The following is a 56,384-nucleotide window of genomic DNA, read 5'->3' as shown; positions in this document are numbered from 1 at the left end:
GAATTGTCGCCACCCACCCCGAACTGTGAGCGCTTGCCCGGTTTAATTGATGCAAATCAAGCTTATAGCCTAAATTGCATGCGTTGAGTGCAACTCTGTGCCCTGTTTGGCTTCTTATTGAAACAATAGTATGATCCAGACGCAACTTTGTTCAAAATTGACCACACAGCGAGGATAGTAAAATGCCAATGATGCAGGAATTTAAAGAGTTCGCGATGAAGGGCAACGTGGTCGACCTGGCCGTCGGTGTGATCATCGGTGGCGCGTTCGGCAAGATCGTCGACTCCCTCGTGCAAGACATCATCATGCCGCCCATCGGCAAGCTGTTCGGCGGCCTCGATTTCGCCAACTACTATTTGCCCTTGAATGGCCAGAACCCGGCCCTGAGCCTGGCGGAGGCGAAAAAGCTGGGCGCTGTCCTCGCGTACGGTAACTTCGCCACCATCCTGCTAAACTTCCTGATACTGGCGTTCGTGATCTTCCAGATGGTGCGCCTGATGAACAAGGCCCGCCACCTGACCGAAGCTGCCAAGCCGGCCGAGCCGGAAGCGGCGCCGGCCACGCCGGAAGACGTGGTGCTGCTGCGCGAAATCCGCGACGCCCTGAAGACCCGCTAGACCCCGGCCATGCCCGCGCCTTGAAGCGCGGCATGTCCACCTGATAGAAACGCTATGCGACGACTGTGGTTATTGTTTGCGCAAACGGTGACCATCGTGTTGGCACTGTATTTCGTCTATACGGCCCTGGGCAACGGGGCCGTCGGTGGACGTATCCCCATGTCCGCCGGCCCGGCGCCGGCGCTGGCCTTGCCTGCGTCGTCGGCCCACACCTCGGGGAGTTACCGCGCGGCGGCGGCGCGCGCCATGCCGGCCGTGGTCAACATTCTCACCAGCAAGGCACCCCGGCGCGGCAAGCATTTGCTGCGCGACCCCTTCTTCAAGAAATTCTTCGGCGACCGCGACGGCGAGCCGGACGATGAGGAATCGAGCCTCGGTTCCGGCGTCATCGTCAGTCCGGAAGGCTATATCCTGACCAACAACCATGTGGTGGAGGCGGCCGACGAGATCGAAGTGGTGCTGGCCGACGGCCGCAAGGCCGCCGCCAAGGTGGTGGGCACGGATCCGGAAACGGACCTGGCCGTCATCAAGATCGGCCTCGACAAGCTGCCCGTGATCGTGCTGGGCCAGCCGGAGCAAGCCCAGGTGGGTGACGTGGTGCTGGCCATCGGCAACCCGTTCGGCGTGGGGCAGACTGTCACCATGGGCATTATTTCCGCGCTGGGCCGCAACAACCTGCACATCAACCATTTCGAAAACTTCATCCAGACCGACGCCGCCATCAACTTCGGCAACTCGGGTGGCGCCCTGATCGACACCAACGGCAACCTGCTGGGCATCAACTCGGCCATTTATTCGCAGACGGGCGGTTCGGTCGGCATCGGCTTCGCCATTCCCGTCTCCACGGCCCGTTCGGTGATGGACGCCATCATCAAGTCCGGCCACGTGGTGCGCGGCTGGATCGGGGTGGAAACCCAGGAAATCACGCCGGAACTGGCGGAAAGCTTCGGCCTGAGCCGGCAGAGCGGCGCCATCATCGCCGGCGTGGTGCGCAACGGCCCGGCCGACAAGGGCGGCATGAAACCGGGTGACATCCTGCTGTCGGTGGAAGGGCGGCCGGTGGCCGACACCAACGAAGTACTGAACCTGATCGCCCAGCTCACGCCGGGCGGCAACGCCAAAATGACGGTGCTGCGCAAGAGCCGCGAAACCACGCTCGACATCGTGGTGGGCAAGCGGCCGGCCGGCGTCAAATAAAGCCGCGCCCCGGCGCGGTCCCTACAATTCATCGGAACCTGCATGCATCTGCGCGACCTGACCCAATACCTTAAAGAACTGGAAGACAACAACAACCGTCCCTGGTTCATCATGAACAAGCCGCGCTATGACATCCTGCGCGAGGAATTCCTGCAAGTGGTCACCGAGCTGATCGCCGCGCTCGGCAAGTTCGATCCGGCCGTCAAGTTCTGCAATCCCAAGAAAGCCATGTTCCGCATCAACCGCGACGTGCGCTTCGCCAACGACAAGAGCCCGTATAAGACCCGCTTCTCGGCCGCTATCGCGCCCAACGACATGCGCCGCCCCAGCAAGGCGGGCGGCCCCACGTATTACATGCAGATGGATGGCAACGGCAAGCTGCTGTTCGGCGCCGGCGAGTACATGCCGCCGCCGGGCCGGCTGCGCGCCTTGCGCCAGCTCATGGTCGATGACGCGGCCGGCTTCACCAAGGTGCTCAAGAACAAGCGCCTGCGCGCCACCTTTGGCGACATCCAGAACGAAGGCAAGCTGATGCGTCCGCCCAAGGGCTTCGACCCCGAGGCCGAGCACATCGAGTACATCAAGCTGAAAAGTTTCTTCGTGTGGACGGAAATTGATTTGCCGATCAACCGGCCGGAGCAGGTGGTGCCCACCATCGCCGCCGGCATGCAGGATGCGTTCGCGCTGGTGAGCTGGATGCGGCAAGCCAAGGAAGAGGACGTGGCCGAATAAGGCCGCTACGAAAAGCGAAAAAGCGCGAAAAAGCGGGGTCAGTTCCGGCATCGTGCCATTAATTTGGCATGTTGCCGGAACTGACCCCGCCTCTCGGAACTGACCCCGCCTCTTGCTTCTAAGGCAAGTTCACTTTAATTGCCGTTGGCGGGCGCGATCTTCTCATCGCGCGGGTCGCGCGCCAGCAGCCGCGCCACCATGGCCTTGGGCGGCACGCCGTCAAACAGCACGCCGGCCACGGCATTGGTGATCGGCATGTCTACCCCCAGCGTGCCGGCCAGTTCGCGCACGGCCTTGGCGCATGGCACGCCCTCGGCCACATGACCGAGTTCATGCACGATCACGTCCAGCGGCTTGTCCTGCGCCAGCCCCAGGCCCACGCGCCGGTTGCGCGACAGGTCGCCGGTGCAGGTCAGGATCAAATCGCCCATGCCCGTCAGGCCCATGAAGGTTTCCACCTGGCCACCCAGACGGGTGCCGAGCCGCGTGATTTCCGCCAGACCGCGCGTGATCAGGGCCGCGCGCGCGTTCAAGCCCAGGCCCAGGCCGTCGGCCACGCCGGTGGCGATGGCCAGGATATTCTTGACGGCGCCGCCCACCTCCACCCCCACCAGGTCGGTGCTGACATACACGCGGATATTGCCGCCATGCACGGCCGATACCACCGCCTCGCGCAGTGGCGCCGAGTCGGAGGCGATGGTCAGCGCGCACGGCAGGCCGCGCGCCACTTCCTGCGCGAACGAAGGGCCGGACAGGGCGCCGGCCGGCACCGTAGCGCCCAGCACCTGGCGCACGATCTGGTGCGGCAGCAGGCCGGTGCCGTATTCAAAGCCCTTGCACAGCCATACCAGGTTGGCGATGGGGCGGGTTTTCAGTTGTTCCAGCAGCGGGCGCAAGCCGGCCACGGGGCAGGCCGCGATCAGCAGGCCGTCCGGGCTGGCCGCATGGGCCAGGGCCGCGTCGAAATCGGGTTCGACAGTCAGGCCGGCCGGAAACGGGAAGCCGGGCAGGTAAGTGGTGTTCTCGCCGGCGGCGGCCATGGCTTGCATGGCGGCCGTGTCGCGCCCCCACAGGCGCACGGCATGGCGCTGGGCCAGGGCGATGGCGACGGCCGTGCCCCAGGCGCCGGCGCCCAGCACGGTGATGTGGCGCACGATCGCGGTTTTATTGCTTGATTGGTCTTGCATGGCGCCTCGCGCAGCGTTGAAAGGGCGGCACGATGCCGCCCGGGCCTCACAGGCCCCAGATGTCGGTATTCTTGATAAAGCCGGTCAGGCCGTCGCGGTGACGCACCTTGGCCCAGCCGCTGGCGGCCGGTTCGACCAGTTCCAGCAGCACGCCCTTGTCGGCGGTGAACACGGGGGTGCCATTGTCGTCGGCCGTGGCGCGGATCTTGACGTTGGCGCTGCGTACGATCACGTTGCGCTTGGCGCTCAGGCCTTTCGCTTCCGTCCACGCCAGTTCGCCGCTCAGGTCGCGCACCTTGACCCAGTCGCCATAGGTCAGTACCACTTCCAGCGGCGTGCCGCGTGGCACGATGAACAGCTTGCCGCCCTTGGTGGAGGGGGCATCGTACAGGATGGCCGGGGCCGCGCCCACCGTCTTGAAGTCGAACGCCTGGCTACTGGCCGCGGCCAGCATCAGCAGGGCGCCTGCGATCCAACGGGGTAAAGTCATTGCTTGCCTTAAAGGTAACAGACCGGCGGGCGCGTGGGACGCGGGCCGCCGGTCTAGTGTCGTGCTAGCTGTGCTGCTTAGTGCGCTGGGGTAGCGTCGCCGTTGGCCTTGGCGGCCGCTTCGGCCATCGCTGCCATGCGCTGCTGGTAGAACACTTCGAAGTTGATCTCAGCCAGGTGCACGGGCGGGAAGCCGGCACGGGTGATCATGTCGGCGATGTTGGCGCGCAGGTAAGGGTAGACGATGTTCGGGCAGCCGATACCCAGCAGTGGGTCCAGTTGTTCGGCCGGAATGTTGCGTGCCTCGAAGATGCCGCCTTGCTTGCCTTCGACCAGGAATGCCACTTTATCCTTGATCTTGGCGGTCACGGTGATGGTCACGGTCGACTCGAAGATGCCGTCGGCCAGGGGCTCGGCGCCCACGTCCAGTGCCACTTCGATGGCTGGCGCTTCCTGCTCCAGGAAGATGGCTGGGGAATTCGGTTGTTCCAGCGACATGTCTTTCAGGTAGACGCGTTGGATTTGGAATACGGGTTGCAGGTTTTCTTCAGACATGGAACGCTTTCGTTATAGTGGAATCGGGCGGCCGGGCCGCCCCGTATCAGTTAGTTTGCGAGGTCTTCTGGAAGGCTCAAATCAAACGCGAGGGCAATTGTATCAAAACCAATTCGAATTCCGACGATTTCCGCCCGCGCGTTGTATTTGGGGTGCTTTAACCTTTTAACAAGGGGTCCAGGCCGCCGGCCTGGTCGAGCGCGTACAGGTCGTCGAAGCCACCGACGTGGGTCTCGCCGACGTAAATCTGGGGCACGGTGCGGCGGCCGGTGCGTTCCATCATCAGCACCCGTTGTTCAGGGTCCAGGTCGACACGGATCTTGTTGATGGCGGTCACGCCTTTCGCTTCCAGCAGGCGCTCGGCGCGCACGCAGTAAGGGCAAACGGCGGTGCTATACAGGGTGACAGGGGCAGTCATGCGGCATCCTTCCTTTATTTCGACAACGGCAGGCCGGCGGTTTTCCACGCAGCAACACCACCATCCAGATTGACGACGTCGGCGAAACCGGCTTTTTGCAGCAGGCCGGCGGCCGAGGCGGCGCGCGCGCCGCTCTGGCACACCACGATCACGCTCTTGCTCTTGGCGCCATCGAGTTCGCCGACCCGCTTGGCCAGCTCGGCCAGCGGAATGTTCTTGGCGTTAGGCAAGTGTCCGGTGGCGAACTCGGTGGCGTCGCGTACATCCACAATGGTGGCTTTACCGCGATTAATCAACCGGGTCACTTCCAGCGCCGAGGCGCGTTTGCCCCGTTGCGTCAGGACCGGCCACAGCAGGGCGCCGCCCGAAACAAGCACGATGGCGATGATGAAAATGTTATCAATGAAGAATTTCACGGTGGTCCAATGGTTGAAGTTGATGCGCGCATTATAAAATAGAAGGCTGGAAGAGTTCTGTTAGCCACGTTTTTCTGTCCGTTCACTCCTTTTTGAGATAGTCCTATGTACAAAATCGTATTCATGCGCCATGGCGAGTCCACCTGGAACCTGTCGAACCGCTTCACCGGCTGGACCGATGTCGACCTGACGGAAAAAGGCGTCGCCGAAGCGACGGCCGCCGGCGCCGTCCTGAAGGAAGCCGGTTTCACCTTCGACCTGGCCTACACCTCGGTGCTCAAGCGCGCCATCCGCACCCTGTGGCTGACGCTGGACGCGATGGATATGATGTACTTGCCAATCAAGCATGACTGGCGCCTCAACGAGCGTCACTACGGCGCCTTGCAGGGCCTGGACAAGGCGGAAACGGCCGCCAAGTACGGCGACGACCAGGTGCTGGTGTGGCGCCGCAGCTACGACACCCCGCCGCCACCGCTGGCCGAGAACGATGACCGCACCTCGTTCAACGACCCGCGCTACGCCGGCCTGCCCAAGTCGTCCATCCCGCTGACCGAATGCCTGAAGGACACCGTGGCCCGCGTGATGCCGGCCTGGGACGAGGAAATCGCTCCCGCCATCCGCGCCGGCAAGCAAATCCTGATCTCGGCCCACGGCAACAGCCTGCGCGCCCTGATCAAGATGCTCGACGGCATCAGCGATGAGGACATCGTCGGCCTTAACATCCCCAACGGCCAGCCCCTGGTGTACGAGCTGGACGCCGACCTCAAGCCGATCCGCCACTACTATCTGGGCGACGCGGCCGCCATCGCGGCGGCGCAAGCGGCCGTGGCCAACCAAGGGAAGGCCAAGTAATTTGCCGCTGCCTCATTTCCCCCGCGGCCGTGGCCGCGGCGTAGCTGTCCTGTTGTGCGCTTTGCTGACCATGGCCCTGGCCGGCGGCACGGCGCACGCCCGGACCACGGAACGCGCCAGACAGAAAGCGGCGGCCGAGGCCGAGCGCGCCGGTTTGCAGCAAAAGCTCACCGCCCTCAAGCGCGACATCAGCAAGACGGAATCGGCCAAGGATGACGCGGCCGACACCCTGGCCGAGTCCGAGCAAGCTATTTCCGACGCCAACCGCTCGCTGCGCGACCTGACGGCCGAGCAGGCCGCCACCAACGACAGGCTGGCCCGCCTGTCGGTCGAACACGACCGGCTGGTGGTGACGGTCGAGCAGCAGAAACAGCAGCTGTCCCGGCTGCTGCGCCAGCAGTACGTGGCGGGCAATGAGGATCGCATCAAGTTATTGTTGTCAGGTGATAACCCCAACCGCATCAACCGCGACCTGCAGATGCTGGCTTATGTATCGCAGGCACAAGCCCGTCTGCTGGACGCGTTGCGGGCCAATTTGAAGGCGGTGGAAGCCAACCAGGCCGAGGCGCAGAACGCCAAGGACGAGCTGGCCGAGATCGCGGAAGAAGAATTACAGCAAAAAGCCTTGCTGGAACAGGAAAAAGGCCGCCGCGCGGCCTTGCTGGCCACGCTGTCCAAGCGGCTGGTGGCCCAGCGCAAGGAAGTGGGCAATGTGGAACGGGACGAGCAACGCATGGCCGGCCTGGTCGACAAACTGTCGCGCCTGATCAAGGAACAGGCCGAGGCCGCCGCTGCCGAGCAGCGCCGCCAGCAGGAACTGGCCGCCGCCCGCGCCGCCAAGGCCAAGGCCGACGCGGAAGCGAAAGCCCAGGCGCTGGCCAAGGCGCGCGCGGCCGAGGCCGAGGCCCGTGCCGAACGCGAACGCCTGGCCAAGGCTGGCAAGAGCGGCGCCGGCAAGGTGCAGCCAGCGCCAGTCAAGCCGCCCGTCAAGCTGGAACCGATCGATGCGGACGAACCCAAGGTGGCCCAGCAGCCCAAGCCGGAGCCGAAGCCCGAACCAGCCGCCAAGCCGGCTGACATCGCACTGGCCCCGGCCGCCCCGGCCGGCGCGTTCGAAGCCATGAAAGGCCAGTTGCGCCCCCCCGTGGCCGGCAAGCTGGCCGCCAAGTTCGGCGCCAAGCGCGGCGACGGCCCCAGCTGGAAGGGCGTGTTCATCCGTGCCACGGAAGGGGCGGACATCCACGCCATCGCCGGCGGCCGGGTGGTGTTCGCGGAATGGCTGCGCGGCTTCGGCAACCTCATCATCGTCGACCATGGCGGCCAGTACATGAGCATCTATGGCAATAACCAGTCGCTGCTGAAACGGGCCGGCGACGCCGTCAAGGCCGGCGACGCCATCGCCAGCGCCGGAAACAGCGGCGGTAACGAGGAATCAGGTTTATACTTCGAGCTTCGCCACCAGGGCCGTCCGTTTGATCCGGCTGGCTGGGTCAGGTTCTAGCATTTTCAGCCGTTTTAGTCAGCCGTTAAAGGCCGCAGAGGTTTCATGGGCAACAAAGTCAAGAGTTTCGGCCTGATCGGCCTGGGCATGGTGGCCGGCATCGCCGCTTCCCTGCAGTTTTCCGCTATCGCCCAAAAGGCCGGCGTGTCGCCCCTGCCGCTGGAAGAACTGCGCCAGTTGTCGGACGTGTTCAGCCTGATCAAGTCCGACTACGTGGAAAACGTGGATGACAAGAAGCTGCTGACGGAAGCCATTTCCGGCATGGTGTCTTCGCTTGACCCCCATTCCGTCTACCTGGACAAGAAGGCCTTCAAGGAAATGCGCGAGACGGTGGCCGGCAAGTTCGTCGGCATCGGCATCGAAGTGGGCATGGAGGATGGCTACATCAAGGTGGTGTCGCCGATCGAGGATACGCCCGCGTTCAAGGCCGGCATCAAGGCCGGCGATTTGATCACCCGCATCGACGGCAACCCGATCAAGGGCCTCACGCTGGAGGAAGCCGTCAAGAGGATGCGCGGCGAGCCCCATTCCAAGGTGCTGCTCAACATCACCCGCAAGGAGCTGGACAAGCCGCTCACGCTGACCATCGTGCGTGAGGAGATCCGGGTCCAGAGCGTCAAGGCCAAGTTGATCGAACCCGGTTACGCCTGGGTGCGCATCTCGCAGTTCCAGGAACCGACCGTGGAAGACATGGCCCGCAAGATCGGCGCCCTGTACGCCCAGGACCCGCACATCAAGGGCATGGTGCTGGACCTGCGCAACGATCCGGGCGGCGTGGTGCCGGGCGCGATCGGCGTCTCGGCCGCCTTCCTGCCCAAGGATGCGGTGATCGTCTCCACCAACGGCCAACTGCTTGAATCGAAACAGACTTTCTACGGCCGCCGCGAGTTCTACGCCGGCCGCAATGGCGGCGACCCGCTGGCCAAGCTGCCCGCCGCGCTCAAGGACGTGCCGCTGGTGGTGCTGGTCAATGGCGGCTCCGCTTCGGCCTCGGAAATCGTGGCCGGCGCGCTGCAGGACTACAAGCGCGCCATCATCATGGGGACGCAAACCTTCGGCAAGGGCTCGGTGCAGACGCTGCGCCAGCTGACGGCCGACACCGCCGTCAAGCTGACCACGGCACGCTACTACACGCCGCATAACCGTTCGATCCAGGCCAAGGGCATCGTGCCCGACCTGCTGGTGGACGAAACGGCCGACGGCGATGGCTTGAACGGCTTGCGCGTGCGCGAGGCCGACCTGCAGAAGCACCTGGGCGGCGATGACGGCCAGGATGGCACGCCCGGCGTGGTGGCCCGCGCCGACAAGCGCGACGAGCTGGAAGAGGAACAGCGCCTGCTGGCCGCGGCCCGCAAGCAGAAGCCGTTCGAATATGGCTCCAAGGACGACTTCCAGCTGGCGCAGGCGCTGAATCACTTCAAGGGCCTGCCCGTCAAGCTGGCCAAGGCGGACGGCGCGGCCGTGGCCGACGCGAAAGCGGAAGCCAAGCCTGAAACCACATCCGACGCCAAGCCGGACGCCGTCCCGGCCGCCAAGACGGACGCCAAGGCCGCCCCCAAACCCGACACCAAGCACGCTCCGATCAAAAAATAAGCGGCCGGCGCGCCAGTGCCGGTCCAGTCAACCGACCGATGAACGACTCGCAACTGCTGCGCTATTCGCGCCACATCCTCCTCGACGAAATCGGCATTGAAGGCCAGACCGCCCTGTTGCAGGCGCATGCGCTGGTGATCGGCGCCGGCGGCCTCGGTTCGCCGGCCGCCATGTATTTGGCCTCGGCCGGCGTGGGCCAGCTGACTCTGGTCGACAACGACACGGTGGACCTGACCAACCTGCAGCGCCAGATCGCCCACACGACGGCGCGCGTGGGCCAGCCCAAGGCCGCCTCGGCGCGCCTGACGCTGGAACAGATCAATCCCGAAATCGCCATCGACGCCCTGGTCGAGCGGGTCGACGACGCTCGCCTGGCCGAACTGGTGGCGGCGGCCGACGTGGTGCTCGATTGCACCGACAACTTCGCCACCCGTCACGCCGTCAACCGCGCCTGCGTGGCCCACAACAAGCCGCTGGTGTCGGGCGCCGTGATCCGCTTCGATGGCCAGGTCAGCGTGTTCGACCCGCGCGGCGGCGACCAGCCCTGCTACTCCTGCCTGTTCCCGCAAGACCAGAAATTCGAGGACGTGGCCTGTTCCACCATGGGCGTATTCGCGCCGCTGGTGGGCGTGGTGGGCGCCATGCAGGCGGCCGAAGCGCTCAAGCTGATCATGGGCATCGGCCAGTCGCTGGCCGGCCGTTTGCTGCTGCTCGACGGCCTGCACATGGAGTGGACCAGCATCGCCGTGGCCCGCAACGGTGACTGTCCCGTGTGCGCCGGCCACCACCGGCCGGCCCCATAGCGCGGCAAAAAAATTCGATGCAAGACGACGTTGCATCCCTTCCCCAAAAAACGGAGCCCCCAGATGCTGAACCGCCTTTCCCTGTTGGTCCTGGCCCTGGCCGCCGCGTTCGGCGCGTCCGCCCATGCCGCCAGCACCACCCAATACCTGATCGTGGCCGATAGCGGCAAGCAGATCGGCCAGCAAGTGGTGCGGCACGAGGACGATGGCCTGGCCACGGTGCGCTTCAGCTATAAGAACAACGGCCGAGGTCCGGAACTGGACGAGCAATTCCGCCTGGGCGCGGACGGCACCATGACGGAATACACGGTCAAGGGCAGCTCCACCTTCGGCAACGCCGTCAATGAACACTACGTACGCAAGGGCGACCAGGCCGAATGGAAGTCCACCTCCGAGCAGGGAGGCAAGACCGTCAGCGGCCCGGCCGCCTACCTGCCGCTGAACAGCTCCTTTGAAGTGGTGTCGGCCAATATCGCCGCACTGGCCGCCACGGCCGACGGCAAGCTGCCGCTGCTGCCATCCGGTACCCTGAGCCAGCGCGTGCTCGACACGGTGACAGTGACGGGCGACGACCCGGCCCACCCGCAAACCCAGACCGTGCAGTTGCTGGCGCAAACGGGCATCGGCCTGTCGCCGTCGTTCTACTGGGCCACCACGGGCGCCAAGCCGCGTTTGTTCGGCGTCGTCATTCCCGGTTTCGCCACCATGCTGGAGCAGGGCTGGCAGCACAACGGCGAAGCGCTGGCGGCGCGCCAGAAGGCGGCCGAAAGCAAGATGCTCACCGACGCGGCGGCCCAGTTGCAGCACCCGCTCAATGGCCTGACCGTGGTGCGCAACGCGCGCGTGTTCGACAGCGAAAAAGCCACCGTGGGCGCGCCGTCCGACGTGTACGTGCTGCGCGGCCGCATCACGGCCGTGCTGCCGGCGGGCGCGCCCGTGCGCGGCGCCGTCAACCAGATCGACGCGGCCGGCCGCGTCATGCTGCCCGGCTTGTTCGACATGCACGGCCACGTGGACCGCTGGTCCGGCGCGCTGAACCTGGCGGCCGGCGTGACCAGCGTGCGCGACATGGGCAACGACAACGCCCAGTTGCAGCAGATGCTGGACGAAACCAACGCCGGCAAGCTGCTGGCGCCGCAAGTGGTGCCGGCCGGCTTCCTGGAAGGCGAAAGCCCGTATTCGGCCAACGGCGGCTTCGTCATCAAGGATCTGGCGCAGGCGAAGAACGCGATCGACTGGTATGCCGAACATGGCTACCCGCAGCTCAAGATCTACAACTCCTTCCCGAAAGCGATTTTGAAGGAGACGGTGGCCTATGCCCACAGCCGCGGCATGCGCGTGTCGGGCCACATTCCAGCCGGGCTGCGCGCCCAGCAGGCGCTGGATGCGGGCTATGACGAAATCCAGCACATCAACCAGGTGCTGCTGAACTTCCTCGTCACGCCGACGACGGAAACGCGCACTCTGGAGCGCTTTACGCTGCCGGCGGAAAAAGTGGCGGGCCTGGACTTCAATTCCAAACCGGTCAGGGATTACGTGGCCGAACTGGCCAAAAAACAGATCTCCATCGATCCAACCCTGTCAGCCTTCGCCTTCTTCAAGCAGCGCGACGGCGACATGAGCGAACCGTTCGGCCCCATCGCGGACCACATGCCGCCGGACGTCAGGCGCGGTTTCTCGGTCGGTACCATGAAGATCGCGGACGACGCCACCTACCAGCGCTACGCGAAGTCGTACGCCAAGATGGTGCAGTTCGTCGGCATCCTGTACCGCGCCGGCGTGCCCATCGTGGCCGGCACGGACGACCTGGCCGGCTTCACGCTGCAGTCCGAACTGCAATTGCTGGTCAAGGCCGGCCTCACGCCGGCCCAGGCGCTGCAAGTGGCCACCCGCAACGGCGCCCGCTACACCCGCACCAGCCATGAGCGGGGCAGCATCGCGCCGGGCAAGCTGGCCGACCTGGTGCTGGTGGACGGCGACCCGACCAAGGATATCGCCGACGTGCGCAAGGTGGCCGCCGTCATCACGCGTGGCTACCTGCTCTACCCGCGCGAGATCGACGCGGCGCTGGGGATCGCGCCGTTCGTGCAGGATGCGCCGGCCGTGCAGGCGCTGGCGCCCGTGTCCACCAACCACGCCTCGGCCGGCGGCAACGATGGCGCCCGCGCCCGCATCGAAGGGCTGGCCCGCCAGCGCGACTGAGGCGGCGCCGTGGCGGCGGGCCGCCGCCATGTGGAGGCCATCCTCTAATGCGGCTTTAAGGGTGGCTGGTGCATAATCGCCAGCACGGCTTTGCTGGCCGCGCCGGTTCGGCCTTATACTCAGCACTCTTTTCAAATATTTAACCTACATTTGCCGGTCCAATGAAAAAACAGTCCATCCCCCGCCGCGTCGCACGCGGCTTTACGCTGATCGAAATCATGGTGGTGGTGGTCATCATGGGTGTGCTGGCCGCGCTGGTCGTGCCCAAGCTGCTCAGCCGCACGGGCGAATCGAAAATCGCCGCGGCCAAGGTCGATATCGCCACCGTGATGCAGGCGCTCAAGCTGTACAAGCTCGATAACCAGCGCTACCCGACCACGGAGCAGGGCCTGCAGGCGCTGCTGAGCAAGCCCACCACGGGGCCGGCCGCCAACGGCTGGAAGGCCGGCGGCTACCTGGAGAAGATGCCGAAAGACCCGTGGGGCAATCCCTACCAGTACCTGTCGCCCGGCATCAAGGGTGAGGTGGACGTGTTCTCGCTGGGCGCCGACGGCCAGCCGGGCGGCACCGGCGACGATGCCGACATCGGTTCCTGGGACAATTAAGGCGGGAGCCATCTGTCATGCGCGCCGCGCCGCGCGGGTTCACCCTGATCGAACTGCTGGTGGTGATGGTCATCCTGGGCGTCACGCTGGGGCTGGTGTCGCTCAACGTGCTGCCCAGCCGCCAGCAGGGCATGCAGCAGGAAGCCCAGCGTATCGCCTTGCTGCTGCAACTGGCGCGGGACGAGGCCATCGTGCGTAACCGCCTGATCGCGTTCGAGGCGGAGTCGGACCGCTACCGTTTCCTGGTCCGCAACGAGCAGCAATGGCAGACCGTCACCGGTGACGACCTGCTGCGCGAGCGCGAATTCAAGCATGCCCCCATCACGCTGCTGCTGGACCCACCGTCCACCATGCCTGGCGCCAGTCTGCGCATCACCTTCGGTCGCGAGCCGGTCGATAAACCGTTCGTCCTGACGCTGGCCAGCGACAGCGGCACCGTCGCCATCCGCGCCGACGGCATCGGCCACTTCACGGTCGACTGAACCATGGGCCGGCTTATTCCATCCTCCCTCCCGCGCCAGTGCCAGCGCGGCTTCACGCTGCTGGAAGTGCTGGTGGCGCTGGTCATCGTCGGCACGGCGCTGGGCGCCTCGCTGCGCGCCGTGGGCAGCCTGACCCAGAACAGCAACGGCCTGCGCAGCGCCATGATGGCCACCTGGTCGGCCGAGAACCGGCTGGTGCAGATCCGCCTGGCCCGCACCTTCCCGGCCGTGGGCAAGCAGAGCTTCGACTGTCCGCAGGGCGACTTGCAGCTGGTGTGCCAGGAAGAGGTGATCGCCAGCCCCAATCCGCGCCTGCGCCGGGTCGAGGTGAGCGTGGTGGACCAGAACAATCCCGAGCGCCGCATCATCAAGCTGGTACAACTGGTGCTGAACCAATGATGGCGCCGCGCTATTGGCCGCGTGGGCGCGGCTTCACCCTGATCGAGCTGCTGGTGGCCATTTCCATCCTGGCCATCGTGGCCGTGCTGGGCTGGCGCGGGCTGGACGGCATCATCCGTTCGCGCCAGGCGTTGACGGCGCAGATGGAGCAGACCCGCGGCATGCAACTGGCGTTCGCGCAGATGCAGAGCGATTGCGAAAACCTGGCGCCCACCACGCTGCTGCATGGCCGCACCAACCTGCTGGCCGAAACGGACCGTTTGACGCTGGTACGTACCGTGCTGACGGAGAACGAGCCATCGCGCCTGCAAGTGGTGTCCTACCGCGTGCGCGACGGTGTGCTGCTGCGGCGCGAATCGTCCGCCACCCGCGACCTGGCGCAGCTCGACATGCTGTGGCAGGGCGCGCGCAGCGACACCGATCCGGCACCGGCCGTCACCTTGCAAACGGGCTTGAATGGCATGACCATGCGGCTGTGGCAGAACGGTAGCTGGCGCGCGGCCACCAGCGTCACGCTGCCAACCACGAGTCAGCAGCAAGTGGCGATCGGCCAGGGTGGTGCGGCCGGACAGGGCGGTGCCAGCGGGCCGGCGGGGGGCGGCGGGGCAGGGGGATCGAATCCGACCACCATCACGCAGGTGACGGCGCCGCTGTCCAACAACGTGCCGACGGGGCTGGAAGTGTCGTTGCAGTTGCCCGGCGTGCCGACGGCGCTGGTCAAGATTTTCCTGCTGGGGGCCGTGTAATGGCGCGCCACCGACAAAATTTGCGGCGTCAGCGCGGCGTGGCCGTGGTCACGGCGTTGCTGCTGACCACGCTGGCCGTGACCATCGTGGCCAGCCTGTTCTGGCAGCAGCAGGTACAGGTGCGGTCGATGGAGAATCAACGTCTGCAATTGCAAACGCGCTGGATCCTGCGTGGTGCGCTGGACTGGGCGCGCCTGATCCTGCGCCAGGACGGCATAGACCGCGGCAAGGTCACGACGCTGGACGGCGTGTGGGCCACGCCGCTGGCGGAAACCCGGCTGGACCAGTACGTGGAGCGGGAACGGGTGGAAGGCGAAAACTTCAACGCGACCTTGTCGGGCCAGATGACGGACGCCCAGTCGCGTTACAATCTGGCCAATCTTGCCGTGAACCGGGCGCCGGTGGTGGACCAGGTGGCCGTGTTCCAGCGCTTGCTGACCGTGTTGCAGCTCGACGGCTCGCTGGCGCAGGCCGTGGCCGACGAGGTGGCGCGCGCGCAGCAACCGGCGCCGCAGGGCCAGGCGGCGCAGAACGCGCTGCCGGTGCGGGCCGGCACCGAGCCGATGGAATTGATGCGGGCCGAGGATTTGCTGGCCGTGGCAGGCTTCACGCCGCAGGCGATCGAGCGCTTGCGTGATCTGGTGATCGTGCTGCCCGCGCAGACGAACATCAACGTCAACACGGCGCCGGTGGAATTGCTGGCGGCGCTGCCGGAGAATTACACGATGGCCGAGGCGACCGCCCTGGCCTATCAGCGCAAGCAGGCATACTTCAACAACGTGCAGGACTACAAAGGCAAGTTGTACGGCAAGCAGGTGAGCGCCAAGGTGGGGATCGATATCAGGAGCGACTATTTCCTGGTGTTGAGCAAGGTGCGGCTGGACCGCGCCAACCTGGATGCGCAGGCGCTGATACAGCGCGAGAACGGTGCGAATTACAAGACAGACCTGGTCTGGATACGGCAAAACTGAGATGGCGAACCACGAAAGCGAGCTCCTTTGACTACCCTATTTATCCGCTATCCGGCCAAGGCCAGCATCGACAGCGGCGCGGCCCAGGCTTGCCCGTTCGCGCTGGTGGGCGACGGCGGCAATGTGCTGCAGCAGGGTGCGTCCCCGCTGGGCAGCCTGGCCGACATGGTGGCCTCCGCGCGCCGCGTGACGCTGCTGCTGGCCGCGCCGGACGTGACGCTGCTGCGCGTGAGCGTGCCGCCGTTGTCGCCCGCACGCCTGAAGGCGGCCCTGCCGGCGCTGGTGGAAGAACACGTCCTGGGCGACCCGGCCGACTGCGTGCTGGCCGTGGGCCCGGCGCTCGATGGCGGCGCCGAACGCACCGTGGCCGTGGCGCAGCGCGCCTGGCTGGAAGTGCTGGTCAAGGCGCTGCAGGCGCAGGGCGCGCACAGCATCGCGCTGCTGCCGGCCCAACTGTGCCTGCCGCTGCAGCCGGGCGCCGTGTCGGCCGCGCTGAGCAGCAACGACGGCGGCTGCGAGCTGACGCTGCGCCAGTCGCAGACGGACGGCCTGGGCCTGGCCCTGCCGGCCCAGCCGGAAGCGGTGCTGCAAACGCTGCGCGCGCTGGCCGGCGATTCGCCCGTCACGCTGTACCTGTCCGCCGCCGAATTGCGCCGTTATGAGGCATTGGCTTTCGCGCAGCCGGCCGGGCAGCCCGCCATCACCCTGCAGGAAGACCAATGGGCACACTGGATCGCGGCCTCGCGCACGGCCGCGCCGGACCTGGCCGCCGCCGTGGGCGCCAGCGGCACGGCGGCGCGCCAGTGGCAGCGCTGGCGCTGGCCGTTGCGGCTGGCCGTGCTGGCGCTGGCCGTCAACGTGGCGGGCATGAATATCGAATGGCTGCGCATGAAGCGCGAGGCGGGCCAGGTGCAGCAGTCCATGCTGCAGATCTTCAAGGCCGCCTATCCCAGGGAAACCGTGATCCTCGATCCGGCCGCCCAGATGCGAAAGAACATCGCGGCCGCCCGCGCCGACAGCGGCGCGCTGGCGGGCGACGAATTCGGCGCCCTGAGCGCGGCTTTCGGCGAAGCCCTCAACGGCCTGCCGAACCGGAACATCATCGCCTCGCTGGAATACCGCGAGCGCGCGCTGCAAGTGAAAATCAAACCCAACACGGTCGATGCCGCCGCCATGGGCCAAATCCGCGCGGCGCTGGCCGCGCGCAAGCTGGACTTGTCGGAAGCGGCGCCCGGCGTGTGGAAGATCCGCGTCGGCACCGGGAGCAAAGCATGAGCACATTGAAAGCGACGCTGGCCCAGTACCGCGCCGGCGCGGAGCAGTTCTGGCAGGCCCGCACGGAACAGGAGCGCAAGTTCCTGTCCGTGGGCGGTGCCGTGGTGGGCGTGGCGCTGGCCTATGCCGTGCTGGTGGCGCCGGCCATGGAAGGGCGTGCCAAGCTGCGCAAGGAATTGCCCCAGTTGCGCCAGCAGGAGGCGGAATTGCAGGCGCTGGCGTTGCAGGCGGCCGCACTCAAAGGCCAGGCCGTGGCGGCGCCGCCGGCCATGACGCGTGACAGCCTCACGGCCAGTCTGGCGGCCCGCAGCCTGACGGCGCAATCGGTCGCCATCACGGGCGAATACGCGCGGCTGCAACTGAATAATGTGTCCTTCCCCGGCCTGATGGATTGGCTGGCCACCCAGCGCCGCGACGGCCGTATCACGGTCGAGGAGGCCGTGTTCAATGCTCAGAATACGCCGGGCCAGGTGGATGCCTCGCTGACGCTGCACCAGGCGGGCGCGCAATGACCTTGCTCCATTCCTCGTCAAGCGTGGCGGTTCATCCATGAAGCGCGCGTCGCTATGGCTGCTGACGATCGTGCTCAGCGCCATCGTCACGCTGCTGGTGTGCTTCCCGGCCAGCTGGCTGGGCGCGCTGGTGGAACGCCAGACGGGCGGACGTTTGACGCTGGGAGACGCGCAAGGTACGCTGTGGCGCGGCTCGGCCTTTATCGGCGGCGCGGCCGGCGGCAACAGCCCCGTCACGCCGCTGCTGCCGGGGCGTTTCGCATGGCAGGTGTCGCCGCTGGCGTTAGTGGGCGCGGTGGAACTGCGGCTGGAGAACAGCGAGGCGCTGGCCCAGCCCGTGACGTTCCGCGGCGGCTGGCGCCAGTGGCAGCTCAGCCCCTCGGCCCTGCTGCTGCCGGCCGAGGGCTTGTCCGGCCTGGGCGCGCCGCTCAACACGATCGCGCCGGCCGGCACCATGCGGTTGTCGTGGACGGCGCTGGAGCTGGCCGTGGCCGGCGGCGCCGTCAGCGTGAATGGCCGCACCACGCTGGAAATGACGGACATGGCGTCCAAGCTGTCGGCGATCCGGCCGCTGGGCAGTTATGCGCTGGCGCTGGACTGGCATGGCCAGCAGGCGCAGCTGACCTTAAGTTCGGTCAAAGGGCCGTTGCTGCTCAGTGGCAGCGGCAGCCTCGATCAGGGCCGCCTGCAGTTTTCCGGGCAGGCGCAGGCGGCCGATGGATATGAAGATACGCTGGCCAATCTCTTGAATTTATTGGGCCAGCGCCGTGCAAACAGCGACAAGAACATCATCGCCTTAGAGTTCAGACAATGAAAAAACAGACCGTGAGCAAACCGACCTTTCCCGCGCTGCGCCGCCTGAGCGCGGGCGCGCTGCTGTGTTGCGCCGTGGCATCCGCGATGCCGCCGGCCGCCTGGGCCGCCAGCGATGATGCCGCGCTCAATTTTGTCGGCGCCGACATCGAATCGGTGATCAAGGCCGTGGGCCACTACACCAACATCACGTTCGTGATCGATCCGCGCGTGAAGGGCACCTTGACGCTGGTGTCTGAAAAGTCGATCAGCAAGTCGCAGGCGTTCTCGCTGCTGACGTCGGCCCTGCGCCTGCAAGGCTACGCCGTGGTCAGCGGCGACGGCTACGCCAAGGTGGTGCCGGAAGCGGAAGCGAAGCTGCAATCGGGGCCGACCCTGATCGGCACGGCGCCCAGCGCCATCAAGGGCGACCAGATCGTCAGCCAGGTCTTTCATCTGAATTATGAGTCGGCGGCCAACGTGGTGACGGTGCTGCGGCCCCTGATCTCGCCCAACAACACCATCAACGCCAACCCCGGTAACAACTCGGTCGTCATCACGGATTACGCGGACAACCTCAAGCGCCTGACCAAGATCATCGCCGCGCTGGACGCGCCGGCCGCCACCGACCTGGACGTGATCCCGGTGCGCTACGCCATCGCCAGCGACCTGGCCACCATGGTCAACAAACTGATGGAGACGGGCGCCGGCGCCGCGGACGCGGGCCGCGTCAGCGTGCTGGCCGATCCGCGCACCAACGCGCTGATCCTGCGCGCGCCGTCGGCCGCACGCGCCAACCTGGCCAAGTCGCTGATCGCCAAACTGGATCAGCCGACGGCGGAACTGGGCAACGTGCACGTGGTCTACCTGAAGAACGCGGAAGCGACCAAGCTGGCGCAGACGCTGCGCGCCGTCGTCTCGAACGACGCCTCGGCCGGCGCCACCAGCCCCACCGGCGGCGCAGCCCAGGGCGGCGCGGCCGGTCAAACTGGCCAGGCGGGCCAGACCGGCATGGCCGGCGCCAACCAGGGCACGGGCGGCGCCAGCGGCCCGTCCAACCCGCTGCTGAGCAACAGCGCCTCGCCGCAGCAGGCCGGTTCCGGTTCGGCCGGTTACATCCAGGCCGACGCCTCCACCAACACCCTGATCATCACGGCGCCCGAATCCGTGTACCGCAACCTGCGCGCCGTGATCGACCAGCTTGACGTGCGCCGGGCCCAGGTCTACATCGAATCGCTGATCGTGGAAGTCACGTCCGACAAGGCGTCCGAGTTCGGCGTGCAGTGGATGGGCGCCACCGGCAACGAGAACAGCACCTACCGCATCGGCGGCCTGCAGTCTTACAACACGGGCGGCGCCAACAACAACCTGGCGGCGCTGGCCCTGGCGCAGCGTGCCGGTACGACCAGCTCCACCAGCAGCACCTCGACATCGACGCTGCCCGGCGCCGGCCTGTCGATCGGCGTGTTCAAGCAGGTGGCCGGCCAGCTGGGCCTGGGCGCGCTGGCGCACTCGCTGGAATCGGACGGCAACGCCAACATCCTGTCCACGCCCAACATGATCACGCTCGACAATGAGCTGGCCACCATCCAGGTGGGCCAGAACGTGCCTATCCTGACCGGCCAGTTCACCACCAGCTCGGGCACCAACTCCAACCCGTTCCAGACCATCGACCGCAAGGAAGTGGGCCTGACGCTGAAGGTGCGGCCGCAGATTTCCGAAGGCGGCACGATCAAGATGGCGATCTACCACGAGACCTCCAACGTGGACAAGTCGACCCTGACGGCGATATCGGGCATCACCATCAACAAACGCGTGATCGAGAACAACGTGATCGCCGACGATGGCCAGATCATCGTGCTCGGTGGCCTGATCGAGGACACCACCGGCGACGGCACCGACAAGGTGCGCGGCCTGGGCGACATTCCCGTGCTGGGCAACCTGTTCAAGTACCAGACCCGCAGCCGCAAGAAGACCAACCTGATGATCTTCCTGCGCCCCGTGGTCATCCGCAGCAAGGAGCAAAGCGTCAGCCTGGCCACGGACCGCTACGACTACATGCGCAACGAGCAACTGAACATCAAGCCGGCCGACAGCATCCTCGTCAACGACTTCGGCCAGCCCGTGGTGCCGGCCCTGGTCAATGGCCGGCCGATGGGCAGCGTGACCGTGGCCCAGCCGGTGCCGCCGGCGCCCCAGCCCAAGCCGGACCAGGCGCCCGGCGCGGCCACGCCGGTGAAGAACTAAGGCGGCGCCATGAGCAATCTGCTGCCTTACGCCTTCGCGCGCGACTTCGTGCTGCTGGCCCAGCCCAGCGACGAAGCGGAGAACACGGTCGAAGTGCTGACCTGCGGCGCCACGGCGCCGGCCGCCATCGCGGAAGTGTCGCGCCGCTTCGGCCGCATCACGCTCAAGAGCATGACGCGCGCCGACCTGGAGACGGCCATCGCCGCCGCCTATGCCAGCGCCGGCGCCAACGCCTCGCTGGTGGCCGATGAATTCGACGCGGAACTGGACCTGACCAAGCTGCTGCAGGATGTGCCGGCCATCGAGGACTTGCTGGAGTCGTCCGACGACGCGCCCGTGATCCGCATGATCAACGCGCTGCTGACCCAGGCCCTGCGCGACGGCGCTTCCGACATCCACATCGAACCGTTCGAGCAAACTTCCGTGGTGCGGTTCCGGGTGGACGGCAGCCTGCGCGACATCGTCCGGCCGCGCAAAGCCATCCACGGCTCGCTGATCTCGCGCATCAAGATCATGGCGCAGCTCGACATCGCGGAAAAGCGGCTGCCGCAGGATGGCCGCATCACGCTGCGCATCGGCGGCAAGCCGGTCGACGTGCGCGTCTCGACCCTGCCCACCGGCCACGGCGAACGGGCCGTGCTGCGCCTGCTGGACAAGGAAGCGGGCCGGCTCGACCTGCAGCACCTGGGCATGAGCGACGCCATGCTGGGCCAGTTCAATGCGCTGATCAACCAGCCGCACGGCATCGTGCTGGTGACGGGGCCCACCGGCTCCGGCAAGACCACCACGCTGTACGCCGCGCTGTCGCTGTTGAACGCTTCCAGCACCAACATCATGACGGTGGAAGACCCGATCGAATACGACCTGGCCGGCGTGGGCCAGACCCAGGTCAACGCCCGCATCGACATGACCTTCGCCAAGGCCCTGCGCGCCATCCTGCGCCAGGACCCGGACGTGATCATGATCGGTGAGATCCGCGACCTGGAGACGGCGCAGATCGCCGTCCAGGCTTCGCTCACGGGCCACCTGGTGCTGGCCACGCTGCACACCAACGACGCCGCCGCCGCCGTCACCCGGCTGCTGGACATGGGGATCGAACCGTTCCTGCTGTCGTCGTCGCTGCTGGGCGTATTGGCCCAGCGTCTGGTGCGCAAGCTGTGCTCCAGCTGCAAGACCCACGAAGGCGGCCAGTGGCACGCCGTCGGCTGCACCCATTGCGGGCACACGGGCTACCAGGGCCGGGTCGGCGTGTACGAACTGCTGCAAACGACGGAGCATATCCGGGCCCAGATCCACAACCGCGCCGCCGAGGCGGAAGTGAAGGCGGCCGCCGTGGCCAGCGGCATGCACACCATGCGCGAAGACGGCGAACGCTGGCTGCGCGAAGGCGTGACCACCCAGGCCGAACTGCTGCGCGTGACCAAGGACTAGGCCCGAGACCATGCCAGCATTTCGTTATGAAGCCGTCGACGCCGGCGGCGCCACCCGGAAGGGCGTGCTTAACGCCGACAGCGCCCGTTCCGCGCGCGCCGACCTGCGCACCCAGGGCCTGCTGCCGCTCAAGGTGGACGCCATCGGCGCCCAGGTCGACGCGGCCGGGGTGGCCAAGAACCGTGGCTTCGGTGAGCGGCTGTCGACCACCGAGCTGGCCCTGTTCACGCGCCAGCTGGCCAGCCTGCTGGAAGCGGGCCTGCCGCTGGAGCAGGCATTCACGGCCTTGCTGGAACAGGCCGAACGGCCCTATGTACGCGACCTGATCGCCTCGATCCGTTCGGAAGTGATGGGCGGCGCCGCGCTGTCGGACGTGCTGTCGCGCCATCCGCGCGACTTCGCTGAAATCTACCGCGCGCTGGTGGCGTCCGGCGAACAGATCGGCCACCTGGCGCGCGTGTTGTCGCGCCTGGCCGACTACATCGAACGGCGCAACGCGCTGGTGCAGAAGGTCAAGCTGGCCTTCACCTATCCGGCCATCGTGACGGTGGTGGCGTTCTCCATCGTGATCTTCCTGCTCACCTACGTGGTGCCGCAGATCGTGTCCGTGTTCGCCAACACCAAGCAGAAGCTGCCGTTCCTGACCATCGTGATGCTGGCCGTGTCGGACTTCGTGCGCCATTACGGCGTGCTGGTGGCGGTGCTGCTGGTGGGCGCCTGGTTCGCGTGGCGCCGCGCGCTGGAGAACCCGGTGCTTAAGCGGCGCTGGCACACCTGGCTGCTGACGGCGCCCCTGTACGGCAAGTTCGAGCGCAGCCTGAACACGGCGCGTTTCGCCAGTACGCTGGCCATCACCACCGGCTCCGGCGTGCCCATTTTGCGGGCGCTGCAGACCAGCCGCGATACATTGTCCAACGTGGCCATGCGCGAGCTGGTGGACGAGGCCAGCGACAACGTGCGCGAAGGCGTGAGCCTGGCGCGGGCGCTGTCGGCCCAGCAGCATTTCCCGCCCATGCTGATCCACATGATCCGTGCCGGCGAACTGACGGGCGAGCTGCCGGCCATGCTGGACCGCGCCGCCAGCGCGCAGGAACAGGACCTGGAGCGCCGCACGCTGACCATCGCCGGCCTGCTGGAGCCGGCCCTGATCCTGGCCATGGGCGTGGTGGTGCTGCTGATCGTGCTGGCGGTGCTGATGCCCATTATCGAAATCAATCAGCTGGTGCGCTGAACAAGGAACCCATGAAGCGTCTGCCTTTCATCCTCACCGTGGCCGCCGTGGCGGCCTTGTCCGCCTCGTTGGCTTACTGGGGCCTGCAGCTGTTCAAGCCGCAGCAGCGCCCGATCGCGGCCGCGCCCATGGCGCCCGCGCCGGAACCGAGCCTGGACGCGGCCAAGGGCTTGTTCGGCGGCCAGATCGCCGTGGCCGTGGCCAGCAACTACCAGCTCAAGGGCGTGGTGGCGGCCGGCGATGGCCGCGACAGCGCCGCCATCCTGGCCGTGGATAACAAACCGGCCGTGGCGCTGGCCGTGGGGCGCGAGGTGGTGCCCGGCGTGACCGTCAAGGAAGTCCATCCGAAATATGTGCTGTTGTCCGAAGGCGGCGTGGCCAAGCGCATCGACCTGGCCAGCGACGCGGGGCCGCTGAACAATCCCAATGTGGCCCCGCCGTCCATCGCGCCGCCGCCTGCGCCGCAACCGGCGATGCAGCCGCAGCCGGTCGTGATGCCGCAGCCGCAGTTGCAGCAGTCGCCACCGCAGCAACCGCCGGCGGCGATGCGCCAGGGTGTGGCGCCGACGGCGCCCGGTCCCGGTTTCGACCGTCAGCATTGATGCGGCTGGTGTAGCACCATGTGGTTTCCCCGTGTCCTGAGCGTTGCGCTGTGCTGCTGGCTGGTGACGGCGCAAGCGCAATCACCCGCAGTCGTACCTGCACCCCCACCCGCAAGCACCGCCAGCGCGGATCCATTGCACCACCGGCCCCGCATCGCGCTGGTGCTGTCGGGCGGCGGCGCGCGCGGCTTCGCCCACATTGGCGTGCTGCGCGTGCTGCAGGAATTGCGGGTGCCGGTCGATATCGTGGTCGGCACCAGCATGGGTAGCGTGGTGGGTGGTGCATACGCGGCCGGCAGTTCCGTGGCCCAGCTTGAACAACTGGTGCGCCGCACGGACTGGAACAGCGTGGTGGCGGACCGCCCGCCGCGCGACGAACTCAATTTCCGCCGCCGCCAGGAAGATCTGCTGCTGCCGTCGCGGATCGAATTCGGCGCCACCATGGAGGGTATCTCGCTGCCGCCTGCCGCCGCCGGCAACGAGGCGCTGGAACTGGCGCTGACCCGTGTGCTGCCGCAGGGCACGCGCGACCGGCCCGTCAACCAGTTGCCGCTGCCATTCCGTTCCGTCGCCTCCGACCTGGTCACGGGCGAATTGGTGGAGCTGGACGATACGCCGCTGTTCCTGGCCATGCGCGCCTCGCTGGCCGTGCCGGGCGTGTTCGCGCCGGTGCGGGTCAAGGAGCGGCTGGTGGTCGATGGTGGCCTGGTGCGCAACCTGCCGGTGGATGTGGCGCGTGCCATGGGCGCCGACGTGATCATCGCCGTCAACGTGGGCACACCGCTGGCGCCGGAAAAGGATTTGAGCAGCGCGATCCGGGTGGCCCAGCAGATGCTGCAGATCCTGACGGAACAGAACGTGCAACGCTCGCTCAAGGAACTGGGGCCGCGCGACATCCTGCTGGCGCCCAACCTGAACGGCATCAGCTTCCTCGACTTCGCGCGCCACGACCGTGCCATCCAGGCCGGCGAGAAGGCGGCGCGGGCGCTGGCGGCCCAGCTGGTGCAACTGGCCATGCCGGAGGCGGAATACACGGCGTTCGAGCAGCATCGCCTGGCCGGCCCGGTGGTGGCCGATCAGCCGCTGCCGATCAGCAAACTGGCGGTGGAGCCGAGTGGCCACATCAATCCCAAGGCGCTGGAAGTGCAGTCCGGCCTGGCGCTGGGCCAGGTCGTCACGGCCGAACAGGCGCAGCAGGCGGGCGCCCAGTTGTTCGGGCGCGGCGACCTGGCGCGGGTGGAGACGGAAGTGCGCGACGTGAACGGCGGGCGCGAAGTGCTGATCAAGCCCACCGAGGCCGACTGGGCCCGCAGCCGTTTGCGGGTGGGCCTGGAACTGGCCAGCGACTTCAGCGACAACAACACCTTCGCGCTCAAGATGATGCACGTGCGCTCCTCGCTCAACGACTGGGGCGCGGAGTTGCGCAGCTCGGCGCGCATCGGCACCGAGCGCGCGTTCGAAGTGGAATTCTGGCAGCCGCTGGGCCCCGGCTCGCAGTGGTACGTGGCGCCGTCCGCCCGCTATGGCGCGGCCGCCTCCGACACCTTCAGCCTGACGGGCCAGCGCCAGAACCGCATCGGCTACAACTACGCCGGCACCAGCGTGGTGCTGGGACGCCAGCTGGGCGACTGGGGCGATGTGCACCTGGGCGTGGCGCGCCAGAGCGCCAACGTGCGCGTGACGATCCCCGAGGATGTCACGATGCCGCCGGCCCGCGTGCACCAGACCGTGCAGACGCTCGCCTACAGCGTGGACACGCTCGATTCCGTGGCCTTCCCCACGCGCGGCGGGTTGTTCAACATTAACCTCGAACGTTCCGTGGTCAGCGCGGCCACGCGCTTGTCGCTGATGCAGCAAAGCGTGGAGGGGCTGCGGGCCTTCCACTCCGGTAACTGGGCCGGCCACCTGTATGCGGAATGGGCGCGCAGCCAGCAAGGCCTGGCGCCGCTCAACCTGGGCGGCTTCCTGCGGCTGTCGGGCACGGCGCCCGAATCTGTGGCCGGCAACCGGGTCGTGCTGGGCCGCGTGGTGATGGCGCGCACGGTCGGGGCCATGCCGGCCGCGCTAGGCGGCGATGTGCGGCTCGGCTTTTCGCTGGAGGCGGGGGCCGGCTACGGCGACGGCAGTCCCTTGCATTGGTCCAGCGTGAAACAGGCCGGCAGCATCTTCACGGCCGTCGATACCCGCTTCGGCCCGTTGTACTTCGGCGCTGGCAGCACCAAGGGCAACAGCGGCACGCTCTACCTGTTCCTCGGCCCCGTCTGGTAAGAGGTCAATGCGCAAAGCCCATGGCGTGGGGCGGTGCCTCGCCGCGCAGGCGCACAGTTTGCGGCGCCACGCCTGGTCATGGTCATGTTGAAACGCCTTCCAAGGCCGGCACGCTGACCGCTCAGGCGGCCTGCTGCGGCTGGCGCCGCAGCGCCGTGAAGGCCGCGAATTCCCACGATCGAAATCCCACCAGCAGGGTGTAGCCATCGCGCTCGGCAGCGGGCAGGCGGCGGTCGCCCTGGTGCAGCCGCGCCAGTTCGCCAGCCAGCGACTGGATCTTGGCGGCCAGCTCCAGTGCGCTGGCCGGCGACAGCCGGGCGGGCAGGCATAGCAGCGCCTCGCCGGGGCCGTTGAACGGGCCGCTGAAATAGTCGTTCACCACGTGGCTGCGGAAAAATTGCTGGACCGGGCCATCGGCCAGCCAGTGGAAGGCGTTCGACACGCGCAGCCGGTAGCGGTTCAGCGGCTTGAGTTCGATCAGGCCCAGCCGGTCCAGTTCGGCCAGCAGGACGATGCATTCCGGCTCGCTCAACTGGTAGGTTTCCAGCACTTGCTCCAGGCTCCAGTGGCCCAGGCAGCAGATCGCCATCAGCAGCAACCGTGGGTGGGCCACCAGCGCCTTTTCCTGCAGCAGGGTCAGGGTGTCCGCGTGCGGTGTGGCGTCGGCCGCGCCGCGCAGCACGTCCTCCAGCGCGATGCCGGCCGCCTTGCAGATCTGCGCCAGGCGCGACAGCGCCATGTCCTGCTGGCCGAACATGCGCTTGACGCTCGACTCGCTCATGCCGATCCGGCCCGCCAGTTCCTTGTAGGTGACGCCGGCCGCGCGCAACTGGGCGCGCAGCACTTGCAGCAGCAATTCCGGTGAACTCATGTCAGCCCTTGTGCTTGTCATAAAGGCAAAAAGGTAGCACGGTTCGCTACCGCGTGTACAGGATTTTGCGCCTTGGTACTTTCCCCTAGGACTATTGGTGGAACAGGATCACACTGCGCAGCGATGTCACGCAACGCCGCGACGTCATCCTGCCACAAAAAACGATGAGGGAAATGATGATGAAACAGACCGTACGCGCCATGCTGCTGGCCGGCGCCTTCCTGGGCGCCAGCGGCGCCGCCGCCGCCGCCGACCTGTCGCCAGGCTATATGGGCGTGGACGTGGGCTACCGCAACCACTACAACTTCGACTGCCTGAGCGGCAGCCCGTGCGAGCGCAACGCTGGCGCCAGCACCCGCGTCTACGGCGGCTATACGCTGGGCGAGACCGAGGTGTTCGGGCACCAGCATACGCGCGCCATCGAAGTGGCCGCGTTCACGGGCGGCAGCGTCAAGGGCGCGTTCAACAATGGCGCCGGTGTGCTGACGCCAGGCCAGGGCAAGCTGTCGGGCGTGAGCGCGACCCTGGCCACGGCCACCAAGCTCAGCGAGAACTGGGCCTGGACCACCCGTTTGGGTCTGGTGGCCGAGCATGGCAAAGTCAGTTACGCGGCCGGCGGCAGCGACAGCACCAACACGCTGGCCGTGACGGCGGGCACCGGCTTTTCCTACGCCATCGACCGCAACTGGGCCTTGAACGCTGACTGGAATTACCTGCCGGCCCGCATGGGCAAGGCCTCCAAGTCCAACCTGAATGTGTTTTCGGTGGGCGCCGCCTACCACTTCTGATCACCCGAGAGCGGGCGCCACCCCCGGCGCCCGCTGACGGTTCACTCTTCGTCGTGCTTTTTCAGCAGGGTCTTGGCCAACGCCCGCTTGGCTTGCTGGCGCTGGCCGGACGGCGTCTTGACGTGCGGCCCGGCCGCGCGCCGGGTGGCCGCCACCGCCACCGGATTGCGTGGCTTGGGCGACGGTCCCACGCGGAACATCATCTTTTGCCGGGTCGCCAGCGCCTTGTTGGCCATCGCTCGCTTCCTTACAGCACGTAGCGCGACAAGTCTTCGTTGACGGCCAGCGCGTCGAGCCGGGTGTTGACGTAGGCCGCGTCGATGGTGATCGTCTTGTCCGACGTTTCCGTGGCCGTGAACGAGATTTCCTCCAGCAGCTTTTCCATCACCGTGTACAGCCGGCGCGCGCCGATGTTCTCGGTGCGCTCGTTGACGGAAAACGCGATCTCGGCCAGGCGGTTGATGCCGTCCGGCGCGAATTCGAGCTTGACGTCCTCGGTGGCCAGCAGCGCTTCGTATTGCTTGGTCAGGCAGGCGTCGGTGCTGGTGAGGATGCGCTCGAAATCGGCGATAGCCAACGATTCCAGTTCCACCCGGATCGGGAAGCGGCCCTGCAGTTCCGGGATCAGGTCGGACGGCTTGGCCAGGTGGAAGGCGCCGGACGCGATGAACAGGATGTGGTCGGTGCGGATCATGCCGTACTTGGTGTTGACGGTGGTGCCTTCCACCAGCGGCAGCAGGTCGCGCTGCACGCCGGCGCGCGACACGTCGGCCCCGCCCACTTCCGAGCGCGACGCGATCTTGTCGATCTCATCGAGGAACACGATGCCGTTCTGCTCCACGTTCTGGATCGCCTTCTGCTTCATCTCGTCTTCATTGATGAGCTTGGCCGCCTCCTCGTCCACCAGGAATTTCATGGCCTCCTTGATCTTGAGCTTGCGCGCCTTCTTGCGCCCGCCGCCGATGCCGGAAAACATGCTTTTGATCTGCTCCGTCATTTCCTCCATGCCGGGCGGAGCCATGATTTCCATCTGCGGGCTGGCCTCGGCCAGTTCCAGTTCGATTTCCTTGTCGTCCAGTTCACCCTGGCGCAGCCGCTTGCGGAAAGTCTGGCGGGTGGCATCGCCCGTCTGCGGCTCGCCGCCGCCGGCGTTGAAGCCGAAGTCGCGCGCCGGCGGCACCAGGATATCGATCACCCGGTCCTCGGCCGCGTCCTCGGCGCGGGCCCGCACCTTGGCCATCTCGGCCGAGCGGGTCTGCTTGACGCCGATGTCGATCAGGTCGCGGATGATGGTGTCCACGTCGCGCCCCACATAGCCCACTTCCGTGAACTTGGTGGCTTCGATCTTGATAAACGGCGCGTCGGCCAGCTTGGCCAGGCGGCGCGCGATCTCCGTTTTGCCGACCCCGGTCGGGCCTATCATCAGGATGTTCTTGGGCGTGATCTCGTGGCGCAGCGGTTCGGCCACCTGCTGGCGGCGCCAGCGGTTGCGCAGCGCGATGGCGACGGCCCGTTTGGCCTTGGCCTGGCCGACCACGTGTTTATCGAGTTCGCCGACGATTTCCTGTGGTGTCATGTTCATGGATTAGTCCAGGGTTTCGATGATGTGGGACAGATTGGTGTAGATGCACAGCTGGCCGGCGATGGTCAGTGACTTTTTGACGATATCGGCCGGCGACAGTTCCGTATTTTCCTGCAGCGCCAGCGCGGCCGACTGGGCGTAGGTGCCGCCCGAGCCGATGGCGCCGATGCCGTTTTCCGGCTCCAGCACGTCGCCGTTGCCCGTGATGACCAGCGTCGATTCACTGTCGGCCACCAGCAGCATGGCTTCCAGCCGGCGCAGCACGCGGTCGGTGCGCCAATCCTTGGCCAGTTCGACCGAGGCGCGCAGCAGATTGCCCTGGTGTTTCTCCAGCTTGCCTTCGAAGCGGTCCAGCAACGTGAAAGCGTCGGCCGTACCGCCGGCGAAGCCGACCAGCACCTTGCCCTGGTACAGCTTGCGCACTTTGCGGGCCGTGCCTTTCATGACGATATTGCCGAGTGTGACCTGGCCGTCGCCGCCCAGCGCGACTTGCTTGCCGCGGCGCACGCACAGGATGGTGGTGCCGTGAAATTGTTCCATGTTGACCTCGGTGGGTGGATGTGTATCAAGTCCGGCACATGGGGTTGGTCACCGCGATTGCAAGGCGGTCAGTACTTATGCGGGTAGATCTTGGCCAGTTCGCCGTAGCCCAGCAGGCGCAGCAGGGCCGCCACCAGGTGGTTGACGTCGCGGAATTCCACTTTCTTGCCCTCTTGTACCAGCGTTTGCAGCTTGGATTGGAAGGTGTTGGCGGCGCCGAATTCGACCCGCGCCAGGCGCGAGCAGTCGAACACCAGGGTCTGGTACTGTTCAGCATAGGTGCCCAGCGCGCCAAGTAAAGCGTCCAGCGGGCCTTCCACCACGGTGGGCAACAGGTAACGGTCGGGCGCGCCGGCCAGCGCCTGGCGGGCCGCCGTGGCCACCGCGCGCGGCGCCACGAACGACGGTGGCGACACTTCGAAGGTGACGCAGTAATCCATGCCCGTTTCCTCGAAGTCCTTTTCGCGGTTGAGCAATTGCAACAGTTCCAGCAGCAGCAACCAGGGCGCGGGGCCGCCGTCGCGGTTGCCCACGGCCACGGTGGCCTGGATCAGGGCCGCCAGGTGGTCGGCCGCCACCACGATCAGTTCGCGCTCGCCGCCGTGCAATTGTTGCAGCACGGGCAGCAGCAGCGCGCAGCCGTCCGGCGTCACACCCTGCACCCGGCTGAAATCGAGCCGCAGCACGGGGTGGCTGGCCATCTGCTGGCGCAAGCGTTCCAGCTGGGCGCCGATGGCGCCGTCCAGCTGGCCCGAGAACAGTTCCGTGGGCGTGACGCCGGACCAGGCGCGGCCGCTGGCGGCGGCCACCGGCGGCGGCGCGTTCCAGGGCGGCGGCGAGGTTTCGAAGGTGCTGGCGTAGTCGATCGACAGGCTGTCGAACTTGTCCTGCTGGTGAGTAAGCTGGTACAGGTCGAACAGCATCCACCACAGCGTGCGGTCGGGGGCGCCGGCCGGCGGCAGGTTGTCGACCAGCATCTGCTCGGCCATGTCGGCCTGGCCGTTGGCGTACACGATGGCGATTTCCTCCACCACGGGCGCGGTCTGGGCCGCCACGGCTTGGGCCGGCAATTCATCCTCGCCCAGCAGTTCCGTGGTGTCCTCGTCCAGCAGGGGCAGGGTGGGGTTGTCGCCGGCCACCACGGGGCGCGGCGGGCGCGCGGGGCGGCTGCCCCAGGCTGGTTCCGTGTCCTGGAAGATGTCGAGCGCCATGGCGGCCTCGATGGCGTCGATCTTCATGGCCGTGGCGCGCGCCAGGTCGCGCTGCAAGGCCTGGGCCTGCTGGCGTTGCAGTTCGCTGTTCGGGGCCAGGCGGGCGCCATCGTCGGCGTCGGCCGTGGCGGCCGGCGCGCGCTGCGCATCCTGTTTCTTGAAGAGCGAAAAAATACCCACGTCGTGCCCCGTTGTGATTCACGCTGGCCGGCACTCGGACAGCGCGTGCCGCAGGATATCTAGTGTAGCTTATGGGAAAGGTCTTGCCATGTGCGCACGCAAGCGGATACCACAATTTTCACCAATTTCCACCATGCGCGGGCAAAGATGTGAAAAAGCGGGTGAAAAAAAAGCACGCGAGGGCGTCGCGTGCTTTCGTGGGGGGGCGGACGGCTTAGTCGCCGTACAGCTTTTGCTTCAGTTCGCGCCGCTGCTGGGCTTCCAGCGACAGCGTGGCCGTGGGACGGGCGATCAGGCGCGGAATGCCGATCGGCTCGCCCGTTTCCTCGCACCAGCCATAGTCGCCGGCGTCGATGGCGACGATCGATTGCTGCACTTTCTTCAACAGTTTGCGCTCGCGGTCGCGGGTACGCAGCTCCAGTGCGTGCTCTTCCTCGATGGTGGCGCGGTCGGCGGGATCGGGCACCAGCACGGTTTCGCGCAAGTGTTCCGTGGTCTCGTCGGCGTTCTTCAACAATTCTTTTTCAAGCGCCTGCAGCTTGGCCTTGAAAAATGCCATTTGCGCCGGGTTCATATAATCCTTGTCATCCATCTTCAGAATTTCTTCTTCGGTCAGGATGCGTTCAGTGCTCGCGGCGGGGGTCGATTTATTAGTTTTGGTCATCACTTCGCTTACCTTCGATACGACAGAGTTTTCAAATGGATGGGCTGTTGGGGTGCCAAGCCACACAGCCGCACCGGTATCCGCATCGGCACTGCTTGCCGGATGTTACAACACTTAATCTTTAGTAATGTTCTTATGCATCATACGCGTTCGAGCGCGTCATACCCGATTCTGGGGGAGCCTGTCGCTTAAAACGCAGATAGTTTATACCAAACATTGTTCCAAACCGCGAATAAAGATGTCTTTCGGTAGATTTTTGCCAATAAACACCATTTTGCTGCCACGGTTTTCCGTTTCCCCCCATTTCGCGCCCAAGTCGCTGCCCATTAATTGGTGCACGCCCTGGAATACCACCTTGCGCTCAGCCCCTTGCATCCACAATACGCCTTTATAGCGCAGCATGCGAGGGCCGTACACTTGGACCAGTCCGTTCAGGAACTCGTCGAGCTTGGCGCTGTCGAATGGACGTTCGCTCTTGTAGACGAAGGCGGCGATGTCGTCCGTGTGGTGGCTATGGTGGTGGTCGTGGCCGCAGTCGGGACCGTGGACATGGCTGGGGTGGTCGCAATGCTCGCCATGGTCGTGCTCATGGTCGTGTCCATGCTCGTCCTCGGCGGCCAGGAAGTCCGGGTCCAGTTCCAGCTTGTCGTTCAGGTTGAAGCCTTTCAAGTCCAGCACTTCGGCCAGCGGCAAACGGCCGAAGTCGGACCGCACGATGGGCGCGCGCGGGTTGATGTGCTTGATGCGGGCCGTCAGCGCGTCCAGCTCGGCCGCCGTCACCAGGTCGGTCTTGGACAGCAGCAGCTTGTCGGCGAAGCCGATCTGGCGCTGGGCTTCCTCGTGTTCATCCAGTTGGTGCATGGCGTGGCGCGCGTCCACCACCGTGATCACGGCGTCGAGCATGTAGTGAGCGCCCACTTCCTCGTCGATGAAGAAGGTCTGGGCCACCGGGCCGGGATTGGCCAGGCCCGTCGTCTCGATCACCACGCGGTCGAACTGGATCTGGCCGGCGTCGCGCTTTTGCGCCAGCGCCGTCAGCGCCACGATCAGGTCGCCCCGCACCGTGCAGCAGATGCAGCCATTGTTCATTTCCACGATCTGTTCCTGGCTGTCCTGGACCAGGATTTCATTGTCGATATTTTCCTGGCCGAATTCGTTTTCGATCACGGCGATGCGCATGCCGTGCTGCTCCTGCAGGATGCGGTTGAGCAGCGTGGTTTTGCCGGCTCCGAGGAAGCCCGTCAGGATGGTGGTGGGAATGAGTGCCATGGTTGCTCGTCGTCGTGAGTGGAGGATCGCTGGGGGCGGTCCGGTGCGGTGCGGATCAGCCGCCGATTATGCCGGAATTTCGCAAACGGTTGCAAACCGTGCGTTTGCTGCGCATCAAGCCATGATGCGCGCTATTTGATTTTAGCGCGCGGATGGGCCTGGTCGTAAACGGCCGCCAGGTGCTGGAAGTCGAGTGCCGTGTAGACCTGGGTGGAACTGATGCTGGCGTGGCCCAGCATGTCCTGCACGGCCCGCAGGTCGCCCGACGATTGCAGCACGTGCGAGGCGAACGAGTGGCGCAGCATGTGGGGGTGGACGTGGACCGGCATGCCGCTGGCCAGCGCATGGGCGCGCAGCCGCTGCTGCACCACGCGCGGGCTGACCCGGCGGCCCTGGGTGTTGAGGAACAGGGCCGCGCTGCCGTCGGCCGGGGCCGGGCGCACGGCGATCCAGGCCGCCAGCGCCGCCAGCGCCGCGCTGCCCACGGGCACGGTGCGCATCTTGTTGCCCTTGCCGGTGACCACGGCTTCGCCTTGCGCCAGGTTCAGCCAGCCCAGCGAGGCGGGCAGGGTGGCGTCGGCCTTGCGGTAATGTAAGTCCATGCCGGCCAGTTCCGACACCCGCAAGCCGCTAGAATATAAGAGTTCGAACATTGCCCGGTCGCACAGCGCGGCCGGTTCCGGCGCCGCGCCCGGCTGGGGCCGGCCGGCGCCGCTCACCAGTTGCACGGCGTCGTCCACGGACAGCGCGCGCGGCAGGCCGCGCGGGCGCTTGGGCGCGCGCACCCCGGTGACGGGGTTGGCCGGCAGCACGCCTTGTTCCACCAGCCAGTCGAAAAAGCCGCGCCAGCACGAGAGCTTGCGGGCGATGGAACGCGGTTCCAGTTCTTGGGCATGCAGGGTGGCGGCTAGCCGGCGCAGGTCGGTCTGGCCCAGTTGCTGCCAGTCGCGGCCGGCCGTGAGGGTGGCCAGTTGGCGCAGGTCACGGGCATAGGCGGCCGTGGTATGGGACGACAGCTGGCGCAGTGTGCGCAACTGGGCCAGCCAGGCATCGGCCCAGTCGTCCTTGGCGCGCCCCACGTCGTCCAGGTTGGAGGTCATATCGAAAAGCCCATGGCGTGGTGGTGGTGCCTGGCATGGTCAGGTTGCAACGACTGCCTAGGCCAGCAGCGGCAGCAGCGCCGTACTGCTGGTTTCGCCGATGTGGGCCAGGAAGTCGGTCGCCATCATGGCCGTGAAGCGGGCCGGGTCGGCCGAACCGAGGATCAGCAGGCCGAACGCGGCGCCCTTGCTGCCGGGCTGGCGCAGCGCGATCATGACGGTCGACCGCACGCTGGCCGCGTCGTCCAGCCAGCGCACGGCTTCGAAATCCTTGTTGCTGCCGCAATACGGCGCCAGCAGGCTGTTGGCGAACAGGCGCGCATCCTCCGACACGCCGCGCGTGTACCAGGCGGCCTCATGTTCAGGCGCCGTGTTCCACAGGCGCAAGGTCACTTGCGGCACGTCGAACGCCGTGCGCAAGCCGTCCGACACGGCGCCGGCCAGCGCGTCGGCGCCGCGCGCCGTCACCAGGGCCTGGGTCCAGCGGTGGAATTTATTGGCGATGGCTTCGTTCTCGGCGGCCAGGCGCATCAGCTCGGCCATGCGCAATTCCAGCGCCTTGTACTTGTCGCGCATCACTTCCATCTGGCGCTCCTGCAGCGAGACGGCGCGCCCGGTCAGCGGGCTGGACAGTTTGATCTCGCCCAGCAGGTTGGCGTGTTCTTCGAAGAAGTGCGGGTGATCGGTCAGGTATTGCGCGACGGCGGCGGAGTCCAGGAGGGCGGTCATTGATGGTGTCGTTCTAATTAAGAGAGGGAAAGCACACCGCATTTTAACCGAGTGCGCCGCTCGCCATGGGGCTGCCGTGCGTTCGCCGTGTGTTTTCTGGCGTGCCAACGAACAAGACGCCCGCAGGCGTCTTGTTGGCGGCGCTGGGCGTCGCTCAGAAACGGTGGCGCATGCCCAGCTGGATACCCTTGCTGGACTCGCCCGGATGGGCCGTGAAGCCGCCCGAGGCGCTGGCCGCGCCGATCGCGTACTGGCCATCGTTCTGGTTCTTGATGTAAGCCACCACCGAGTACAGGTCGGTACGCTTGGACAGGTTGTAGTCGTAGCCCAGGCCGTATTGGGTGGCGTCGCTGTTGGAGGCGGTCTTGTCGTTCTGGCGCACCACGGACGCCATGATGCGGCCCTGGCCCACGCGATAGTGGAAGCCGAGCTGGTAGCTGACGGCGTCCAGCAGGAAGGTGCGGCGCAGCGTGGTGTTGAGCTGGCCGGCCAGCACCGGGCCCAGCGCGGGGCCGAAGGCGGCGAAGGTGGGCGCCAGTGCGTCGGCAGCGTAACGGATGATGACGGAATTGTCGTTGTTCTGTTTGTGGTAGCCGGCGAACAGTTTCCACTGGTCGATGCTGTACGAGCCGCCCACGGTGGTGGTCACCAGGCCCCGTGCGCCGACCTGGTCGGTGCCGTAATTGTGGCCCAGGCCGACGTCCCAGCCGTTGGCCTTGTAGCGCAGGTTGGCGCCCCAGGAGCGCTTGTCCATCCCGATGTAGCCGGAACGCTCGGTGCCGTACATCAGCGAGGCGGCCACGCCATTCGGCAATTCCATACGGTATTGCACCGCCTTGTCGGAACGGATCGCCACGCCGGCCGTCAGCAGGCCGCCGGTGCCGCCCACGATGCCGCCCCAGCCGGCCGCCGTGCCCGATTCGAACACGTCGGCGTTGTTGAACACTTCATAGTCGGGCGTGTACATGCGGCCCAGCAGCACCGCGCCCGCCGGCGTGACCAGGCCGACCATCGAGGTGCGGTCGAACAGGGCGTTGTTGATGTTGACGTTGACGGGCGGCTGCAGCGCCGATTGCACTCCGGCCAGCAGCTTGGCGGCCGTGACGGCGCCGCCGGCGGCGGCCGGTACCGTGAAGGCCAGGCCCTTGGTCAGTGCGTAACCCTGGTTGGTCGACAGGTTGCCGGCCTGCTGGCCGCCCGTGTCGATCTGCACCCGCGCTTCCAGATTGAACACGGCCTTGTAGCCGTTGCCGATGTCCTCCGTACCCTTGAAGCCGAGCCGGGAGCCGTCGGCGATGCCGCTCACCACCTTGGTGCGGGCGTCGTTGCCGCCGTTGTTCGCATACATCACGCCGGCGTCGGCGATGCCATACACCGTGACGGACGATTGGGCCAGGACGGGGGCAGCGCAGATGACGGCGATCAAGCCAGCCAGTACTTTAATTTTCATTGTGTCTCCAGTTTTATCGGTTTTCTTGTCACGGCTTAAATAGCACGCACGTGCTAATCAACTATGACAGCGTTAGTACATGCTGTACAGAAAGTTTGTTGAACGCGGCATGCAAGGTTGCGCGAAACACACGTCGGCAGGGGAATTCAAAAAAAGTGCGCGCCATCCGACGGGCGGCGGTGGCGGGAGGGCGGAGCGGGAGGTAGTGGGCGGGGACGAAAAAAAACGGACAAGGTGGCCCTTGTCCGTTGCGGTGAAGGCAAGCGGCCAGTGGCCGCCGCGATCAGAAGTTGTGGTGGATGCCCAAGCCGTAGTATTTGACGCTGTCGCCCGCCACCAGCGAGTTCTTGCGCTGCGACAGTTCGCCGTACACATAGGTACGGGTCGACAGGCTGTACTCGTAACCGGCCGATGCTTGTTTGGTCTTCTCGACGCCATCAGGCGTCTTCTGGCCATAACCGAGCAGGAACTTGCCGGCGCCCACGGTGTAGTTGGCACCCAGGATCCAGGCTTTGGTGTCAGGATTGGTCAGCTTGGTGTGGCCCTGGTCTTGTTTCTGATACGAGCCCATCAGTTTCAGGCCAGGCATCGGGGTGACGGCGGCGGCGATCGACCACAGCTTGGTTTCGATCGCGTTGCGCTCGTAGGCGGCCATGGCGGCCAGCGGACCGTTGTTGAAGGTGCCCGACAGCGAGTAAGGCACGGCCGAGCCGTTGGCGCCGATGGCGTACTGGGGCAGCAGGGGGTTCAGGCTGGTACCCTGGATGGCGGCCAGGTTGCCGTTATTTTCCTTGGTGCCGACCGTGGCGTTCAGCTGGAAGCCGCTGAACACTGGCGAGTTGTAGAACAGGGCGTTGGAGAAGCGGTTTGCCGAGTTGCCAGCAGGGCCCAGTGGATCGGAACCGGACTTGATGCCATAGGCGGTGGTGTAGCCGGCCACTTGCAGGTCGGTCTGGAAGCCGGCCGGGGTAGGCAGGCCGCTCCAAGGTTCGAAGGCGGTGTTCGATGCCTGCAACGCCGTCAGGCCGCGGCCCAGGCGCACGGTACCGAAATCGCCCTGCAGGCCGACCCGGCTTTCACCCTGGAACAGGGGACGGGTGCCGCTTTCCAGCGTGCCGGTATCGGGCTCATAACGAATTTCCAGCTGGAACAGTGCCTTCAGGCCGCTGCCCAGGTCTTCCACGCCTTTGAAGCCCAGTTTGTTGTTGTCGCGTTTGCCGATCGCCGTGGTGGTGTCGGTTTTCTTGGTGACGCCCGCATCCACGGTGCCGTAGATGGTCACGGACGATTGCGCATACGCAGCGGAAAACGCGCCCATGAGTGCCAGAGCCACTAAAGATTTTTTCATTTGTTCTTCCTTTTGAAAGTGAATCGTCCAAACATCTAAAAGCCGACAAGTGCGCTTAACGCCACCCGGGATGAGCTGAACCTTAATGGCTGCCCGCGTCAATGGCGCCGGTTTGGTTGATTATCGGGGCGAGTTTTGGTCGAAAAGGGGAAAACCGTGTTTCCCTGTTGTATTTTTGAAACGCTTGATTGGCTGGTCAGAAACCGGACGTGCATATGATTTCCTTTCACGTGTGGATCGGAGGTTGCCTTCACACTACACGGCACATAGCGTGCAGATTTGCGCTAAATCAAGGAGATAGGGGCGGCGTCGCGCGTACGCCACGCCGCCGGCGGCGCCCCGCGCTACACTGCCCCCGTGTTTATCTGGCCTGATCTTCTTCTTTCATGGCAAGATATTGGCACAACATCGGCCGTCCCAAGCGCGCACAGACCGCACGGACGCACCGCCCGCTTTCATGAATCGCATGCATAGTGAGACGATGGCAAATCGAGAAGAACTAGCAATCATCCGGGGGGCCCGCGCGGGAGACGCGGTCAGCCAACTGGCGCTGGGCAAACTGTACCTGTTTGGCGGCGCCAGCCTGCCGCGCAGCATGCCGACGGCCTTGCACTGGTTGAACCGGGCGGCCCAGCAGCGGCAGGACGAAGCGTGGATGCTGATCGGCCGCCACATTCCATTTGAACATGCACAACATTGCCAGCCGGCCGTGCTGGCCTGGTACGACCGTGCCTACGATGCCGGGGTGGCGCCGGCCGGCCTGGTGCTGGCGCAACTGGTGCTGGGCGGCCAGGCGGCGCCGGCCGACGACACCTTGCGCACCAAGGCCCTGCTGGCGCTGGAGCACGCGGCCCGCGACGGTTCGGCCGAAGCGCGGCGCTTGCTGGCCAGCCAGCGCGGCGACGTGGCGCCGCCGGTGGTGGCGCCGGCCACGGTTACCGATGACGGCCCGCCGCGGCCGGCGCCATGCGCCCATCAGTATGCCTTGCTGGAGCAAGCGTGGCAGGCGCGGGATGATCGGGCCTACCTGCGCGCGGCGCTGCCGCTGGCGCGCATCGTGTTGCAGGGTGCGCCGGCCGACGCCGAGGCGGCGCGTGTGGCGGGCTGGCCCGTCGAGCCCCAGCAAGTGCTGCTGCTGGCGCGTTGCGCCGAGGCGCTCGATGGCTTGGCCGAACACGATCCGGAACTGCAGCAGTGCCGGGAACTGGCCGCGCATGGGGGCGATCGCCAGGCGCAACTGGCGCTGGGCCTGTGGTTCGCCCGCATGAATTGCGCCGGCGAACGGTTGGCGGCCGGCATCGCCGCCGTCAACTTCAAGCGCGCCATCCGCTGGCTGACCCTGGCCGGCGAGCAGGGCAGGGCCGAAGCGTGGTTCGCGCTGTCGCGCATCTATTTGAAACCGGAATTTTCCCAACGCTCCGTGGCGGAAGCCCAGGCTTACCTGGAGCGGGCGGCCGAGCTGGGGCACCGGGTGGCCCAGCTCGAATGCGGCCTGTATGCGTGGCGTACCCGCCGCAATGGGGAGATGAGCGATGTACGGGCCGCCTACTGGTTGCAAAAGGCGGCGGCCCAGGGCTGTGCCGAGGCCGAGGCCGTGCTGGCCAGGATCGCCGCGCCGGCCGCCGCGCCCAGCTGGACCGAGGCGGTGCTGCCTTTGCTGACGCGGGCCCTGGCCGACAGCCAGCCGCTGCTGGCGGCCCGCATCGAACTGGCCAGCCTGTTCGGCCTGACCCGGGCTGAAACCCTGTTGCTGGATGTGAAGGCGGCCGACCATGGCCACTGCCTGGTAGTCGATATCCGCGCCAGTTACGGGCGCAGCAAGCGGCGCCTGATTTTGTTGCGCACGGCGCAGCAGCGCCAGGCGCTGGACCGCATCGTGCGGCAGTTCGAACACGTGGATAGCGGCCCGGATGGGCTGGAAGGCAATTACCGCCAGCGTTTGTATCGGCTCAAGACCTGGCTGGGGGCGGGCATGCCCAGCCTGCTGGCGGCCTAAGCGGGCTGGCCGTTTAGGATGGGGTGGCGGGCCGGCGCTCGCCGGCCTGATTCGGGCCTGATCCGGCTTAGATCTCGATCTCGCCTTCGAACACGGTCACGGCCGGCCCCGTCAGGAACACGGACTGGCCTTCGCCGTCCCAGGCGATGGACAGCTGGCCGCCGCGCGCGTCGACCCGCACGGGCGAGTCCAGCAGGCCGCGCCGGATACCGGCCACCACGGCCGCGCAGGAACCGGTGCCGCAGGCCAGCGTTTCGCCCGCGCCCCGTTCATAGACGCGCAGCTTGACGTGGTGGCGGTCGACGATCTGCATGAAACCGGCGTTGACCCGGTTGGGGAAACGCGCATGGTGTTCGATCAGCGGCCCCGTCAGTTCCACCGGCGCCAGGTCCACGTCCTCCACCACCTGCACGGCGTGCGGGTTGCCCATCGACACGGCCGACACCAGCACCTGTTCGCGCGCGCCACCCAGTTCCAGCAGCAGCGGCCATAGGGTGTCGCGGCCTTGCGGCTGGCCTTGCAGGCCGTCCGCGTCGAACGGCACCCGGGCCGGTTCCAGCACGGGCGCGCCCATGTCGACCGTGATACTGCCGTCATCCTCCAGCCGGGGCGCGATCACGCCGGCCTTGGTTTCGACCGTGATGCGGCGGGCCTGGCTCAAGCCTTTTTCCGCCACAAATTTGACGAAGGCGCGCGAGCCGTTGCCGCATTGCTCCACTTCGCCGCCGTCGGCGTTGAAGATGCGGTAGCGGAAATCGCAGCCGGGCTGGGTGGGGCGCTCCACCAATAAAATCTGGTCGGCGCCGACGCCGAAGCGGCGGTCGCCCAGCTTTTGCCATTGGGCGGGCGTGAAGTCGATCTGCTGGTGGATGGCATCGATCACGACGAAGTCGTTGCCGGCGCCATGCATCTTGGTGAATTTCAGTTTCATTGTCGCTTATCTGTCAGGTCAGGGGGCGGGCCGCTGGTACAGCGACGCTTCGCCTTGGGGCCGGGTCTTGAACCGCTTGTGGGTCCAGAAATACTCGGCCGGGGCCACGCGCACCTCGTCCTCGATAAAGGCGTTCATCCTGCGGGTGGCGGCCACCATGTCGGGGCCGGGGTAATTGTCCCACACCGGATAGAACTTGACACGCCAACCCTGGTAATTGGGCAGGAACGTGGCGATCACGGGCATCACCTGGGCGCCCGTGGTGGCGGCGATACGGGCCGTGGCCGTCAGGGTGGCGGCCTGGATCCCGAAGAAGGGCACGAATTCCGCGTCTTTTTCGCCGAAATCCATGTCCGGCAACATGAAATAGGGCAGTTTTTCCTTCAACGCCCGCAAAATCGGCTTGATACCGTCCTGCCGCGTGAACAGGCGCACGGGCTGGAAGCGCGAGCGGCCCTGGCGCAGCACCTTGTCGAACGCGGCGTTCTTTTGTTGCACGTACATGGAAGATGCGCTCGTTTCCATGGCGATGGCGACACCGGCCACGTCCAGGCAGACGAAATGGGGGCACAGCAGGATGGTGGGCCGTTCCGTCATCTGGGCCACCGGCACCGGACCTGGTTCCACCTTGATCAGGCGCCGCAGCCGGGCTTCCGAGGCCCACCACAGGATGCCCCGTTCCCACACGCTGCGCGAATAGGCCTGGAAATGTTGGCGCGCCAGCACGACGCGCTGCCCTTCCGTCAATTCGGGCATGCACAGGCGCAAGTTGGTGAGCGCGATATGGCGCCGCGAACGCAACAGCAGGAACAGGATGCTGCCCACCAGCTCGCCGAAGCGGCCCAGCAGGGGCAAGGGCAGCCAGTGCAGCAGCCACATCAATGCGAGCATGGCTTTCATGCGCCCTCCTGGCCGGCGTCGGGCGCGGTGGCGCCGGCCGGCACCTTGTAGCGGTTGTAGCTCCAGAAATACTGGGCCGGCGCGCGCGCGATCAGTTGTTCCATGGCGGCGTTGATGGTGCGTGCCTGCTGGGCCGGCGTGCCGTCCAGGCTGTCGGTGAAGGGCACGAAGCGGATCAGGTAGCCTTTGCCGTGCGGCAGGCGCTCGGCGTAGGTGACGATCACGGTGGCGTCGCCCATCTGGGCCAGCTTGGCCGGCAAGGTCATGGTGTAGGCGGGGCGGCCGAAGAATGCGGCCCACACGCCTTCGCCCTCCTGCGGCACCTGGTCCGGCAGCAGGCCGATCGGGCGGCCTTTCTTGAGCGTCTTGGCCAGGATGCGCACGCCCGACATATTGGCCGGGGCCAGCAGCAGGTTGTCGCGCGCGCGCGCCCCTTCCACCAGCGGCTTCAGGGCCGCTTTCTTGGGCGGCCGGTACATCACCGTCAGTTCCGTGCGTAGCGCGATTTCCTGCGCCACGATTTCAAAGCAGCCCAGGTGGGGCGTGAGGAACACGATGCCGCGTCCGGCGTCCAGTTCGGCCTGCACCAGTTGCCAGTTCTCGTCGCTGGCATGGCGCGACACGCGCGCCGGCGCGCCGCACCAGATGAAGGGCAGCTCGACGATGCTCTTGCCCGCTTCCGCGATGGCGGCCGGCAGATAGGCGCTGTAGCCGGCCTGGGCCAGGTTGTCGCGCATGCGCCGGCGGTAGGACGGCGAGGACAGGTACACCACCCAGCCCAGCGCGCCGCCCAGGGCATGCAAAACTGGCAATGGGAAAATGGAAAGGAAGCGGAACAGGAGGACTAGCATGGAGATTCGTTATATTGATATGAGGCAAAAATCGAGGACTTGCCTAGCCAAATTTTTTTTAAGAAGCGTAAAATACCACGTATGCAGTATCCGCTGAGTTAACAGACAACTTGCGAGGCGGAATATAAATATCGCTAAAGCGTCGCAAGCCGTATTGGTAAGCGACAATCATTTTCACCAATCAGGAGCTTGCGATGTCTAACGATTACCTCTTTACCTCTGAATCCGTGTCGGAAGGCCACCCGGACAAGGTCGCCGACCAGATTTCCGACGCCATCCTGGACGCCATCCTGGCCCAGGACCCGAAAGCCCGCGTGGCCGCCGAAACGCTGTGCAACACCGGTCTGGTGGTGCTGGCTGGCGAGATCACGACGCACGCGAACGTGGATTATATTCAAGTTGCGCGCGAAACCATCAAACGTATCGGTTACGACAACACGGACTACGGTATCGACTACCGCGGCTGCGCCGTGCTGGTGGGCTATGACAAGCAGTCGCCCGACATCGCCCAGGGCGTGGACGAGGGCGCCGGTATCGACCTCGACCAGGGCGCCGGCGACCAGGGCCTGATGTTCGGCTACGCCTGCGATGAGACGGCCGAGCTGATGCCGGCCGCCATCCACTACGCGCACCGCCTGGTCGAGCGCCAGTCGCAGCTGCGCAAGGATGGCCGCCTGCCATGGCTGCGCCCGGACGCCAAGTCGCAAGTGACGCTGCGCTACGTCAACGGCCGCCCGGTGGCCGTGGACACGGTGGTGCTGTCGACCCAGCACTCGCCCGAGATCAGCCACAAGCACATCGAAGAAGCCGTGATCGAGGACATCATCAAGCAAGTGCTGCCCCGTGAATGGCTGAACGAGACCCGCTACCTGGTCAACCCGACCGGCCGCTTCGTCATCGGCGGCCCGCAGGGCGACTGCGGTTTGACCGGCCGCAAGATCATCGTCGACACCTACGGCGGCGCCAGCCCGCACGGCGGCGGCGCGTTCTCCGGCAAGGATCCATCCAAGGTCGACCGTTCGGCCGCCTACGCGGCCCGCTACGTGGCCAAGAACGTGGTGGCGGCCGGCCTGGCGCGCCAGTGCCAGGTGCAGGTCAGCTACGCCATCGGCGTGGCCAAGCCGATCAACATCACGGTCTACACGGAAGGCACGGGCGTGATCTCGGATGAGAAGATCGCCGCGCTGGTGATGGAGCACTTCGACCTGCGTCCGAAAGGCATCGTGCAGATGCTGGACCTGCTGCGCCCGATCTACCAGAAGACGGCCGCCTACGGCCACTTCGGCCGCGAAGAGCCGGAATTCACGTGGGAGCGCACCGACAAGGCCGCCATCCTGCGCGACGCCGCCGGCCTGAAGTAACGTCATCGTCACCCCGCCGGGGGGCGGGCCCGTTGTTTGGCGCCATGGGCACCAAAAAACGTGGCCCGCCCCCCGTTTTCTTGTAAAATACTGCTTCCGAGGAGCGTTGCGACGAATCAACCCGATTCGCCAGGCTCGGAATCTGCAACCGCGCTCACGTTACTTTTTTCTCACTGAAAGGAGGGCGTGATGAACGCCGTACTCAAATCCGCACAAGACTACCTGGTCGCCGACATCTCCCTGGCCGCCTGGGGCAACAAAGAAATCAAGATCGCTGAAACGGAAATGCCGGGCCTGATGGCCATCCGCGAGGAATTTTCCGCCAGCCAGGTGCTCAAGGGCGCCCGCATCACCGGTTCGCTGCACATGACGATCCAGACGGCCGTGCTGATCCAGACCCTGGAAGCGCTGGGCGCGCAAGTGCGCTGGGCTTCCTGCAACATCTACTCGACCCAGGACCACGCCGCCGCCGCCATCGCCGCCAACGGCACCCCCGTGTTCGCCATCAAGGGCGAAACCCTGGATGAATACTGGGATTACACCCACCGCATCTTCGAATGGCCCGCCGACGCGGCCGGCAACCCCGTCTATTCCAATATGATCCTGGACGACGGCGGCGACGCCACGCTGCTGCTGCACCTGGGCGCCCGCGCTGAAAAAGACCTCTCCGTGCTGGCCAACCCTGGTTCGGAAGAGGAAATCTGCCTGTTCAACGCCATCAAGGCCCACCTGGCCATCGACGCCAACTGGTACTCCAAGCGCCTGCCGCACATCCTGGGCGTGACCGAGGAAACCACCACCGGCGTGCACCGCCTGTACCAGATGCACAAGGAAGGCAAGCTGGCCTTCCCCGCCATCAACGTCAACGATTCCGTCACCAAGTCCAAGTTCGACAACCTGTACGGCTGCCGTGAATCGCTGGTGGACGGCATCAAGCGCGCCACCGACGTGATGGTGGCCGGCAAGGTCGCCGTGATCGCCGGTTATGGCGACGTGGGCAAGGGCTCGGCCCAGGCCATGCGCGCCCTGTCGGCCCAGGTGTGGGTGACCGAGATCGACCCGATCTGCGCGCTGCAGGCGGCCATGGAAGGCTACCGCGTGGTGACCATGGATTACGCGGCCGAGCACGGCGACATCTTCGTCACCTGCACCGGCAACTACCACATCCTGACCGAACAGCACATGCTGGCCATGAAGGACCAGGCCATCGTCTGCAACATCGGCCACTTCGACAACGAGATCGACGTCGCCGCGTTGAAGAAATACACCTGGGAAAACATCAAGCCCCAGGTCGATCACGTGATCTTCCCGAGCGGCAAGCGCATCATCCTGCTGGCCGAAGGCCGCCTGGTCAACCTCGGTTGCGGCACGGGCCACCCATCGTACGTGATGAGCTCCTCGTTCGCCAACCAGACCATTGCCCAGATCGAGCTGTACGCCAACACGGCCAACTACCCGGTCGGCGTGTACGTGCTGCCCAAGCACCTGGACGAGAAAGTGGCGCGCCTGCAGCTCAAGAAGCTCAACGCCCAGCTGACTGAACTGACCGACGAGCAAGCCGCTTACATCGGTGTGACCAAGCAAGGTCCGTACAAGCCTGAGCACTACCGCTACTAATCGGCGTCATGGCGGCTGGCTGGCAGTGTCCGGCCGGCCGCCGCTTTCCGACTACTTTGCCGCGAGCCCTTCATCATGCGTTTGGTCCTTACCTGGTTAATCAATGCCGCTGCCTTGCTGGCAGTGCCCTACCTGATGCATTCCGTCGATGTCACAAGCATCAGCGCGGCCCTCGTCGCAGCCCTCGTATTGGGTCTGGTAAATACGCTGATCCGGCCCGTGCTGCTGGTGCTGACGCTGCCCGTGACCGTGGTGTCGCTGGGCCTGTTCATCTTCGTCATCAACGGCTTCATGTTCTGGCTGGTGGCGCAGTGGGTGACCGGTTTCCACGTCGACAGTTTCTGGTCGGCCATGGGCGGCGCCGTGCTGTACAGCGTGATTTCCTGGGCTTTGTCTACCTTACTTTTGAAGAACGCCGATGGATAACCCTAATTTCAGTATCGAATTCTTTCCGCCCAAGACGGCGGAAGGGGCGGACAAGCTGCGCGTGACGCGCGCCAAGCTGTCCGAGCTGCATCCCAAATATTTTTCCGTGACCTTTGGCGCGGGCGGCACCACCCAGCGCGGCACGCTCGACACCGTGCTGGAAATCATGGCCGCCGGCGAGCAGGCCGCGCCTCACCTGTCGTGCGTGGGCGGCACGCGCGAATCGATCCGCGCCATCCTGGCTGAATTCAAGGCCAACAACATCCGCCGCGTGGTGGCGCTGCGCGGCGACCTGCCCAGCGGCTACGGCGCGGCCGGCGAATTTCGCTACGCCAACGAGCTGGTGGAATTCATCCGCGCCGAGACGGGCGACTGGTTCCACATCGAAGTGGCGGCCTATCCGGAAACCCACCCGCAAGCCCGTTCGCCGCAGGACGACTTGCTGGCCTTCGAGCGCAAAGTGAAAGCGGGCGCCAACGCCGCCATCACCCAGTATTTCTACAACGCCGACGCCTACTTCCAGTTCATGGACGAATGCGGCAAGCTGGGCATCACCGTGCCTGTGGTGCCGGGCATCATGCCGATCACCAACTACACGCAGCTGATGCGTTTTTCCGACATGTGCGGCGCCGAGATCCCGCGCTGGGTGCGCCTCAAGCTGGCCAGCTTCGGCGACGATACGGCGTCCATCAAGGCGTTCGGCCTGGACGTGGTGACGGCCCTGGGCCAGCGCCTGCTGGCCGGCGGCGCGCCCGGCCTGCATTTCTACAGCATGAACCAGGCGGCGCCGACGACGGCGCTGTGGCAACGCCTGGTGTAATTCAGCAAGCAGGCGCGCGGACCGGGCCAGCCCGTTGTCCGGTCCGCCGCAGTGTCAGGCGCCCGGCGTGGCCGTGCCCAGTTCCGTGACGATGCGCTCGAGCGCGATGTCGTGCGGATCGTCGCCAAAGTCAGCCTGCTGGCAGGCGTAGGCCACGCCCACCGTGCGCGGCCGTGGCTGCGCTGCCAGCGTGCGGTCGTAGAAACCGCCACCGTAGCCGAGCCGGTAGCCGTGGCCGTTGTAGCCCAGGCAGGGCACCAGCAGCGCCGCCGGGCGTGGCGCCAGCCGCAGGTCGGCCGGCACCGCCACCCCCATCCCATCCTTCACCATCGCTTCGCCGATGCGCCAGTCCGCGAACGCCAGCGGTGCATGTTTTTCCACCACCACCGGCAACAGCAGGCGTACCCCGCGCCGCGCCAGTTCCCCGTAGGCCGCTTGCAGATTCGGTTCGTCGCGCAGCGGCCAGTACACGCCAAGCGCGTCGACGGCCGCCGCCTCCGACCACGCCAGCACGTGGCGGCCGATGGCCGCGTCCCACGCGGCGCGCGTGGCCGCGTCCAGCGTGCGCCGGATACCCAGCAAATGCTTGCGCAAATCGGCCTTGGACAGGGGCGTTGCCGCTGGCGGCGCTGTGGTGGCGCGTGGTATTCTAGGATCGCTGGTCATATAACTGTTTTAAGACTTGATTGAGAGTTGCACATTGAATTCCGCTTCAAAATGGATAGCCGGCGCCGTGATGGCCGCAGCCTGCCTGGCCTCACCATGGAGCCGCGCCGACGATAGTGGAATCGACAGCAGCCGCAAGGAGGACGACGCTTTCCTGCTGCTGCGCGACGCCGTGCGCCAGGACGACGCTTCCAAGGTGGCATTCTATGCCGACCGGCTGGCCAACTACCAGATTCCTTCCTACGTCGATTACTACCGCCTCAAGTCGCACCTGCGCGACGCCGCCAACAGCGAGGTGCGCGAGTTCCTGCGCCGCTACGAGGGCAGCGCCATCGCCGACCGCCTGCGCAACGACTGGCTGCTGGAACTGGGCCGCAAGCGCGACTGGACCACCTTCGACGAGCAACAGCCCTTGTTCGTGCTGAACGATGACACCCAGGTCAAATGCTATGGCCTGCTGTCGCGCGCGCTCAAGGGCCAGCGCGTGGCCGAGCAGGCGCGCGTGTTGCTGGTCAATCCCACCGTGTACGGCGAAGCCTGTTCCAGCCTGATCGCCACGCTGGCCCAGAACGGCCAGTTCGACAGCGAGGACTTGTGGACCCAGGTGCGCCTGGCGGGCCAGTTCGACGCCACCGGACCGGGCAAGCGCACCATGCTGCTGCTGGGCGGGCCGGAAAAACGCATCGGCCAGGCCATCGACCTGCCCGCCATCGCGCTGGCCAAGGGCGTGGGCAGCGGCCGCATCGATCACGAGATTTACCTGGTGGCCGTGGGGCGCATGGCGCGCACCAGCGTCAAGCTGGCCGCGCTGGCGCTGCAAAAGGCGGCCCCCAGGCTGACGGCGCAGGAACAGGCCATCGGCTGGGGCAACATCGCGCTCGCTTCTTCCTACTCGCTGGCGCCGGAAACGGCCGACTACTGGCGCAAGGCGGCCGGTGCGCCGCTGTCGCTGGAGGCCCAGCAGTGGAGGGTGCGCTATGCCTTGCGCGCCGGCGACTGGAAGCAGGTGCGCGCCGGCATCCGCGCCATGCCGCAGGCGCTGCGCAACGACCCGGCGTGGATCTACTGGCAGGCCCGCGCCTTGATGGCCGAGTCGGGCGCCAGCCAGCCCACGGGCGAGGCGGCGCAACTGTTGCGCGGCATTTCCGACCAGTCCAATTTCTACGGCCAGCTGGCGCTGGAGGAATTGGGCCAGCTGATCACCATTCCGCCGGCCGGGCCACCGATCACGCAGGCCGAGATCACGCCGTTCGCGGCCGATCCCAACTTCCAGCGCGCGCTCAAGTTCTTCTCGATGCGGCTGCGCTTCGAAGGCACGCGCGAGTGGAACTGGGCGCTGCGCGGCCTGAGCGAACGCCAGCACCTTGCGGCGGCCGAATTCGCGCGCCAGAACAATATCCTGGACCGCATGGTGAGCACCTCGGAAAAGACCCGCATCCAGGTCGATTACACCCAACGCTTCCCGTCCCCGCATGACGACATCATGCACCCGGCCACCCAGACCCTGGGCCTGGACAAAGCCTGGGTGTATGGCTTGATCCGCCAGGAATCGCGCTTCATCATGGATTCGCAATCGTCCGTGGGCGCCTCGGGCCTGATGCAGGTGATGCCGTCCACCGGCCGCTGGGTGGCCAAGAAGATCGGCCTGACGGACTTCGTGCAGAACATGCTGAGCGACGTGCGCACCAACATCCTGCTGGGCACCAATTACATGAACATGGTGTTGGGCAGCATGGACGGTTCGCAGACGCTGGCCACGGCCGCCTATAACGCCGGGCCGGGGCGCCTGCGCAGCTGGCGCGCCACGCTCGACAAACCGATGGAGAGCGCCGTTTTCATCGAATCGATACCGTATCCCGAAACCCGCACCTACGTGAAGAACGTGATGTCCAACGCCACTTACTACGCGGCCCTGTTCGAAGGCCGGCCGCAGTCGCTCAAGGCGCGCCTCGGCACGGTGGCGCCCAAGGGTTATTCGACGCAGGAACAACAAGAAACCAGCTTCGGCTCCCGTTAGCATCCACCAGACGCCTTACTCCGGACCACTCCATGCAAACCACTGAACTTGATCCCACCCTGTCGCAAGCCCTGGCCAACGCGCGCGCGCCCGGCCTCACGCTCATCATCGGCAACAAGAATTATTCGTCCTGGTCGATGCGGCCGTGGGTGGCCATGACGGCGTTCGGCATTCCGTTCCAGGAAGTGCGGGTGCTGCTCGACCAGGACGATACGGCCAACCGCATCGCCGCCTATTCGGCCGCCGGCCGGGTGCCGGTGCTGCTGGCGGGCGAGATGACGATCTGGGACAGCCTGGCCATCTGCGAATACCTGGCCGAGCAGTTCCAGGAGCTGCACCTGTGGCCGCAGGACGTGGCCGCGCGCGCCATGGCCCGTTCCGTGTGCGCGGAAATGCATTCCGGTTTCGCCGACCTGCGCACGGCCATGGCCATGAACATCCGTGCCAGCTATCCGGGCAAGGGCCGCACCACCGGCAGCCAGGCCGACATCGGCCGCATCAGCGAAATCTGGGAGGAGTGCCTGTCGCGCTTTGGCCACCACCAGTTCCTGTTCGGTGAATTCACCATCGCCGATGCCTTCTTCGCACCCGTCGTGATGCGCTTCCGTACTTACGGCGTGACGCTGGCCCCGGCCCTGAACGCATACTGCGACCGCGTGCGCGCCCATCCTGCCGTGGCACGCTGGATCACGGAAGCGCTGGCCGAGACGGAAATGGCGCCCCGCCACGACGCTGACATGCCGGACTGACGCATGCAAACTTATGTGGTGGGCGGCGCCGTGCGCGACGCCCTGCTGGGCCTGCCCGTCAAGGATCGCGACCATGTGGTGGTAGGCGCCACGCCCGAGGCCATGCTGGCGCAGGGCTACCGCCCGGTGGGCAAGGATTTCCCCGTGTTCCTGCATCCGAAAACCAACGAGGAATACGCGTTGGCCCGCACCGAGCGCAAGACGGCGCCCGGCTATCGCGGCTTCGTGTTCCACACGGCGCCCGAAGTCACGCTGGAACAGGATCTGATCCGGCGCGACCTGACCATCAACGCCATCGCCCGCGCCGACGACGGCACCCTGACCGATCCGTTCGGCGGCCAGCGCGATCTGCAACTGCGCGTGTTCCGCCACGTGTCGGACGCGTTCGAGGAAGACCCGGTGCGCATTTTGCGCGTGGCCCGTTTCGCGGCCCGTTTTCCCGAGTTCACGGTGGCGCCGGAAACCAATACCCTGATGCGGCGCATGGTGGAGCAGGGCGAAGTGGACGCGCTGGTGGCCGAGCGGGTCTGGCAGGAATTGTCGCGCGGCTTGATGGAGCAGCGTCCATCGCGCATGCTGCAAGTGCTGCGCGATTGCGGCGCGCTGGCGCGCATACTGCCGGAACTGGATAAATTGTGGGGCGTGCCGCAGCCGGTGCAGCACCATCCGGAAATCGACACGGGCGCGCATATCGAACAGGTGGTCGATTGCGCGGCCGACGCCGGGCTGGAACTGCCGGTGCGCTTCGCCTGCCTGCTGCACGACCTGGGCAAGGGCGCCACGCCGCCGGCCAACTGGCCGTCCCACCATGGCCACGAAGGGCTGGGCGTCAAGCTGGTGGAGCAGTTGTGCCAGCGCCTGCGGGTGCCGACCGAATGCCGCGACCTGGCCGTGATGACGGCGCGCGAACATGGCAACGTGTGCCGGGCGCTGATCCTGCGCCCGAGCACCATCGTCGACCTGCTGGAGCGTTGCGACGGCTTCCGCAAGCCGGCCCGCTTCATCCAGATGCTGGAAGCGGCGCGCTGCGACGCGCGTGGCCGCAGCGGCGCCACGGCCAGTTTCCGCGACCAGCCTTTCCCCCAGCTGGCCCACTTGCAGGCCGCGCTGGCGGCGGCGCGTGGCGTGAACGCGGGCGAGGTGGCGCAGCGCTGCGCCGGGCAACCGCAGCGCATCCCGGAAATGGTGCGCAAGGCCAGGGTGGCGGCCGTGAAGGCGGCGCTGGGCGCGGCCGCGCCGGACGACGATGATGATGAAATCAAGGCCGGCCCGGATAGTGACGCCGGCGATGGCGGCGCGCCGGCCCCTGGCGCCTGAGCTGCGTTACAATAGGGGCATGTTGCGCCGCACCATGCGTGCTTTCCACTCTCTTGTTTTGCGGCGGCGAGGAGCCTACCAGTGAACCCGACCGATGTGTTTTCCAACCCGTTCCGGCGGCGCGACAGCAACGGCGAGCGCAAGCGGCCCACCGTGCTGGTCAAGGAATTGAGTGAGCGCGACCGGCGCCGCATGGTCAAGCATTTCCTGGCGCTGGAGCCGCGCGACCGCCTGCTGCGCTTCGGCACCATGCTGCCCGACGAGCAGGTGACGGCCTACGTCGACCGGATCGACTTCGCGCGCGACAACGTATTTGGCGTCTACAACCGGCTGTTTACGCTGGTGGCCGTGGGCCATCTGGCGTTCGCGCCCACGGAGCCGGACAAGAACGCCGTGACGGAAAAAGAGCAGGTGGCCGAATTCGGCGTGTCCGTCGGCAAGACGGTGCGCGGCATGGGCGTGGGCACCAAGCTGTTCGAGCGGGCCGCCATCCACTGCCGCAACAGCGATGTCGACACCCTGTACATGCACTGCCTGTCGTCCAACGCCACCATGATGCACATCGCGAAAAAGGCCGGCATGGAGATCCACCGCGATTACGGCGAGGCGGACGCTTATTTGAAACTGCCGCCGGCCAATCCCACCAGCGTGCTGCAGGAAGCGCTGGACGAGCAATTCGCCACGCTCGATTACACGCTCAAGGCCAACAAGCGCTTCGCCAGCAAGTGGTTGAACCGGCTGATCGGCCGCAAGGCGCACACGGACTGAGCGGCCCCGCCACGCGGCGGCAGGCTGCGCATCACACCAGCGGCAGCGCCGTGGTGTCCTTGATGCGCTGCAGGGCGAACGACGATTTCACGTCCAGCACGGCCGGGTGGCGCAGCAGCGTCGCCATCATGAAGCGCGAAAAGTGGTCCATGTCCTCCACGTGGACCCGCAGCAAATAATCCATCTCCCCCGTCATCGCATAGCAGGCCACCACTTCCGGCCACTGCGCGACGGAGTCGGCGAAGTCGGCCCGCGGCGAGACCGGCGCGGCCGCCGCGCCCAGCGCGCGGGCGTTGCTGTGGGCCGCCGCCTCGCTGTGCTTCTCCAGCCGCACGTTCACATAAGCGAGCAGGCCCAGGCCGATCTTGTCCGGGTCCAGCAGCGCCACGTACTGGCGGATCACGCCCGCTTCCTCCAGCCGCTTGATGCGGCGCAGGCAAGGCGAAGGCGACAGGCTGACCAGCTCGGCCACGTCCTGGTTGGACAGGCGGCCGTCCTGCTGCAGGATGCCGAGTATCTTGCGGTCTGTCTTATCGAGCGCTATCTTGGTCATAAATACCTCAATAATGAAATTTTCAGGCAATATTATTGCTCAAATTCACGGAACACGGGAATTGTTTGCAATTTAATGTCGCCGGGCCGGGACTATACTGTGCGCTATTCTAACGAGGAGATAGCGATGCAATTTCAACCTTGGGACAACCCGATGGGGACCGATGGTTTTGAGTTTGTCGAGTACGCGGCGCCGGACCCCAAGGCGCTCGGCGCCCTGTTTGCAAGCATGGGTTTCACGGCCATCGCGCGCCACCGCCACAAGGATGTGACGCTGTACCGCCAGGGCGAGATCAACTTCATCATCAACGCCGAGCGCGATTCGTTCGCCCAGCGTTTCGCGCGCCAGCACGGCCCGTCCGTGTGCGCCATCGCCATCCGCGTCAACGACGCCGCCCTGACCTACAAGCGGGCGCTGGAACTGGGCGCCTGGGGCTTCGACAACAAGACCGGCCCGATGGAACTGAACATCCCCGCCATCAAGGGCGTGGGCGATTCGCTGATCTATTTCGTGGACCGCTGGCGCGGCAAGGGCGCCGGGACGGACCGCGCGCCGCAGCCGGGCGCCATCGGCGACATCAGCATCTATGACGTGGACTTCGTCGCCATCCCCGGCGCCGTGGCCAACCCGGCCGGCAATGGCCTGACCTATATCGACCACCTGACCCACAATGTGCACCGCGGCCGCATGAAGGAATGGGCCGAGTTCTACGAGAACCTGTTCAACTTCCGCGAAGTGCGCTATTTCGACATCGAGGGCAAGCTGACGGGCCTGAAATCGAAGGCCATGACTTCCCCGTGCGGCAAGATCCGCATTCCCATCAATGAATCGTCGGACGACAAGTCGCAGATCGCCGAATACCTGGACCAGTACCACGGTGAAGGCATCCAGCACATCGCGCTGGGCACGGACGACATCTACACTTCGGTGCAGCAGCTGCGCGACGGCGGCATCGTGTTCCAGGACACCATCGAGACGTATTACGACCTGGTCAACCGCCGCCTGCCCAACCATGGCGAGCGGCTGGACGACCTGCGCCGCATGCGCATCCTGATCGATGGCCACAGCACGGAAACGGAACGCGAACTGCTGCTGCAGATCTTCACCCAGAACGTGATCGGCCCGATCTTCTTCGAGATCATCCAGCGCAAGGGTGACCAGGGCTTTGGCGAGGGTAACTTCCGCGCCCTGTTCGAATCGATCGAGCTGGACCAGATCAAGCGCGGCGTGCTGCAGGATCCGGGCAAGACGGCCGCCTGAGGCAGAACTAAGCCGGGGGCAGACCCCTGCCCAGGTCCGGTAGCGTCGCGCAGAACGGCGCGCCAGCCTGTGATAACCTGTTAGCACCATATCCGTACCGGCTCGCCCACAAGGCGGGCCGGTTCGCGCGCCGCCTGGCCCATCCCGCCCGGTGGTGCACCGCAAAGAGCATATTGGAGACAAAGTAATGAACGCACCTCACAAGGGCTCGCAACTGGAGCCGGGCAGCCACACGGACGCCCCTATTTCCCTTGACGACAAGTGGACCCTGGAACGCGGCCGCGCCTTCATGACGGGCACCCAGGCCCTGATCCGCCTGCCCATGATGCAGCGCGAGCGCGACTTGAAAGCGGGCTTGAACACGGCCGGCTACATCACCGGCTACCGCGGTTCGCCCGTCACCAGCGTCGACATGACGGCCATCAAGGCCAAGAAATACCTGGACGAACACCACGTCAAGTTCCACCCCGGCATGAACGAGGATCTGGCCGCCACGGCCGTGTGGGGCACCCAGCAGACCAATCTGTTCAAGGACGCCAAGTACGACGGCGTGTTCGCCATGTGGTACGGCAAAGGCCCCGGTGTGGACCGCTGCGGCGACGTGTTCAAGCACGCCAACAACGCCGGCAGCGCCCAGCACGGCGGCGTGCTGGTGCTGGCCGGCGACGACCATGCGGCCAAGTCCTCCTCTACCGCGCACCAGTCCGACCACATCCTGAACGCCTGCGGCATCCCCGTGCTGTATCCATCGTCGGTGCAGGAATACATCGACTATGGCCTGCACGCCTGGGCCATGAGCCGCTACACGGGCCTGTGGGTGTCGATGAAGTGCGTGACCGACATCATCGAATCGGGCGCCGTGGTCGATTTCGACCCCGACCGGGTGCAGATCGTGATTCCGGACGACTTCGACCTGCCGCCCGGTGGCCTCAACATCCGCTGGCCGGACACCGTGCTGGACATGGAAGTGCGGATGAACAGCTACAAGTGGTACGCGGCGCTGGCCTATGTGCGCGCCAATAAGCTCAACAAGATCATCTGGGATAGTCCCAAGCCGAAGATCGGCATCATCACGGCCGGCAAGTCCTACCTGGACACGCGCCAGGCGCTGGCCGACCTGGGCATCGACGAGCAGGCGGCGGCCGACATCGGCCTGCGCCTGTACAAGATCGGCATGACCTGGCCGCTGGAGGCGGACGGCGTGCACGAATTCGCCAAGGGCCTGGACGAGATCCTGGTGGTGGAGGAAAAGCGCCAGATCCTCGAATACGCGCTCAAGGAAGAACTGTACAACCTGCCCGACGGCCAGCGTCCGCGCGTGGTGGGCAAGTTCGACGACACTGGCGAATGGAGCAACAAGGGCCACACGGGCCACGGCGACTGGCTGCTGCCGGCCACCTATGAGCTGAACCCGGCCCAGATCGCGCGCGCCATCGCCAGCCGCATTTCGCACTACTGCGCCGGCCATCCCGTCGAGCAGCGCGTCAAGGAGCGCATCGCCTTCCTGGAAGCGAAGGAACTGGTGCTCAAGTCCGTGTCCGTCAAACCGAACATGGAAACCGACCGCACGCCGTACTTCTGCTCCGGCTGCCCGCACAATACTTCGACCAAGGTGCCGGAAGGTTCGCGCGCACTGGCCGGTATCGGCTGCCACTACATGGTGCTGTGGATGGACCGCGAAACGTCCACCTTCACCCACATGGGCGCGGAAGGCGTGACCTGGGTCGGCCAGGCCCCGTTCACCAACGAGAAGCACGTGTTTACCAACCTCGGTGACGGCACCTACTTCCACTCCGGCCTGCTGGCCATCCGCGCCGCCGTGGCGGCCAAGGTCAACATCACCTACAAGATCCTGTTCAACGACGCCGTCGCCATGACGGGCGGCCAGGAATTCGACGGCCCGCTGGACCCCGGCATGATCTCGCGCCAGATCGCGGCTGAAGGCGTGGGCCCCATCATCGTCGTCACCGACGAGCCGGAAAAATACCCGGCCGACTACAAGTGGGCCGAAGGCGTGACGGTGCGCCACCGCAGCGAACTGATGGACGTGCAGCGCGAACTGCGCGACAAGCCGGGCGTGTCGGCCATGATTTACGACCAGACCTGCGCCTCCGAGAAGCGCCGCCGCCGGAAACGCAACGAGTATCCGGACCCGGCCAAGCGCGCCGTCATCAACGAGGCCGTGTGTGAAGGCTGCGGCGACTGCTCGGTGCAGTCCAACTGCCTGTCGGTGGAGCCGCTGGAGACGGACCTGGGCCGCAAGCGCCAGATCAACCAGTCGTCCTGCAACAAGGACT

The 56,384-nt window shown here is 65.9% G+C and carries 54 protein-coding genes and 1 riboswitch (1 of these 55 running past the window's edge); of the genes, 33 read left to right on the top strand and 21 right to left on the bottom strand.

All coding sequences use genetic code 11. From position 1 onward, the window contains the following. Positions 1-182: 182 nt before the first annotated feature. Genes mscL through H3H39_RS01450 form a run of 3 tightly spaced genes read left to right on the top strand, consistent with a single transcriptional unit; the run spans position 183 to position 2,546 of the window. Positions 183-617, top strand: a complete 435-nt coding sequence (gene mscL / locus H3H39_RS01460; protein ID WP_182151483.1) for a large conductance mechanosensitive channel protein MscL — start codon at positions 183-185, stop codon at positions 615-617. 54 nt (positions 618-671) lie between these two features. Then, a complete protein-coding gene (locus tag H3H39_RS01455; RefSeq protein ID WP_182151482.1) occupies positions 672-1,814 on the top strand; it encodes a trypsin-like peptidase domain-containing protein in 1,143 nt (380 codons plus the stop codon). 42 nt (positions 1,815-1,856) lie between these two features. Beyond that, on the top strand, positions 1,857-2,546 hold the full coding sequence (locus tag H3H39_RS01450; RefSeq protein ID WP_182151481.1) for a DUF2461 domain-containing protein: 690 nt from the start codon (positions 1,857-1,859) through the stop codon (positions 2,544-2,546). 134 nt (positions 2,547-2,680) lie between these two features. On the opposite strand, the gene H3H39_RS01445 is transcribed toward H3H39_RS01450, so the two are convergent. The 5 genes from H3H39_RS01445 to H3H39_RS01425 form a co-directional block, all read right to left on the bottom strand. Next, entirely contained in the window at positions 2,681-3,733 is a 1,053-nt protein-coding gene (locus tag H3H39_RS01445) for an NAD(P)H-dependent glycerol-3-phosphate dehydrogenase (protein WP_182151480.1), read from the bottom strand. A 46-nt stretch (positions 3,734-3,779) separates the two neighbouring features. Beyond that, complete coding sequence (locus H3H39_RS01440; RefSeq protein WP_182151479.1) at positions 3,780-4,223, bottom strand: SH3 domain-containing protein; 444 nt, start codon at positions 4,221-4,223, stop codon at positions 3,780-3,782. A gap of 77 nt (positions 4,224-4,300) precedes the next feature. Then, entirely contained in the window at positions 4,301-4,777 is a 477-nt protein-coding gene (gene secB / locus H3H39_RS01435; RefSeq protein WP_182151478.1) for a protein-export chaperone SecB, read from the bottom strand. Positions 4,778-4,934: 157 nt separating this feature from the next. Continuing rightward, the gene (gene grxC, locus H3H39_RS01430) at positions 4,935-5,195 is read right to left on the bottom strand and encodes a glutaredoxin 3 (protein ID WP_182151477.1); all 261 of its coding nucleotides are present in this window, start codon (positions 5,193-5,195) and stop codon (positions 4,935-4,937) included. Positions 5,196-5,209: 14 nt separating this feature from the next. Then, on the bottom strand, positions 5,210-5,611 hold the full coding sequence (locus H3H39_RS01425; protein WP_182151476.1) for a rhodanese-like domain-containing protein: 402 nt from the start codon (positions 5,609-5,611) through the stop codon (positions 5,210-5,212). Positions 5,612-5,716: 105 nt separating this feature from the next. Between H3H39_RS01425 and gpmA the strand changes: the two genes are divergently transcribed. The 18 genes from gpmA to H3H39_RS01335 all read left to right on the top strand — a co-directional run bounded on the left by gpmA (position 5,717) and on the right by H3H39_RS01335 (position 26,123). Continuing rightward, positions 5,717-6,463, top strand: coding sequence for a 2,3-diphosphoglycerate-dependent phosphoglycerate mutase (gene gpmA, locus H3H39_RS01420; RefSeq protein WP_182151475.1), 747 nt, complete (start codon positions 5,717-5,719; stop codon positions 6,461-6,463). 70 nt (positions 6,464-6,533) lie between these two features. Further along, the gene (locus tag H3H39_RS01415) at positions 6,534-7,964 is read left to right on the top strand and encodes a murein hydrolase activator EnvC family protein (RefSeq protein WP_182151934.1); all 1,431 of its coding nucleotides are present in this window, start codon (positions 6,534-6,536) and stop codon (positions 7,962-7,964) included. Positions 7,965-8,009: 45 nt separating this feature from the next. Then, positions 8,010-9,557 carry a S41 family peptidase gene (locus H3H39_RS01410; protein ID WP_182151474.1) on the top strand — a complete coding sequence of 516 codons (1,548 nt, stop codon included), beginning with the start codon at positions 8,010-8,012 and terminating at the stop codon, positions 9,555-9,557. A gap of 38 nt (positions 9,558-9,595) precedes the next feature. Further along, entirely contained in the window at positions 9,596-10,360 is a 765-nt protein-coding gene (locus H3H39_RS01405) for a HesA/MoeB/ThiF family protein (RefSeq protein WP_182151473.1), read from the top strand. Between the two features lie 63 nt (positions 10,361-10,423). Further along, positions 10,424-12,562 (top strand): amidohydrolase family protein, encoded by a 2,139-nt coding sequence (locus H3H39_RS01400; protein ID WP_182151472.1) that lies wholly within the window; start codon positions 10,424-10,426, stop codon positions 12,560-12,562. A gap of 161 nt (positions 12,563-12,723) precedes the next feature. Beyond that, positions 12,724-13,167 (top strand): type II secretion system major pseudopilin GspG, encoded by a 444-nt coding sequence (gene gspG, locus H3H39_RS01395; protein WP_182151471.1) that lies wholly within the window; start codon positions 12,724-12,726, stop codon positions 13,165-13,167. A 17-nt stretch (positions 13,168-13,184) separates the two neighbouring features. Continuing rightward, positions 13,185-13,649, top strand: a complete 465-nt coding sequence (locus H3H39_RS01390; RefSeq protein ID WP_182151470.1) for a GspH/FimT family pseudopilin — start codon at positions 13,185-13,187, stop codon at positions 13,647-13,649. Between the two features lie 3 nt (positions 13,650-13,652). After that, positions 13,653-14,048: a type II secretion system minor pseudopilin GspI gene (gspI, locus tag H3H39_RS01385; protein WP_182151469.1), complete on the top strand. Its 396-nt coding sequence runs from the start codon at positions 13,653-13,655 to the stop codon at positions 14,046-14,048. After that, the gene (locus H3H39_RS01380) at positions 14,045-14,794 is read left to right on the top strand and encodes a PulJ/GspJ family protein (protein ID WP_229217815.1); all 750 of its coding nucleotides are present in this window, start codon (positions 14,045-14,047) and stop codon (positions 14,792-14,794) included. The genes gspI and H3H39_RS01380 overlap by 4 nt, the downstream gene beginning before the upstream one ends. A 20-nt stretch (positions 14,795-14,814) precedes the next feature. Continuing rightward, a complete protein-coding gene (gene gspK / locus H3H39_RS01375) occupies positions 14,815-15,765 on the top strand; it encodes a type II secretion system minor pseudopilin GspK (RefSeq protein ID WP_229217814.1) in 951 nt (316 codons plus the stop codon). A 27-nt stretch (positions 15,766-15,792) separates the two neighbouring features. Then, a complete protein-coding gene (gene gspL / locus H3H39_RS01370; RefSeq protein WP_182151467.1) occupies positions 15,793-17,040 on the top strand; it encodes a type II secretion system protein GspL in 1,248 nt (415 codons plus the stop codon). Beyond that, a complete protein-coding gene (locus tag H3H39_RS01365) occupies positions 17,037-17,552 on the top strand; it encodes a type II secretion system protein M (RefSeq protein ID WP_182151466.1) in 516 nt (171 codons plus the stop codon). The genes gspL and H3H39_RS01365 overlap by 4 nt, the downstream gene beginning before the upstream one ends. Before the next feature lie 37 nt (positions 17,553-17,589). Next, positions 17,590-18,366 (top strand): type II secretion system protein N, encoded by a 777-nt coding sequence (locus H3H39_RS01360; RefSeq protein ID WP_182151465.1) that lies wholly within the window; start codon positions 17,590-17,592, stop codon positions 18,364-18,366. Further along, the gene (gene gspD / locus H3H39_RS01355; protein WP_182151464.1) at positions 18,363-20,591 is read left to right on the top strand and encodes a type II secretion system secretin GspD; all 2,229 of its coding nucleotides are present in this window, start codon (positions 18,363-18,365) and stop codon (positions 20,589-20,591) included. The genes H3H39_RS01360 and gspD overlap by 4 nt, the downstream gene beginning before the upstream one ends. A 9-nt stretch (positions 20,592-20,600) precedes the next feature. Continuing rightward, positions 20,601-22,022, top strand: coding sequence for a type II secretion system ATPase GspE (gspE, locus tag H3H39_RS01350; protein ID WP_182151463.1), 1,422 nt, complete (start codon positions 20,601-20,603; stop codon positions 22,020-22,022). 10 nt (positions 22,023-22,032) lie between these two features. Further along, on the top strand, positions 22,033-23,253 hold the full coding sequence (gspF, locus tag H3H39_RS01345; protein ID WP_182151462.1) for a type II secretion system inner membrane protein GspF: 1,221 nt from the start codon (positions 22,033-22,035) through the stop codon (positions 23,251-23,253). Positions 23,254-23,264: 11 nt separating this feature from the next. Next, positions 23,265-23,855 (top strand): type II secretion system protein N, encoded by a 591-nt coding sequence (locus H3H39_RS01340; protein ID WP_182151461.1) that lies wholly within the window; start codon positions 23,265-23,267, stop codon positions 23,853-23,855. A gap of 18 nt (positions 23,856-23,873) precedes the next feature. Next, positions 23,874-26,123, top strand: coding sequence for a patatin-like phospholipase family protein (locus tag H3H39_RS01335; RefSeq protein WP_182151460.1), 2,250 nt, complete (start codon positions 23,874-23,876; stop codon positions 26,121-26,123). A gap of 121 nt (positions 26,124-26,244) precedes the next feature. On the opposite strand, the gene H3H39_RS01330 is transcribed toward H3H39_RS01335, so the two are convergent. Then, positions 26,245-26,994, bottom strand: a complete 750-nt coding sequence (locus tag H3H39_RS01330) for a helix-turn-helix domain-containing protein (protein ID WP_182151459.1) — start codon at positions 26,992-26,994, stop codon at positions 26,245-26,247. 179 nt (positions 26,995-27,173) lie between these two features. Between H3H39_RS01330 and H3H39_RS01325 the strand changes: the two genes are divergently transcribed. Then, positions 27,174-27,782, top strand: coding sequence for an outer membrane protein (locus tag H3H39_RS01325; protein WP_182151458.1), 609 nt, complete (start codon positions 27,174-27,176; stop codon positions 27,780-27,782). A 41-nt stretch (positions 27,783-27,823) separates the two neighbouring features. Here the strand turns inward: H3H39_RS01325 and H3H39_RS01320 are convergent, their stop codons facing one another. The 10 genes from H3H39_RS01320 to H3H39_RS01275 form a co-directional block, all read right to left on the bottom strand. Further along, positions 27,824-28,018: a hypothetical protein gene (locus H3H39_RS01320; protein ID WP_182151457.1), complete on the bottom strand. Its 195-nt coding sequence runs from the start codon at positions 28,016-28,018 to the stop codon at positions 27,824-27,826. Between the two features lie 11 nt (positions 28,019-28,029). Beyond that, positions 28,030-29,364: an ATP-dependent protease ATPase subunit HslU gene (gene hslU / locus H3H39_RS01315; RefSeq protein ID WP_182151456.1), complete on the bottom strand. Its 1,335-nt coding sequence runs from the start codon at positions 29,362-29,364 to the stop codon at positions 28,030-28,032. A 3-nt stretch (positions 29,365-29,367) separates the two neighbouring features. Beyond that, a complete protein-coding gene (gene hslV, locus H3H39_RS01310) occupies positions 29,368-29,904 on the bottom strand; it encodes an ATP-dependent protease subunit HslV (protein ID WP_182151455.1) in 537 nt (178 codons plus the stop codon). A gap of 68 nt (positions 29,905-29,972) precedes the next feature. Further along, positions 29,973-31,295 carry a hypothetical protein gene (locus H3H39_RS01305; RefSeq protein ID WP_182151454.1) on the bottom strand — a complete coding sequence of 441 codons (1,323 nt, stop codon included), beginning with the start codon at positions 31,293-31,295 and terminating at the stop codon, positions 29,973-29,975. A gap of 214 nt (positions 31,296-31,509) precedes the next feature. Beyond that, the gene (dksA, locus tag H3H39_RS01300; RefSeq protein ID WP_182151453.1) at positions 31,510-31,959 is read right to left on the bottom strand and encodes an RNA polymerase-binding protein DksA; all 450 of its coding nucleotides are present in this window, start codon (positions 31,957-31,959) and stop codon (positions 31,510-31,512) included. Between the two features lie 204 nt (positions 31,960-32,163). Continuing rightward, positions 32,164-33,228: a CobW family GTP-binding protein gene (locus H3H39_RS01295; RefSeq protein ID WP_182151452.1), complete on the bottom strand. Its 1,065-nt coding sequence runs from the start codon at positions 33,226-33,228 to the stop codon at positions 32,164-32,166. A 131-nt stretch (positions 33,229-33,359) separates the two neighbouring features. Further along, on the bottom strand, positions 33,360-34,328 hold the full coding sequence (locus tag H3H39_RS01290) for a tyrosine recombinase XerC (protein ID WP_182151451.1): 969 nt from the start codon (positions 34,326-34,328) through the stop codon (positions 33,360-33,362). Between the two features lie 57 nt (positions 34,329-34,385). Continuing rightward, complete coding sequence (locus H3H39_RS01285; RefSeq protein WP_182151450.1) at positions 34,386-35,057, bottom strand: DUF484 family protein; 672 nt, start codon at positions 35,055-35,057, stop codon at positions 34,386-34,388. 154 nt (positions 35,058-35,211) lie between these two features. Further along, positions 35,212-36,507, bottom strand: a complete 1,296-nt coding sequence (locus tag H3H39_RS01280) for a porin (RefSeq protein ID WP_182151449.1) — start codon at positions 36,505-36,507, stop codon at positions 35,212-35,214. 283 nt (positions 36,508-36,790) lie between these two features. Further along, positions 36,791-37,855 carry a porin gene (locus H3H39_RS01275; protein WP_182151448.1) on the bottom strand — a complete coding sequence of 355 codons (1,065 nt, stop codon included), beginning with the start codon at positions 37,853-37,855 and terminating at the stop codon, positions 36,791-36,793. A gap of 481 nt (positions 37,856-38,336) precedes the next feature. On the opposite strand from H3H39_RS01275, the gene H3H39_RS01270 reads away from it, so the two are divergent. Further along, positions 38,337-39,851 carry a tetratricopeptide repeat protein gene (locus H3H39_RS01270; RefSeq protein ID WP_182151447.1) on the top strand — a complete coding sequence of 505 codons (1,515 nt, stop codon included), beginning with the start codon at positions 38,337-38,339 and terminating at the stop codon, positions 39,849-39,851. 67 nt (positions 39,852-39,918) lie between these two features. Here H3H39_RS01270 and dapF read toward each other — a convergent pair whose 3' ends face one another. Genes dapF through H3H39_RS01255 form a run of 3 tightly spaced genes read right to left on the bottom strand, consistent with a single transcriptional unit; the run spans position 39,919 to position 42,533 of the window. Next, positions 39,919-40,782, bottom strand: a complete 864-nt coding sequence (dapF, locus tag H3H39_RS01265) for a diaminopimelate epimerase (protein WP_182151446.1) — start codon at positions 40,780-40,782, stop codon at positions 39,919-39,921. An 18-nt stretch (positions 40,783-40,800) separates the two neighbouring features. After that, positions 40,801-41,682, bottom strand: coding sequence for an LpxL/LpxP family acyltransferase (locus H3H39_RS01260; RefSeq protein ID WP_182151445.1), 882 nt, complete (start codon positions 41,680-41,682; stop codon positions 40,801-40,803). Continuing rightward, positions 41,679-42,533 carry a lysophospholipid acyltransferase family protein gene (locus H3H39_RS01255; protein ID WP_182151444.1) on the bottom strand — a complete coding sequence of 285 codons (855 nt, stop codon included), beginning with the start codon at positions 42,531-42,533 and terminating at the stop codon, positions 41,679-41,681. Before H3H39_RS01255 ends, H3H39_RS01260 begins: the two co-directional genes overlap by 4 nt. Positions 42,534-42,727: 194 nt before the next feature. Here H3H39_RS01255 and metK point away from each other — a divergent pair, with 194 nt between their 5' ends. The 4 genes from metK (at position 42,728) to metF (ending at position 46,757) form a co-directional block, all read left to right on the top strand. Continuing rightward, entirely contained in the window at positions 42,728-43,894 is a 1,167-nt protein-coding gene (gene metK, locus H3H39_RS01250; RefSeq protein WP_182151443.1) for a methionine adenosyltransferase, read from the top strand. Between the two features lie 93 nt (positions 43,895-43,987). Beyond that, positions 43,988-44,057, top strand: a riboswitch (S-adenosyl-L-homocysteine riboswitch). 26 nt (positions 44,058-44,083) lie between these two features. Continuing rightward, complete coding sequence (gene ahcY / locus H3H39_RS01245) at positions 44,084-45,511, top strand: adenosylhomocysteinase (protein WP_182151442.1); 1,428 nt, start codon at positions 44,084-44,086, stop codon at positions 45,509-45,511. A 75-nt stretch (positions 45,512-45,586) separates the two neighbouring features. Further along, positions 45,587-45,937 (top strand): phage holin family protein, encoded by a 351-nt coding sequence (locus tag H3H39_RS01240; protein WP_182151441.1) that lies wholly within the window; start codon positions 45,587-45,589, stop codon positions 45,935-45,937. Continuing rightward, the gene (gene metF, locus H3H39_RS01235; protein WP_182151440.1) at positions 45,930-46,757 is read left to right on the top strand and encodes a methylenetetrahydrofolate reductase [NAD(P)H]; all 828 of its coding nucleotides are present in this window, start codon (positions 45,930-45,932) and stop codon (positions 46,755-46,757) included. Before H3H39_RS01240 ends, metF begins: the two co-directional genes overlap by 8 nt. 54 nt (positions 46,758-46,811) lie before the next feature. Here the strand turns inward: metF and H3H39_RS01230 are convergent, their stop codons facing one another. After that, the gene (locus H3H39_RS01230) at positions 46,812-47,423 is read right to left on the bottom strand and encodes a 5-formyltetrahydrofolate cyclo-ligase (RefSeq protein WP_182151439.1); all 612 of its coding nucleotides are present in this window, start codon (positions 47,421-47,423) and stop codon (positions 46,812-46,814) included. A gap of 70 nt (positions 47,424-47,493) precedes the next feature. On the opposite strand from H3H39_RS01230, the gene H3H39_RS01225 reads away from it, so the two are divergent. The 4 genes from H3H39_RS01225 (at position 47,494) to H3H39_RS01210 (ending at position 52,274) form a co-directional block, all read left to right on the top strand. Further along, entirely contained in the window at positions 47,494-49,440 is a 1,947-nt protein-coding gene (locus H3H39_RS01225; RefSeq protein WP_182151438.1) for a lytic transglycosylase domain-containing protein, read from the top strand. A gap of 32 nt (positions 49,441-49,472) precedes the next feature. After that, positions 49,473-50,189, top strand: coding sequence for a glutathione S-transferase family protein (locus H3H39_RS01220; RefSeq protein ID WP_182151437.1), 717 nt, complete (start codon positions 49,473-49,475; stop codon positions 50,187-50,189). A 3-nt stretch (positions 50,190-50,192) separates the two neighbouring features. Beyond that, positions 50,193-51,506, top strand: a complete 1,314-nt coding sequence (locus H3H39_RS01215; RefSeq protein WP_182151436.1) for a multifunctional CCA addition/repair protein — start codon at positions 50,193-50,195, stop codon at positions 51,504-51,506. An 81-nt stretch (positions 51,507-51,587) separates the two neighbouring features. Continuing rightward, on the top strand, positions 51,588-52,274 hold the full coding sequence (locus H3H39_RS01210; protein ID WP_182151435.1) for a GNAT family N-acetyltransferase: 687 nt from the start codon (positions 51,588-51,590) through the stop codon (positions 52,272-52,274). Positions 52,275-52,305: 31 nt separating this feature from the next. Here H3H39_RS01210 and H3H39_RS01205 read toward each other — a convergent pair whose 3' ends face one another. Further along, complete coding sequence (locus H3H39_RS01205; protein WP_182151434.1) at positions 52,306-52,827, bottom strand: Lrp/AsnC family transcriptional regulator; 522 nt, start codon at positions 52,825-52,827, stop codon at positions 52,306-52,308. Positions 52,828-52,953: 126 nt separating this feature from the next. Here H3H39_RS01205 and hppD point away from each other — a divergent pair, with 126 nt between their 5' ends. Together hppD and H3H39_RS01195 are read left to right on the top strand one after the other, a co-directional pair. Further along, a complete protein-coding gene (gene hppD, locus H3H39_RS01200) occupies positions 52,954-54,087 on the top strand; it encodes a 4-hydroxyphenylpyruvate dioxygenase (RefSeq protein WP_182151433.1) in 1,134 nt (377 codons plus the stop codon). Positions 54,088-54,274: 187 nt separating this feature from the next. Next, positions 54,275-56,384 carry the 5' portion of an indolepyruvate ferredoxin oxidoreductase family protein gene (locus tag H3H39_RS01195; RefSeq protein ID WP_182151432.1) on the top strand. Its footprint extends 1,454 nt past the window's final position, so the window shows 2,110 of its 3,564 coding nt (coding positions 1-2,110); its start codon is at positions 54,275-54,277; its stop codon lies off the right edge, out of view.

The sequence above is a fragment of the Rugamonas apoptosis genome, from assembly GCF_014042355.1.
In the GTDB taxonomy this organism is placed as follows: Bacteria; Pseudomonadota; Gammaproteobacteria; order Burkholderiales; family Burkholderiaceae_D; genus Rugamonas; species Rugamonas apoptosis.
Note: the sequence above shows the minus strand (reverse complement) of the source record. Positions and strands in the feature narration are given on the sequence as shown.

Bases quoted from the DNA above. Each gene is read 5' to 3' on its own strand.
- mscL (WP_182151483.1), top strand. From the start codon at position 183: ATGCCAATGATGCAGGAATTTAAAGAGTTCGCGATGAAGGGCAACGTG.
- H3H39_RS01455 (WP_182151482.1), top strand. From the start codon at position 672: ATGCGACGACTGTGGTTATTGTTTGCGCAAACGGTGACCATCGTGTTG.
- H3H39_RS01450 (WP_182151481.1), top strand. From the start codon at position 1,857: ATGCATCTGCGCGACCTGACCCAATACCTTAAAGAACTGGAAGACAAC.
- H3H39_RS01445 (WP_182151480.1), bottom strand. From the start codon at position 3,733: ATGCAAGACCAATCAAGCAATAAAACCGCGATCGTGCGCCACATCACC.
- H3H39_RS01440 (WP_182151479.1), bottom strand. From the start codon at position 4,223: ATGACTTTACCCCGTTGGATCGCAGGCGCCCTGCTGATGCTGGCCGCG.
- secB (WP_182151478.1), bottom strand. From the start codon at position 4,777: ATGTCTGAAGAAAACCTGCAACCCGTATTCCAAATCCAACGCGTCTAC.
- grxC (WP_182151477.1), bottom strand. From the start codon at position 5,195: ATGACTGCCCCTGTCACCCTGTATAGCACCGCCGTTTGCCCTTACTGC.
- gpmA (WP_182151475.1), top strand. From the start codon at position 5,717: ATGTACAAAATCGTATTCATGCGCCATGGCGAGTCCACCTGGAACCTG.
- H3H39_RS01415 (WP_182151934.1), top strand. From the start codon at position 6,534: ATGGCCCTGGCCGGCGGCACGGCGCACGCCCGGACCACGGAACGCGCC.
- H3H39_RS01410 (WP_182151474.1), top strand. From the start codon at position 8,010: ATGGGCAACAAAGTCAAGAGTTTCGGCCTGATCGGCCTGGGCATGGTG.
- H3H39_RS01405 (WP_182151473.1), top strand. From the start codon at position 9,596: ATGAACGACTCGCAACTGCTGCGCTATTCGCGCCACATCCTCCTCGAC.
- H3H39_RS01400 (WP_182151472.1), top strand. From the start codon at position 10,424: ATGCTGAACCGCCTTTCCCTGTTGGTCCTGGCCCTGGCCGCCGCGTTC.
- gspG (WP_182151471.1), top strand. From the start codon at position 12,724: ATGAAAAAACAGTCCATCCCCCGCCGCGTCGCACGCGGCTTTACGCTG.
- H3H39_RS01390 (WP_182151470.1), top strand. From the start codon at position 13,185: ATGCGCGCCGCGCCGCGCGGGTTCACCCTGATCGAACTGCTGGTGGTG.
- gspI (WP_182151469.1), top strand. From the start codon at position 13,653: ATGGGCCGGCTTATTCCATCCTCCCTCCCGCGCCAGTGCCAGCGCGGC.
- H3H39_RS01380 (WP_229217815.1), top strand. From the start codon at position 14,045: ATGATGGCGCCGCGCTATTGGCCGCGTGGGCGCGGCTTCACCCTGATC.
- H3H39_RS01365 (WP_182151466.1), top strand. From the start codon at position 17,037: ATGAGCACATTGAAAGCGACGCTGGCCCAGTACCGCGCCGGCGCGGAG.
- H3H39_RS01360 (WP_182151465.1), top strand. From the start codon at position 17,590: ATGAAGCGCGCGTCGCTATGGCTGCTGACGATCGTGCTCAGCGCCATC.
- gspD (WP_182151464.1), top strand. From the start codon at position 18,363: ATGAAAAAACAGACCGTGAGCAAACCGACCTTTCCCGCGCTGCGCCGC.
- gspE (WP_182151463.1), top strand. From the start codon at position 20,601: ATGAGCAATCTGCTGCCTTACGCCTTCGCGCGCGACTTCGTGCTGCTG.
- gspF (WP_182151462.1), top strand. From the start codon at position 22,033: ATGCCAGCATTTCGTTATGAAGCCGTCGACGCCGGCGGCGCCACCCGG.
- H3H39_RS01340 (WP_182151461.1), top strand. From the start codon at position 23,265: ATGAAGCGTCTGCCTTTCATCCTCACCGTGGCCGCCGTGGCGGCCTTG.
- H3H39_RS01335 (WP_182151460.1), top strand. From the start codon at position 23,874: ATGTGGTTTCCCCGTGTCCTGAGCGTTGCGCTGTGCTGCTGGCTGGTG.
- H3H39_RS01330 (WP_182151459.1), bottom strand. From the start codon at position 26,994: ATGAGTTCACCGGAATTGCTGCTGCAAGTGCTGCGCGCCCAGTTGCGC.
- H3H39_RS01325 (WP_182151458.1), top strand. From the start codon at position 27,174: ATGAAACAGACCGTACGCGCCATGCTGCTGGCCGGCGCCTTCCTGGGC.
- H3H39_RS01320 (WP_182151457.1), bottom strand. From the start codon at position 28,018: ATGGCCAACAAGGCGCTGGCGACCCGGCAAAAGATGATGTTCCGCGTG.
- hslU (WP_182151456.1), bottom strand. From the start codon at position 29,364: ATGAACATGACACCACAGGAAATCGTCGGCGAACTCGATAAACACGTG.
- hslV (WP_182151455.1), bottom strand. From the start codon at position 29,904: ATGGAACAATTTCACGGCACCACCATCCTGTGCGTGCGCCGCGGCAAG.
- dksA (WP_182151453.1), bottom strand. From the start codon at position 31,959: ATGACCAAAACTAATAAATCGACCCCCGCCGCGAGCACTGAACGCATC.
- H3H39_RS01295 (WP_182151452.1), bottom strand. From the start codon at position 33,228: ATGGCACTCATTCCCACCACCATCCTGACGGGCTTCCTCGGAGCCGGC.
- H3H39_RS01290 (WP_182151451.1), bottom strand. From the start codon at position 34,328: ATGACCTCCAACCTGGACGACGTGGGGCGCGCCAAGGACGACTGGGCC.
- H3H39_RS01285 (WP_182151450.1), bottom strand. From the start codon at position 35,057: ATGACCGCCCTCCTGGACTCCGCCGCCGTCGCGCAATACCTGACCGAT.
- H3H39_RS01280 (WP_182151449.1), bottom strand. From the start codon at position 36,507: ATGAAAATTAAAGTACTGGCTGGCTTGATCGCCGTCATCTGCGCTGCC.
- H3H39_RS01275 (WP_182151448.1), bottom strand. From the start codon at position 37,855: ATGAAAAAATCTTTAGTGGCTCTGGCACTCATGGGCGCGTTTTCCGCT.
- H3H39_RS01270 (WP_182151447.1), top strand. From the start codon at position 38,337: ATGGCAAATCGAGAAGAACTAGCAATCATCCGGGGGGCCCGCGCGGGA.
- dapF (WP_182151446.1), bottom strand. From the start codon at position 40,782: ATGAAACTGAAATTCACCAAGATGCATGGCGCCGGCAACGACTTCGTC.
- H3H39_RS01260 (WP_182151445.1), bottom strand. From the start codon at position 41,682: ATGAAAGCCATGCTCGCATTGATGTGGCTGCTGCACTGGCTGCCCTTG.
- H3H39_RS01255 (WP_182151444.1), bottom strand. From the start codon at position 42,533: ATGCTAGTCCTCCTGTTCCGCTTCCTTTCCATTTTCCCATTGCCAGTT.
- metK (WP_182151443.1), top strand. From the start codon at position 42,728: ATGTCTAACGATTACCTCTTTACCTCTGAATCCGTGTCGGAAGGCCAC.
- ahcY (WP_182151442.1), top strand. From the start codon at position 44,084: ATGAACGCCGTACTCAAATCCGCACAAGACTACCTGGTCGCCGACATC.
- H3H39_RS01240 (WP_182151441.1), top strand. From the start codon at position 45,587: ATGCGTTTGGTCCTTACCTGGTTAATCAATGCCGCTGCCTTGCTGGCA.
- metF (WP_182151440.1), top strand. From the start codon at position 45,930: ATGGATAACCCTAATTTCAGTATCGAATTCTTTCCGCCCAAGACGGCG.
- H3H39_RS01230 (WP_182151439.1), bottom strand. From the start codon at position 47,423: ATGACCAGCGATCCTAGAATACCACGCGCCACCACAGCGCCGCCAGCG.
- H3H39_RS01225 (WP_182151438.1), top strand. From the start codon at position 47,494: ATGGCCGCAGCCTGCCTGGCCTCACCATGGAGCCGCGCCGACGATAGT.
- H3H39_RS01220 (WP_182151437.1), top strand. From the start codon at position 49,473: ATGCAAACCACTGAACTTGATCCCACCCTGTCGCAAGCCCTGGCCAAC.
- H3H39_RS01215 (WP_182151436.1), top strand. From the start codon at position 50,193: ATGCAAACTTATGTGGTGGGCGGCGCCGTGCGCGACGCCCTGCTGGGC.
- H3H39_RS01205 (WP_182151434.1), bottom strand. From the start codon at position 52,827: ATGACCAAGATAGCGCTCGATAAGACAGACCGCAAGATACTCGGCATC.
- hppD (WP_182151433.1), top strand. From the start codon at position 52,954: ATGCAATTTCAACCTTGGGACAACCCGATGGGGACCGATGGTTTTGAG.